General features: G+C 70.4%; 33 protein-coding genes and 5 pseudogenes (2 of these 38 cut by a window edge). 27 read left to right on the top strand and 11 right to left on the bottom strand.

The window, feature by feature from the left end:
* Nucleotides 1-1,491 carry the 3' portion of a SpoIIE family protein phosphatase gene (locus SLUN_RS04900; protein WP_159100189.1) on the top strand. It extends 273 nt beyond the left edge of the window, so the window shows 1,491 of its 1,764 coding nt (coding positions 274-1,764); the start codon falls outside the window, past its left edge; the stop codon is at nucleotides 1,489-1,491.
* A gap of 780 nt (nucleotides 1,492-2,271) precedes the next feature.
* Here the strand turns inward: SLUN_RS04900 and SLUN_RS04890 are convergent.
* Nucleotides 2,272-2,688: an ATP-binding protein gene (locus tag SLUN_RS04890; protein WP_108147313.1), complete on the bottom strand. Its 417-nt coding sequence runs from the start codon at nucleotides 2,686-2,688 to the stop codon at nucleotides 2,272-2,274.
* A gap of 173 nt (nucleotides 2,689-2,861) precedes the next feature.
* Between SLUN_RS04890 and SLUN_RS04885 the strand changes: the two genes are divergently transcribed.
* From SLUN_RS04885 to SLUN_RS42560, 3 genes and pseudogenes are all read left to right on the top strand, one after another.
* Entirely contained in the window at nucleotides 2,862-3,629 is a 768-nt protein-coding gene (locus SLUN_RS04885; protein ID WP_108147312.1) for an IclR family transcriptional regulator, read from the top strand.
* 44 nt (nucleotides 3,630-3,673) lie between these two features.
* A complete protein-coding gene (glpK, locus tag SLUN_RS04880) occupies nucleotides 3,674-5,188 on the top strand; it encodes a glycerol kinase GlpK (protein ID WP_108147311.1) in 1,515 nt (504 codons plus the stop codon).
* Between the two features lie 600 nt (nucleotides 5,189-5,788).
* A pseudogene (locus SLUN_RS42560) lies at nucleotides 5,789-5,959 on the top strand (leucine zipper domain-containing protein); the annotation flags it as partial.
* A gap of 1,010 nt (nucleotides 5,960-6,969) precedes the next feature.
* On the opposite strand, the gene SLUN_RS42690 reads toward SLUN_RS42560, so the two are convergent.
* The 3 genes from SLUN_RS42690 to SLUN_RS04855 form a co-directional block, all read right to left on the bottom strand.
* Nucleotides 6,970-8,595: an SGNH/GDSL hydrolase family protein gene (locus SLUN_RS42690; protein ID WP_503461808.1), complete on the bottom strand. Its 1,626-nt coding sequence runs from the start codon at nucleotides 8,593-8,595 to the stop codon at nucleotides 6,970-6,972.
* A gap of 4 nt (nucleotides 8,596-8,599) precedes the next feature.
* Nucleotides 8,600-8,911, bottom strand: a complete 312-nt coding sequence (locus tag SLUN_RS04860) for a BTAD domain-containing putative transcriptional regulator (RefSeq protein WP_108147308.1) — start codon at nucleotides 8,909-8,911, stop codon at nucleotides 8,600-8,602.
* Nucleotides 8,912-9,006: 95 nt separating this feature from the next.
* Entirely contained in the window at nucleotides 9,007-10,011 is a 1,005-nt protein-coding gene (locus tag SLUN_RS04855; RefSeq protein WP_108147307.1) for a trypsin-like serine peptidase, read from the bottom strand.
* A gap of 437 nt (nucleotides 10,012-10,448) precedes the next feature.
* On the opposite strand from SLUN_RS04855, the gene SLUN_RS39315 reads away from it, so the two are divergent.
* The 16 genes and pseudogenes from SLUN_RS39315 to SLUN_RS04780 all read left to right on the top strand — a co-directional run bounded on the left by SLUN_RS39315 (nucleotide 10,449) and on the right by SLUN_RS04780 (nucleotide 42,907).
* Nucleotides 10,449-10,595, top strand: coding sequence for a cupin domain-containing protein (locus SLUN_RS39315; protein ID WP_159100187.1), 147 nt, complete (start codon nucleotides 10,449-10,451; stop codon nucleotides 10,593-10,595).
* A 138-nt stretch (nucleotides 10,596-10,733) separates the two neighbouring features.
* Nucleotides 10,734-11,603: a hypothetical protein gene (locus SLUN_RS04850; protein ID WP_108147306.1), complete on the top strand. Its 870-nt coding sequence runs from the start codon at nucleotides 10,734-10,736 to the stop codon at nucleotides 11,601-11,603.
* A 176-nt stretch (nucleotides 11,604-11,779) separates the two neighbouring features.
* Nucleotides 11,780-12,103 (top strand): annotated as a pseudogene (locus tag SLUN_RS04845) (class I SAM-dependent methyltransferase); the annotation flags it as partial.
* 212 nt (nucleotides 12,104-12,315) lie between these two features.
* Complete coding sequence (gene eccCa / locus SLUN_RS04840) at nucleotides 12,316-16,281, top strand: type VII secretion protein EccCa (protein WP_257153668.1); 3,966 nt, start codon at nucleotides 12,316-12,318, stop codon at nucleotides 16,279-16,281.
* On the top strand, nucleotides 16,281-17,672 hold the full coding sequence (gene eccD / locus SLUN_RS04835) for a type VII secretion integral membrane protein EccD (RefSeq protein WP_254708719.1): 1,392 nt from the start codon (nucleotides 16,281-16,283) through the stop codon (nucleotides 17,670-17,672). The genes eccCa and eccD overlap by 1 nt, the downstream gene beginning before the upstream one ends.
* 8 nt (nucleotides 17,673-17,680) lie before the next feature.
* On the top strand, nucleotides 17,681-19,000 hold the full coding sequence (gene eccB / locus SLUN_RS04830; RefSeq protein WP_108147303.1) for a type VII secretion protein EccB: 1,320 nt from the start codon (nucleotides 17,681-17,683) through the stop codon (nucleotides 18,998-19,000).
* A gap of 16 nt (nucleotides 19,001-19,016) precedes the next feature.
* The gene (locus tag SLUN_RS04825; RefSeq protein WP_108147302.1) at nucleotides 19,017-21,950 is read left to right on the top strand and encodes a hypothetical protein; all 2,934 of its coding nucleotides are present in this window, start codon (nucleotides 19,017-19,019) and stop codon (nucleotides 21,948-21,950) included.
* Nucleotides 21,947-25,162, top strand: a complete 3,216-nt coding sequence (locus SLUN_RS04820; protein ID WP_108147301.1) for a right-handed parallel beta-helix repeat-containing protein — start codon at nucleotides 21,947-21,949, stop codon at nucleotides 25,160-25,162. The genes SLUN_RS04825 and SLUN_RS04820 overlap by 4 nt, the downstream gene beginning before the upstream one ends.
* A gap of 131 nt (nucleotides 25,163-25,293) precedes the next feature.
* Nucleotides 25,294-25,623, top strand: a complete 330-nt coding sequence (locus SLUN_RS04815; protein WP_108147300.1) for a WXG100 family type VII secretion target — start codon at nucleotides 25,294-25,296, stop codon at nucleotides 25,621-25,623.
* A 63-nt stretch (nucleotides 25,624-25,686) separates the two neighbouring features.
* Nucleotides 25,687-25,977: a WXG100 family type VII secretion target gene (locus SLUN_RS04810; RefSeq protein WP_108147299.1), complete on the top strand. Its 291-nt coding sequence runs from the start codon at nucleotides 25,687-25,689 to the stop codon at nucleotides 25,975-25,977.
* Nucleotides 25,978-25,980: 3 nt separating this feature from the next.
* A complete protein-coding gene (locus SLUN_RS04805) occupies nucleotides 25,981-26,586 on the top strand; it encodes a hypothetical protein (RefSeq protein WP_108147298.1) in 606 nt (201 codons plus the stop codon).
* A gap of 101 nt (nucleotides 26,587-26,687) precedes the next feature.
* A complete protein-coding gene (locus SLUN_RS04800; RefSeq protein WP_108147297.1) occupies nucleotides 26,688-28,955 on the top strand; it encodes a WXG100 family type VII secretion target in 2,268 nt (755 codons plus the stop codon).
* A gap of 64 nt (nucleotides 28,956-29,019) precedes the next feature.
* Nucleotides 29,020-29,454 (top strand): YbaB/EbfC family nucleoid-associated protein, encoded by a 435-nt coding sequence (locus SLUN_RS04795; RefSeq protein ID WP_108147296.1) that lies wholly within the window; start codon nucleotides 29,020-29,022, stop codon nucleotides 29,452-29,454.
* The gene (locus SLUN_RS04790) at nucleotides 29,447-29,812 is read left to right on the top strand and encodes a WXG100 family type VII secretion target (protein WP_108147295.1); all 366 of its coding nucleotides are present in this window, start codon (nucleotides 29,447-29,449) and stop codon (nucleotides 29,810-29,812) included. Before SLUN_RS04795 ends, SLUN_RS04790 begins: the two co-directional genes overlap by 8 nt.
* Before the next feature lie 5,849 nt (nucleotides 29,813-35,661).
* The gene (locus SLUN_RS04785; RefSeq protein ID WP_108147294.1) at nucleotides 35,662-42,444 is read left to right on the top strand and encodes a hypothetical protein; all 6,783 of its coding nucleotides are present in this window, start codon (nucleotides 35,662-35,664) and stop codon (nucleotides 42,442-42,444) included.
* A 61-nt stretch (nucleotides 42,445-42,505) separates the two neighbouring features.
* Nucleotides 42,506-42,907, top strand: a complete 402-nt coding sequence (locus SLUN_RS04780) for a DUF6924 domain-containing protein (protein ID WP_108147293.1) — start codon at nucleotides 42,506-42,508, stop codon at nucleotides 42,905-42,907.
* Between the two features lie 436 nt (nucleotides 42,908-43,343).
* Here SLUN_RS04780 and SLUN_RS04775 read toward each other — a convergent pair whose 3' ends face one another.
* The gene (locus SLUN_RS04775) at nucleotides 43,344-44,537 is read right to left on the bottom strand and encodes an RICIN domain-containing protein (protein WP_108147292.1); all 1,194 of its coding nucleotides are present in this window, start codon (nucleotides 44,535-44,537) and stop codon (nucleotides 43,344-43,346) included.
* Between the two features lie 491 nt (nucleotides 44,538-45,028).
* On the opposite strand from SLUN_RS04775, the gene SLUN_RS42030 reads away from it, so the two are divergent.
* Nucleotides 45,029-45,259 carry a hypothetical protein gene (locus SLUN_RS42030; RefSeq protein WP_306610767.1) on the top strand — a complete coding sequence of 77 codons (231 nt, stop codon included), beginning with the start codon at nucleotides 45,029-45,031 and terminating at the stop codon, nucleotides 45,257-45,259.
* Nucleotides 45,163-45,471, top strand: coding sequence for a rhodanese-like domain-containing protein (locus tag SLUN_RS04765; protein ID WP_306610677.1), 309 nt, complete (start codon nucleotides 45,163-45,165; stop codon nucleotides 45,469-45,471). The genes SLUN_RS42030 and SLUN_RS04765 overlap by 97 nt, the downstream gene beginning before the upstream one ends.
* Here SLUN_RS04765 and SLUN_RS42300 read toward each other — a convergent pair.
* Nucleotides 45,425-45,544, bottom strand: a pseudogene (locus SLUN_RS42300) (alpha/beta hydrolase); the annotation flags it as partial. The gene SLUN_RS04765 and the pseudogene SLUN_RS42300 sit on opposite strands and share 47 nt — an antisense overlap.
* A 649-nt stretch (nucleotides 45,545-46,193) precedes the next feature.
* Here SLUN_RS42300 and SLUN_RS04760 point away from each other — a divergent pair.
* The 3 genes from SLUN_RS04760 to SLUN_RS04750 all read left to right on the top strand — a co-directional run bounded on the left by SLUN_RS04760 (nucleotide 46,194) and on the right by SLUN_RS04750 (nucleotide 50,515).
* Nucleotides 46,194-46,928, top strand: a complete 735-nt coding sequence (locus tag SLUN_RS04760; protein ID WP_108147291.1) for an alpha/beta fold hydrolase — start codon at nucleotides 46,194-46,196, stop codon at nucleotides 46,926-46,928.
* A 521-nt stretch (nucleotides 46,929-47,449) separates the two neighbouring features.
* Nucleotides 47,450-48,505, top strand: a complete 1,056-nt coding sequence (locus SLUN_RS04755; protein ID WP_159100186.1) for an NADPH:quinone oxidoreductase family protein — start codon at nucleotides 47,450-47,452, stop codon at nucleotides 48,503-48,505.
* 483 nt (nucleotides 48,506-48,988) lie between these two features.
* A complete protein-coding gene (locus SLUN_RS04750; protein ID WP_108147289.1) occupies nucleotides 48,989-50,515 on the top strand; it encodes a GMC family oxidoreductase in 1,527 nt (508 codons plus the stop codon).
* A gap of 434 nt (nucleotides 50,516-50,949) precedes the next feature.
* On the opposite strand, the pseudogene SLUN_RS04745 reads toward SLUN_RS04750, so the two are convergent.
* A pseudogene (locus SLUN_RS04745) lies at nucleotides 50,950-51,361 on the bottom strand (cytochrome P450); the annotation flags it as partial.
* Nucleotides 51,362-51,949: 588 nt separating this feature from the next.
* Here SLUN_RS04745 and glsA point away from each other — a divergent pair.
* The gene (glsA, locus tag SLUN_RS04740) at nucleotides 51,950-53,581 is read left to right on the top strand and encodes a glutaminase A (RefSeq protein WP_257153667.1); all 1,632 of its coding nucleotides are present in this window, start codon (nucleotides 51,950-51,952) and stop codon (nucleotides 53,579-53,581) included.
* A gap of 161 nt (nucleotides 53,582-53,742) precedes the next feature.
* Nucleotides 53,743-54,765: a glutamine synthetase gene (gene glnII, locus SLUN_RS04735; protein WP_108147288.1), complete on the top strand. Its 1,023-nt coding sequence runs from the start codon at nucleotides 53,743-53,745 to the stop codon at nucleotides 54,763-54,765.
* A gap of 82 nt (nucleotides 54,766-54,847) precedes the next feature.
* Here glnII and SLUN_RS39310 read toward each other — a convergent pair whose 3' ends face one another.
* From SLUN_RS39310 to SLUN_RS04720, 4 genes and pseudogenes are all read right to left on the bottom strand, one after another.
* The gene (locus SLUN_RS39310) at nucleotides 54,848-55,012 is read right to left on the bottom strand and encodes a hypothetical protein (protein WP_159100185.1); all 165 of its coding nucleotides are present in this window, start codon (nucleotides 55,010-55,012) and stop codon (nucleotides 54,848-54,850) included.
* Nucleotides 55,013-55,075: 63 nt separating this feature from the next.
* Nucleotides 55,076-55,564 carry a transketolase-like TK C-terminal-containing protein gene (locus SLUN_RS04730; protein WP_175313184.1) on the bottom strand — a complete coding sequence of 163 codons (489 nt, stop codon included), beginning with the start codon at nucleotides 55,562-55,564 and terminating at the stop codon, nucleotides 55,076-55,078.
* Nucleotides 55,565-55,796: 232 nt separating this feature from the next.
* A pseudogene (locus SLUN_RS04725) lies at nucleotides 55,797-56,315 on the bottom strand (hypothetical protein); the annotation flags it as partial.
* A gap of 176 nt (nucleotides 56,316-56,491) precedes the next feature.
* On the bottom strand, nucleotides 56,492-57,671 hold the final stretch of the coding sequence (locus SLUN_RS04720) for an AfsR/SARP family transcriptional regulator (protein WP_257153666.1). 1,679 nt of this gene lie beyond the right edge of the window; 1,180 of the gene's 2,859 nt are visible here — the last part of the coding sequence; the start codon falls outside the window, past its right edge; the stop codon is at nucleotides 56,492-56,494.

The raw sequence follows: 57,671 nt of genomic DNA, 5'->3' as shown, positions 1-57,671 counted from the left end.
GACACCTTCCTGTCGAGGATCCCGGAATCCGATCTGCCCGAGTTCGTCGGTGCGCTGCAGTCGATGGCGGAGGCCGGTGGCAACTACCAGATCGCCTACCGGATCGCGGCGGATGGGGGCGGCTGGCGCCAGCTGGAGGCCCGCGGGCGTGTGCTCGCCGATGCGGCGGGAGCGCCGACGAGGATGGTCGGGGTGGTGATGGACACAACGGCCGCATATGAGCGTCAGGAAGCAGAGAAACGACGGCTCTACGAAGGGGCGACCCGCAATCGCCTGATGCAGCAGCTCACCGCCGCGTTGGCGGCGGCCGTGACCTTCAGGGACATCATGGCGGCCACGCAGGTCGGGCTGCAGGAGTTCGGCGCGAGCGGGCTCGCCGTGGTGGCGTCCCAGCGCGATGGGCTGTCCGTTGTAGCGTCCTACGGCTGTCACGACGAGGAACTGGCCGCCGTCTGCGATGCGGACACCGGCGCGTGCTTCCCGCTGCAGGACGCCCTTGCGCGCCAAGCTCCGGTGTTCGTGGCCTCCGTCACCGACTTGGCCGCCGCGCACCCGCAGCCGGCGCAGCAGGCAGCCGGAGGTTCTTGCCGGGCGTGGGCGGCGATTCCCATGGCGGATTCCCGGGGGCCGATCGGGGCCTGCCTGATGGGGTTCCCCTCACCCCGTGAGTTCGGTCCCGAGGAGCGGGCGCTGCTGGTTGCCGTCGCCGGACTGCTCGCCCAGTCCTTGGAGCGGGCGGGGATGTACGAGTCGCAGCACGCTCTGGCCACGGAACTGCAGCGCGGAATGCTGCATCCCGGCCCGCTGTCGGCGCCCGGTTTGACGATCGCCGCGCGCTACCAGGCGGCCACCTCGGGCATGCGGATCGGCGGCGACTGGTACGACGCCATCTGCCTTCCCGACGGCGCGGTGGCACTGGTGATCGGAGACGTCCAAGGCCACAGCGTGCATGCCGCCTCCCTGATGGGCAAGCTACGCACGGTCATTCACGCCTATACATGCGAGGGTCACGGTCCAGCGGCCGTGCTGGCACGGACCAATCGGCTGATGGTCGAGTTCAACCCGGACCCGGACCGGGCGATGTTCGCCACCTGCTGTTATCTACTGATCCGCCCTGCCGAGGGGACGCTCGAGGCCTGCACAGCGGGCCATCCGGCACCTGCCCTGATTGCTCCAGGTGAGCCACCGCGCCTCCTCGACATTGCCGGTGGCCTCCCGCTCGGTGTCGACCCGCAGGCCCAGTACCCGACCGAGCGGATGCTCATCCGCCCCGGCAGTGTGCTGGCGGTCACCACCGACGGGCTCCTGGAAGCCGCGGGGGGAGACATCGGCGTGGCGATCGAAGCTTTCCTGGCAGAGTTGGCAGGAGCCGCGACGGCCGACCTCGAGGTCCTGGCCGACGAACTCCTCGCCGGGGTCCAGCGGGCACGGCGGCGCAGCGATGACATCGCCCTCCTACTGGCCCGCCTCACCGGCCCCACAGTGCGCTGAGGAGCCATCTGTCACAGGGAGGGCTACGCAAACAGAGCCGCCCGCCGACTGCGAGAACGTCGATGGCGACCCCACTGGGGCCGGCAGCAAAATCGGCAGACTGGCGCCAGGGATCGGTGGTGACAGCCGGCGAGCCCAGCTTCCCGCCAGGCGGGAACTGCAGCGACCGGGTGCGCGCATGCAACGGCTGCGCCGTGGCGCCTGCCAGGCCAGCTCCGCGTGGCCGAAAAAGCAGCGCGGAGTGTGCATTCGGCAGCCGTGGCTGCCGTGCGGCCAGGTGGCGGTAGTCCCTGGGCGGGATACCGTACGCGGCTCGGAAAGCTCGGCAGAAATGCGCGCCGTCGGTGAAGCCCAGCAGCGGGCACGACGGCGTGGACGGGGCGAGAGTACAGACGGGGGAGTGCTGGCCTCGCTGACCCGCTGCACCGCTATGCCCTGCGCACCGAAGCCCACCAACGCTGGCACGCCTCCCGCATCAGCGGTGCCGTCATCGAAAGCCTCTGCGAACGCTCCGCCGGGTCCTCGGTGAACGAGCGGGAAAGATGGCAACCCTGGCCAGCCATTCTTGAGGCCGCCCTTGGGACGGAACACGCCGACACCCTCGCCGCCCGTGGCTACCTTGCCCGTTGGACAGGGGAAGCAGGGGATCTCGTTGCTGCTCGTGATCAGTGTGCCGAGCTGCTGCCTCTCGTGAACCATGCTTTCGGGGAGGAGGGCCCCAACACTCTCAGGGTTCCCAGCGGCCGGTTTCCGGGAGTCCGGGCTGTCCGGGCTGTCTTCCTACGCTGCGAAGAGATCAGCCCAGTGGGTGATTCCACCGGTGTGGACATGTATGCCGCAGCGGGCCGACAGGGCGGTGACTATGGCGATTCCCCGGCCGTGCTCGTCCGGGTCAGCCGACTGCCTGGCGGGGAGGGCGCGGCCCGTGTCGGTGACTTCGACGCGCAGGGCTCTGCGTTCGTCGACGCGGACCCACGACAACCGCAGCGTCGCCGGTGGCAGGGCGTGGACGAGCGCATTGGTCAGCAGCTCCGAGGCCACCAAGACCGCATCCATGGTGACGTCCGGGGGAAGGCCCCACTCGGCGAGCACCGCGCGGACACGTCCGCGTACGACCGAGACTGCCCGCGGGGAATGCGGCACGGGAGAGACATGGTCCACTGCCTCGTGGGCCACTGATTTGAGCTGAGCCGCCATGTGCCCTCCTCGGCGAGCGCTGCCGACGGGATGCCGACCTCAACGCACGTTAGGGAGCGATACGAGGCCGGTCAATGAACAACGGTCGGCATTACCGAACGGGAGACCTGAATCCGGAAAAATCATCGCATCAGGCGCACCAAGACCGGTAAGGACGAACCTAGAATCGCCTTATGGCCGGCCCGGTCCAGTCCATCGAACGGGCGGCGGCAATCCTGCGCCTGCTCGCCGGCGGCCCTCGTCGGCTCGGACTGGGTGAGGTGGCCGCGTCGCTCGGGCTCGCGAAGGGCACCGCCCACGGCATTCTGCGCACCCTGCAGCACGTGGATTTCGTGGAGCAGGACGCGGCGACGGGAAAGTACCAGCTCGGGGCGGCGCTGCTCCACCTCGGCACCAGTTACCTCGACGTCAACGAGCTGCGGTCGCGCTCCATCAACTGGGCCGACGCCCTGGCTGCCCGCAGCGGGGAGGCGGTCCGCCTGGGCACGCCCCTGGAGGGCAGGGTGCTCATCATCCACCATGTCTTCCGGCCCGATGACACACTCCAGACCCTGGACGTGGGCTCTCTGCTGCCGCTGCATGCCTCCTCGCTCGGCAAGGTCTTGCTGGCCTTCGGGACCGCGACGGTGGAGTCGGCGCTCGAGGTCGGGCTGGAGGCGTACACCCGGCACACCCTGGTCGTCCGGGAGGATCTCAACCCGGCGCTCGCCGAGATCCGGGAGCAGGGGTGGGCCGCCGAGGTTCAGGAAATGAGCATGGGTGACGCCGGCATCGCGGCGCCCATCCGGGGGCACGGAGGCCTCGTGGTGGGCGCCATCGGCGTGTCCGGCCCGGTCGAGCGGATCTGTGATTCCAAGGGACGGCCTCAGCCGGCCCTGATCACCCTGCTCCGTGAGGCCGCACGGGCGATCTCCAGAAACCTGGGGGCGGCCCGCTGGTAGGTCGCGCCACCGCATCCTCGACGCATCGGAAGGCGGCCCGGATCATGGTTGAACGGTATGTGATGTCCATCGACCAGGGCACCACCTCCACACGATGCATTCTGTTCGACCACCGTGGGCGGTTGGTGTCGGTCGCCCAGCGCGAGCACCAGCAGCATTTCCCCAGACCGGGCTGGGTCGAGCACGATGCCGTCGAGATCTGGCGCAACCTGGGGCGTGTCGTGCCCGAGGCCCTCGCCGGCGTCGGCGTCGGCCGCGACGAGATCACCGCCATGGGGATCGCCAACCAGCGCGAGACGACAGTGCTCTGGGACCGGCGGACGGGTACGCCGCTCGGCAAGGCGATCGTCTGGCAGGACACCCGCACCGCTGCGCTCGTCGAAGACCTCAGAAACCACCCCGGCGACGACTTCTTCCTCGAACGCTGCTGCCTGCCCCCCTCGACGTATTTCTCCGCGCCACGGATCCGCTGGTTGTTCGATCATGTCGAAGGGCTGGAACGGCGCGCCCGGGACGGTGAGGTGCTGTTCGGCACGATAGAGACCTGGCTGATCTGGAATCTCACCGGCGGCACGGCCGGCGGCCTGCACATCACCGACGTCACCAACGCCAGTCGCACCATGCTGATGAACATCCGCACGCTCGACTGGGACGAGGCGCTGCTGGAGTTCTTCGGGGTTCCCCGCGTCATGCTGCCCGAGATCCGGCCCTCGTCGCAGCGCTATGGCGAGGCCCGCTCGGTCCTCCCGGGCGTCCCCATCACGGCCGCCCTCGGAGACCAGCAGGCAGCGCTCTTCGGACAGACCTGCTTCGCCCCGGGCGAGGCGAAGTGCACGTACGGGACCGGCAGCTTCCTGCTGCAGAACACCGGCACTGCCGTCGTACGGTCCAGGAACGGGCTCCTGACCACCGTCGCGTACAAGATCGCCGACCAGCCCGCGGCCTACGCGCTGGAAGGCCCGATCGCCGTCACGGGCTCGCTGGTCCAGTGGTTCCGTGACCGTCTGGGACTGATCAGCAGCGCCCCGGAGATCGAGACCCTCGCGCGCACCGTCGAGGACAACGGCGGCTGCTATATCGTTCCTGCGTTCTCCGGTCTGTTCGCGCCTCACTGGCGCAGCGACGCCCGCGGTGTCATCGTCGGCCTCACCTCGTACATCACCAAGGGGCACCTGGCCCGAGCCGTGCTGGAAGCCACCGGCTGGCAGACGCGGGAGGTCGTCGACGCCATGAATGCTGACTCCTCGCTCGCTCTGAAAGAGCTCAAGGTCGACGGCGGCATGACATCCGACAACCTGCTCATGCAGTTCCTGGCCGACGTCCTCGACGTGCCCGTGGTACGCCCCCTGGTCGCCGAGACCGTCTCGCTGGGCGCCGCCTACGCCGCCGGGCTGGCCGCCGGCTACTGGCCGGATCTGGAAGTCCTGCGCCGCAACTGGCACCGGGCGGCCCAATGGCTGCCGGACATGGACCCCGCGCAGCGCGAATCGGAATACGACAACTGGCAGCGGGCCGTCGAGCGATCGCTGGGGTGGATCAAGCCGCCGAACCGCCCTTGATACGCAAACCATTACGCATTGTGACCGAGGTTCTGTCGTGCAGCGACCCCGTTCCCATGGCTCGCGCGGAGCACTGCCCGGTGCCGGTGCCGACGTAGAACCGGTGCTGGTTCAGTGCTGGGCCACCTACCGCGATGGCGTAGAAAGCGCAGGTCCTAGCTCCGATCGGATGAGTTGTCGTACCACTCGATGGTGGTCCCGATGAGGCTCGCGGCGACGATGCGCTTGAGGGAGCTGGGGGCTGGTGGAGCGGTGGCAGAGGCGGCCATGGGTACCACTTCCGGGCGGGGACGGGGACGGTTCGTGTCGCCACACCGTAGGAAGACGCAGGTCAGGGGCACATGTGGTGGGACACCACAGTTCGGTGGGTCAGTGTGCGCGCGACCACCATGACGGGAGCGTGGGGGCTGGGTCAGGGGGCGAATTGGAGTGGGGAAGGGGCCTATCGAAGTTGCGTGATTCGCCACGGTTTGGTGGCCCGGTGCTGATTCCCGTGCTGGTTCGGTGCTGACCTGAAACCCCACGTCCGCACCCCTGATCACCTCTCCCGTGCTGACTTGGTGCTGACTACGCAGCGTTGAACTTCGACATTCCGTGCGGATGGGGACGGTCGGTCTAAAACTGACGATCATCACGTGGTATCGCCGCTACCAGGCTGAGGGCATCGAGGGCCTGCGCACCCGTTCCAAGGCACCCAAGCACAGCCCCAACGCGACGCACGTCGAGGTAGTCGGAAAGATCACCTATCTGAGGCAGAACTACCATTTCGGCCTGGCGCTGACGCTGGAGCAGGCTGTTGCCTACGCGTTGAAAGACTCCTCCGACCCCAGCTCGCCCCTGCCCGCGCAGGAGGCGTCCGCCCCCCTGACCCGGCGCGCACGCGAAGTCGCGAACTTGGTCGCCGAGGGGATGACCAACAAGGGGATTGCTGCCAAGCTGACGCGAAGGGGTATCCGAACACCCAGTGCAGCTCCGGCATGTGGCTGAAGTTCGGCCTCTGGCCTGCGATGGAGTGTCTTTCATGTCCTTTCAGTGTCATGCCGTGTTACGCGGCCGATTCTCCCCACGCGCTCCCCAGCGCCGTGGCAAACTCCCCAGATTCTCCCCAGGGAGCCCCGTTGAGAGATGCCGCTGAGCGTGATCTCGGCATGCTTCAGCAAGCGATTAAGCGTCGGCTCCGGTGAACGGAGAGTAATCGTGCAGCGGTATTGCGCTGAGGCTGTGAGCCAAGGGGATCGTGGACCGGGCGTACTGGACAGGGCGAGATGATCTGCTTCGACCGCATTCCGATGACGCACCATGTGGAGTGCGTCGCGATCCGCGCAGCGGACGTCGAGTCGGCTGAACTGCTTCCCTTGGCCAACGCCATCGCGAGCGCCGCCGAATCGCGCCGGACATCAGCGAACGCCTGCGCGAGCACTCAGGCGACCCTGCCCCGCGCCTTGTGGAAGCGCCGTCCGAGGTAGGCATCGTCGGGCGATGTGCGGATGCCGAGGGGTGCGGCTCTGCGCTCAACTTGTCGCCGCGCCTCGGAGCGCTGTGCGTAGGGACTGATCGACCGGCAAATCCAGCACTCTCTGTAATGTCTCCCGCTGTGGATCGGGACTGCTGCGAACAGCGAGCGGAAGAATGATCTGCCCGAACAAGATGGGCGCTGGCGCCCGTCGGTAGGGAGCCAATTCTCCCTGGGTTCTCCCCAGGTTCCGATGGCAGCCCCAATAGCTCCTGCCCTGGGGCTCGTTGGGGGCAGCGCGAGGAGATCGCCGGATGTTCCGGCGCGATCAGGCTCGGTGGGCTCCGCCACACTGGGACAGCGCGCGGTACACGGCTGTCGCCATGGCCTGCTCGCCTTGTGCGTTCGGGTGGGCTGGCGCCGCTGGTTTCTGGGCAGCGAGGTTCTCGATCCAGCGTTCCCCAACGGGACGGCACATGTCGTGGCCGATGGTGGGCCTGTATGTGTCAACGTACGTGGCTCCGCCGAGCTTGGCTCGGCCGGCGACCATGGCGTTGAGGGACTTCGTCTTGTCTCGCAGGTAGGCAAAGTCGCCAGCGGCGATGGGGACGCTGGGGCTCGTGCAGCCTACTCCGCTGTCGGGGAAGAGCGATGGGTAGCCGACCATGAAGACCCTGGCTCGCGGGGCCCGGCGGTGAATCTCGGCGATCACCTGGGAGACCTTCGGCGCCGTGGCCGCGATGCTCTGCTCGACCTTGTCGGTGCCGCCCTGAGTGAAGTGGTCGCGGCATGGGCTCGCGGACGGGGCGTCGGCGGACAGTGCGGCGCAGCGTCCGAGCACTGCGGAGAAGCCGATGTCGTTGCCGCCGATGCTTACGGTTACGAGGTCGGTCTTCCGGGAGAGGGCGTCGTACTGTGCGGGAGCAGCACCCTGGGCGACGGCCAGGGCCGCCGTGGTCGCCCCCGAACAGGTGACGTCTGTTAGATGTGCCTTGTTCTGCGCCCCCACGAGATGAGGGTAGTTACTGCTGGAGCGGGCGCACACTGGATCGATCTGCTCTGGCACGCCCGGAGCGGCGGCGTAGGAATCACCTAGTGCCACGTAGTCGAGCGAACTGGTGTTCTGGGGCGCAGCATTTGCGGACACCGAGGGCATCATCGCCAATGCCAGAGCGCCAGAGGTGACTGCCGCGCTGAGCGCAGCCGCGCGATAGCGTGAGAGACGAGTAATACGTGGCTTCACGTGCTTCCTTTGTTCTGAATCGGGAGATTCCGCTTGCCAGTAGAGGTGCGAGGGGCGTATGCAGGCGCGGGTACCTCGTAACTCCGCCGGCTCTTCTCGCTTGTCACTACGCCGTTCCCAGTCCCCGGGTTCATCCCAGTGGAGTGGGCGTGTTGGTGATCTCCGCAAAGTTGGTTTGATCCCCTTTTGGCGGACAACTGAGATCAGAGGTTCGTTCCGGGATGTTCCCTCATGGGGACCATGAGGGAAGAAGCCTCTCGCCCGTCGTCCGTCACGCCCTGGTTCAAGGCCAAGATGTCGAGGGCGCCGACGGTGTGACCACTTGTCAGGGGCGTCGATCCGATCGAGACTGCGATGCGCGACAGGCAGGTCGAGACCGGTGGCAGCGATGGTCGAAACGGGGGTGGCTGGAAGGTCAGGCGTGGGTGTCGTCGCGTTTGCGATGGGTGCGTCGGACACGAGGCGGACCTCGCCGGGGTGAGCTGCGTTCCAGGACTCCGCGCAGGTCTTGTGCGCGGGTTCGCCTGCATGGGAGCGCAGTGGCGAAGGGTCTTCGAGGCGCTCGGCCGCCGCCATGTGCTTGGTTGCTTCGAGGTACCGTTCGTCCAGCGGGTGCTGGGCCACCAGTGCGGCCAGCTCCCTTGCGGTGTCCGTGTGCTCGCCCAGGTCGAGCCGGACCGCGAGACTCGCCTCAAGGGCCGAAAGCCGCAGTCGGTCAAGCCGTTCGCGCTGGCTTGGGCGTACTCGCCGCGGAATCCGGCCAGCGCGGTCCCCGCCAGTGAGCGGGGGCGTCGTTCAGGTACCGGGCGGCAGTCTTGGCATCGTTGTCGCGTCGGGCCCGGTCCGCCCGGGCGACGAGGTCCCGGAAAGCGGTCAGGTCAAGTGAGTCGGGACAGGTGGACCTCAGCGTGACATCACTTCCGGGGAAGATGGGGTCGCGTGATCGATTCCAGTCGTCACGTACGGAGCCCTTCACGCTGCTGAGCTTGCCGAGCCCGGACAGGCCGTCGAACTTGATGCAGAGCATGGTTCCTGGTCTTCAAGCTTGAGGCGGAGCTGCTGGGTCAGGTCGGGGTGACCTACATGCCGATGAGGAGGCGGTCCGAGCGCAGCTGAATGGCCTCACGACGAACCGGCTTTGTCGCTGACGCGCCGATAGAGCTCCCTCGCCGACTCGCCCAGGCGGGGCCCGGCGAGCCAGGTGTTTTCGGTTGGCCCTATGGATGTGTTGCTCACCAGCGCCAGGCCACCGCCCGGGCTGCGGGCGAACCAGCCGCCCCCGGAGGAGCCCCCGGTCATGGTGCAGCCGATCCGGTACAGCACCGGTTGCTCCGGGCGGATCGACAGACGACCGGGCCTGTCCTGGCACGAGAACATCCGCTCGCCGTCGAACGGGGACTCGGCCGGATAGCCCCAGACCGCCATGTCCCCGATACCAGTGGCCGACGGTGCGCCGAACCAGACCGGCGCCGCCTGACCGATCGTCTCCTGGAGCGAGGCAGGCTGCGCCTGCCGCTGCACATGGAGCACCGCGTAGTCGAACGGCGAGCCGCCACCTTCGGAGGGTTTCCCCTCGGCGACCCACTCGGGTGCGACCTCCGACCGGGCGGCCCACCAGGTTCCGAAGGGCGCGATCCGGTCCTCGTCCGCGGTCTGCCGGGCCGTTCCGTCGAGCCCGAGATTGTTGTACGAGGGGACGAAGACGATGTTGCGGAACCAGTCGCCGCCGGCCCCGGCGTGCACACAGTGACCCGCCGTCCATACCAGCCCCGATCTGCCGGGGCGTGCCGGGTCCTCCACCGCCGTGCCGGAACACACGCTCGGCCCGTCGGGGGTGTCGAAGAAGAGCTTCCCCATCACCGCGGCGTTGTCGTGGTACGTCGCCTTCTGCGGCTGTGCCGGCACCGGGTCGGGCTCAGGGTCCGTCGTACCGGTGTTCTCGCCGGTGCCGTTCGGCACACGGGTGTCCGCGGACCGGGCCTGTGCCATGCGCTGGATGGTCCACAGCCCTTCCACGACGGGGTTGGAGAAGGCCGACAGGCGACCTGAGGAATCGCAACCGGCGACGCCCGCCAGGACGAGCAGCAGTGCAGTGACGTAAGCAGCGACGCGTGTGCGGCGGGTCAAGGGCATCCTTCAACTTGTGCGGAGCCCGGGGCGGGCGGAACCAAACGGGGGAACAGCCCCACCCGCCCCGGAGATCAGTGATCGCGATCGAAGTCGGCGGCCAGATGGCCCGCCCGATCGCCTGTTCTCTTCTGCGCGTTGTTCTGCCTGGCCGTCCTGCGCTCGAACTCCACAGGGCCGACTCAGAGTGCTGCGCGGCCTCCGAAGCGGAGCCGACAACCCCTTCTACGGAGCCGGTCCCGGCGAGGTTCTCCCGAAGCGGCCCGACGCACAACCGTGATAGTCGACCAGGCGGTGTCGGCCAGGTGTGGACCTCAACCGGCCCGGCCCATCGATCACAGGCCGACCACTGTCCGCTGGACGGTCCAGCGGCCCGGTCGAGCGCTCGCTGCCTTGCGCGACATGACAACCTCGGCTGACCCGCTGTCCTCGCCTCGTTGCACGGGGCCGGATCACTGTCCGGACTGGAGGCACGGGGCGGCTGGGCACTCCGCTTCGGCGTCCACGAGCACATCAAGATCGGGGCTGTACTCGACAGGTGCTGCTGGCTGGGCGTCGACAACGCCGAGCCGGTACGCCTTTAGGCCGGCGACTGGAACTGGTCACGGTTGTGTCTCGGAGTCAGGTGCTGAGAACCCCTTAAGAACCGGGTCCGTAGCAGGGGTTGATCGCTTCGGAACGTCCGGAGCGGAAAGACCAGCAGCATTCGGGGGTATTTCTCGATGTTCCGTACACGAGCCGCAGCGCATGCCTCTTTCGCGGCGGTGGGCGTTCTTCTGCTGTCCGCCTGCGGCGGAAATGACACCAAGGACGCGGGCGCATCCGCATCGTCATCCGCATCCGGGGCCGGCGAGCTGTCCTTCCAGAACGGCACAGCAAAGCAGAACAATGCGCCTGCGCAGACCGGTGACTTGGCGCCCGACGCGGCACCCGCTGTGGCGGCGAAGAAGCCGGTGGCCCGCAAGTGGGTACAGCTGTCGGCCGGCCGCGCTGGACAACTGGACCCGGTCGTAGTCAATGGTGCCGGCTTCACGCTGTACCGGTTCGACAAGGACACCGCAGACCCGTCGAAGTCCAACTGCAGCGGGGAGTGCGCAACCACCTGGCCGCCGTATCTGGTCGCGCGCGGCGGGAAGGTCTTCCTCGACGGGATCGACAAGTCGTCGATTGGCTTCATCCAGCGTGACGGCGCATTCCAGGTCACCATCGGCGGCTGGCCCGTTTACCTCTTCAACAAGGACACGACGGCCGGGGACACCAACGGCCAGGGCGTGGGCGGCACTTGGTTCGGCGTCAAGCCGGACGGCGAGAAGGCCGGCGGCGGTCAGTCCGGTGCTGGTGCCGATCCCAACGCCTCGCCCGCGAGCAGCGCCACCTTCTTCCAAGGTCCGAACTTCGCCGACCCCTCCCAGGGGGTGGCGGGTCCCGGCTGCAAGAACGTCCGTTTCTCCGGCTCGCTCCAGGCAGCCGGCGCCGTCAAGATCTGGGACGGAGCCGACTGCACCGGCAAGGCGCAGGTCGTCAATGGGAATGTCCAGGATCTCTCTGCCATCGGATTCGGCACGGTGAGGTCCGTTCGCTTCCTCGGCTGAAATGCCCGGCGCCAGAAGTGGCGGCTCCTGCTCCCGACTCCTCGGGGCGGGCGCCGCCACAGTCGGCGAGTCACCCGTGCCCCGGAGCGAAGCTGTCGCGCCTTTGGCTTCTGGGCGAAAACCGGAAGGAGTCCGGCCTCAGGGCTGGAACAGCTTCGACGGGAGATGTGGGCCGTATGACGACGACCGACGCGCCGCGCTACACCCCCCAGTGGTTGGAGCTGCGCGAGGTGGCCGACGCCGCCGCCCGTGCGCCCGAACTCCTCGAACCGCTGCGCAAGCGATTCGAGGAGACGGAGGCGGGCGAGCTCGTGATCCGCGATCTGGGGTGCGGTACGGGCTCGATGTGCCGCTGGCTCGCGCACCGGCTCGGCGGGCCCCAGCACTGGATCCTGCACGATCACGACGCCGATCTGCTGGAGCGGGCCGCGGGGCATCATCCGCGTACCGCGGCCGACGGCTCGTGCGTCTCGGTGACGACGGAGCACGGTGACATCGGCGGAGGCGGCCGCGTTGCCCGTTCGGCCAGGCTTCGCTGTCCGCCGGGGCAGAGAAGGGTCCGGGTGGCGGGAGTGTGGCCGGTCGCCTCCTTACTGTCGATTTCTGCCAGGACAGGCAAAGAGCAGGAACAAGAGCAGGAACCAAGAGCAGGAAAGAGAGCACGTTGAGCACTGTGGTAGCCAAGCGCTCGCCACGTGCCGAAGGTCCCCCCGTGCCGGAAGGCCAAGTCGAACTGGCCGAGCCCCCCGTGCTGGGTGAACCGGCCACCGCCGACTTCGGTTCCGTGATGATGTACCTGCCGATGGGGCTCGGCGCCGGCGCTATGGTGCTGATGTTCTCCGTCGGCCGGGGCGGAGCATCCATGTACATGATGTCCGGGATGATGGGCATCGCCATGGTCAGCATGACCCTGGTCCAGATCGGCCGCCCCGGTGCGGAGCGGCGCCGCCGCATGCGCGCCGAACGCCGTGACTACCTGCGCTACCTCGCCCAGAAGCGCAAGCAGGCCCGACAGGCTGCCGAGGAACAGCGCACCGCTCTGCTGTGGGACAACCCCGACCCGGCCGGCCTGTGGGCCGTCGCTTCGAGCACGCGACTGTGGGAGCGCAGGGCGGGCCACGACGACTTCGCCCGGGTCCGGATCGGCCTCGGTACCCGTCGGGCAGCCCTGGAGTTCCTGCCCCCGCAGACCAAACCGGTGGAGGACCTGGAGCCACTGTGCGCGATCTCGCTGCGCCGTTTCACCAAGGCCCACCAGACCGTGCCCCGGTTGCCCGTCCCGGTGGCCCTCCAGCGCTTCACCAGCGTCGAGTTCACGGGCGAGACCGATGACGCGCTGGCTCTGGCCCGGGCGATGCTCGGCCAGCTCGCCGTCTTCCACTCCCCAGACGAACTGCGCATCGCGGTACTGGCCGACGAGCACGATCGCCGCATGTGGGACTGGCTGAAGTGGCTGCCGCACAACGCCCACCCGCACGAGGAGGACTCCTCCGGCCCCGTCCGGCTGGCCGCCGACGACCACGATGCCCTGATGAACCTGCTGGGCCCCGACGTCCGCGACCGGCCGGACCACGACACGTCCTCCGCGCCCAGCATCTCCGAGCCGTTCGTGGTGATCGTCGCCCATGGCGTCCGGATCCCCGAGACCTCCCGGCTGCTCGGCTCCGGGCTGCGCGGCGTGGTGCTGCTCGACCTCACCGGAGCCGTACCCGGCGGGCCCAAGGTGCTGCGGCTCACCACCCGCGACGGCAGGGTCGACTTCCCCTCCGACACCGAGATCGTCTCCGGACGGGCCGACCACCTGAGCGCCACCGGGGCCGAGAACCTCGCCCGGCTGCTCGCTCCGATGCGCACCAGCGGCGGTGTCGACCTGGTGGACCGGCCCCTGGAGTCGGATTTCGACCTGGCCGCCATGCTCGGCATCCGCGACCTGCGCACCTTCGACGTGGCCGCCAAGTGGCGCCCGAGGATCGCTCAGGACGCCCGCCTCAAGGTGCCGATCGGGGTCACCGAGGACGGTGAGATCGTCGAAATCGACCTCAAGGAGTCCGCGCAGGGCGGCATGGGCCCGCACGGCCTGCTGATCGGCGCCACCGGCTCCGGCAAGAGCGAACTGCTGCGCACCCTGGTGATGGGCCTGGTCGCCACTCACTCGTCCGAGGTCCTCAACCTGGTCCTGGTGGACTTCAAGGGCGGCGCCACCTTCCTGGGCATGGACCGCCTCCCGCACACCTCCGCCGTCATCACCAACCTCGCCGACGAACTCCACCTCGTCGACCGCATGCGGGACTCCATCAACGGCGAGATGATCCGCCGTCAGGAGCTGCTCCGGGACGCCGGTTTCGCCTCGCTCTTCGAGTACGAGAAGGCGCGCGGCACCGGAGCGACCCTGGCGCCCCTGCCGTCGCTGCTGATCGTCGTGGACGAGTTCTCCGAACTGCTGGCCAGCAAGCCGGAGTTCGTCGAGCTGTTCGTCTCCATCGGTCGCCTCGGGCGCAGCCTGGGCGTCCACCTGCTGCTGGCCTCCCAGCGGCTGGACGAGTCCCGGATCCACCGGGTCGAGGGCCACCTGTCGTACCGCCTGGCGCTGCGCACCTTCTCCGCCATGGAGTCCCGCAGCGTGATCGGCACCCCCAGCGCCTACGAGCTGCCGTCCGCCCCCGGCAACGGCTACCTCAAGGTGGACACGACCAACCTCATACGGTTCAAGGCCGCCTATGTCTCCGGTCCTGCACCCGTCGCCTCGGGCCAGGTGGAGTCGCCGCGCGGAGCGAGGGCCGGTCGTGAGGTCACCGTCTTCGGCCTGGAACAGTGCGGCCCGCTCGCCTCGGCCCGTGCCGAGGAGGAGGCCGCCCTGGTCTCGCTCGCCGAGGAGTCGCTGCGCGGCCAGGCCGACGAGGAGGCCCCTGCCGAGGAGAGCGAGGAGAGCCTGCTGGAGGTCCTCGCCGGACGGCTTGCGGACAGCGGTCCGCCCGCCCGGCAGGTCTGGCTCCCGCCGCTGACCTCCTCGCCCAGCCTGGACCAGCTACTGCCCGGCATCGTGCCGGACCCGGACCGGGGCATGGGCGCGGCCGACCCGCGGGTCCAGGGTGCGCTGCGGATTCCGCTCGGAATCGTCGACCGGCCCTTCGAGCAGCTGCGCGAACTGCTGGTCGCCGACCTGTCCGGCGGCGACGGGCACGTCGGTGTCGTGGGCGCGCCGCAGACCGGCAAGTCGACCCTGCTGCGGACCCTGATTCTCTCGCTGGCCCTGACCCATACCTCGCGGGAGATCCAGTTCTACTGCCTGGATTTCGGCGGGGGCGGCCTGGTCTCCATCGCCGGCCTGCCGCACGTGGGCTCGGTCGCGACACGGCTGGAGCGTGACCGGGTGCTGCGGACCGTCGCGGAACTCTCCCAGCTCCTGGAGCGCCGCGAGCAGCTGTTCGCCGACAGGGGCCTGGAGTCCATGGCGGCCTACCGTGCGCTGCGCGACCAGGGCGCGGTCGACGACCCGTATGGCGACGTTTTCCTGGTGGTGGACGGCTGGGCGACCCTCCGCCAGGACTTCGAGGACCTGGAACAGCAGATCATGGAACTTGTCGCCCGGGGCCTGTCGTTCGGCCTGCACATTATCGCCTCCGCGGTCCGCTGGTCGGAGATCCGGGCCCGGCTGCGCGACATGCTCGGCACCAAATGGGAACTGCGGCTCGGCGACTCCATGGAGTCCGAGGTTGGCTCCAAGGCGGCGGCAGGGGTGCCGCACCAGCCCGGTCGCGGCCTGACAGGCTCCGGTCACCACTTCCTGTCCGCCCTCCCAAGGCTCGACAGCTCCTCCCGGACCGACGACCTGACGGCGGCCACCAAGGGCGCGGTTGCGGAGATCGACACCTTCTGGACCGGCGGCCGGGCTCCCGGCGTACGCCTGCTGCCGACCCGGCTGGACGCCGCCCGCCTCCCGGCCCCGGACGGCGAACGCGACCTCAGGTTCTGCCTCGGCTGGGACGAGCAGCGGCTCGCCCCCGTGTGGCACGACTTCGCCGCCACCCCGCACCTGATGGTCTTCGGCGACGGCGAGACCGGCAAGACCAACGCCCTGCGCCTGGCCATCCGCGCCATCACCAGCCGCTACGGTCCCGACGAGGCACGCATCCTGCTCGCCGACCCCGGCCGCGGGCTGCTGGCGGACGTGCCCGAGGAGTACCGGGTCGGCTACGTGGTCGACAGCGACGCGCTGGGGCAGCTCGCCGAAAGCGCCGCCGTGTCCGTCGGCAAGCGGCTGCCCGGCGCCGATATCACCCCCGAGCAGCTGGCGAAGCGGGACTGGTGGCACGGCCCGCTGCTGTTCGTCCTGATCGACGACTACGACCTGTTCTCCGCCGCGCCCGGCGCGGCCTCCCCGATGGCCCCGCTGATGCGGCTGCTCGCCCAAGGCGCCCAGATCGGGCTGCACATGGTCGTCGCCCGCAGCACCTCCGGCGCCATGCGCGCCGTCATGGACCCGCTCATCCGCCGTATGTGGGAGCTGGGCAACCCGGTGCTGCTGTTCTCCTATCCCCGGGAGGAGGGCAGGTTCATCGGCGAGGCCAAGCCCCGCACCCTGCCCGCCGGACGCGCCCAGCTCGTCACCCGGCGCGCCGTCGGACTCGTCCAGACCGGCCTGGTGCCCCCGGCCACCGCCCCGACAGGAGCACGATGATGACCGCACCCCCCACGGCCGAGGCCACCGAGGTCTGCCGTATCACCATTGCCGGCCCGGCCGGCCGGGCCGACCTGTCCGTCCCGGTCACCACCCCGGTCTCCGCGCTGCTGCCCCTGCTGGTCGGGCATGTCACCACCGTGCCCGACCAGCAGGGCACCCCCTGGGTACTGCAACGGCTCGGCGACGAAGCCCTCGACCCCGAGGCCACCCCGCAGAGTGCCGGCCTGCGCCACGGCGACGTGCTCCAGCTGCGCCCGGCCGACGCGCCGCTGCCCTCGCTGCATTTCGACGACGTCTCCGACGGGATCGCCCAGGGCGTCAGCGGCGGCCCCGGCAGGTGGCGGCCCGAGCTCACCCGCAACCTCGCGCTGACCCTGTCCTGCCTGGCCCTGGCCGCCCTCGCCGCCGCCCTGCTCGGTGCCGGACCCGGGGCGCCGACCGCCGCGGCGAGCGGGCTGACCGCCCTGGTGCTGGCCGCAGGCTGCGCCGGGGCCGCGCGGCTGCGTGCCGACCGGGGCAGTGTGCTGGTCGCCGGGATCGGTTCCTTCGTCTTCGCCGGGCTGGCCGGGCTGACCTTCCACGCGGGCCCGGGCGGCGGCTACGCCCCCGGGGCGCCCGCAGCGCTGGCCACCGCCGCGTGCCTCGTGGCGCTGGCCGGGGCGCTGCTCGGTCTCGGCGCGCTGCCGCTGGTGGTGCCCGGCACCGTCCTGATCATCGCGGTAGCGGCGGCCGCCGGGGTGGGGCTGGTGGCGGGCGCCAGACTGCAGGACGTCCAGGCCTCCGCGGTGGTCGCCGTCGCCATGTACGTCCTCGGGCACCTCGCGCCCCGGCTGGCCCTGCGCACGGCCCGGCTGCGGGTGCCGCAATTGCCGAACGACGCCGAGGAACTCCAGCAGGACATCGAACCCGAGCCGGGCGGGTTGGTGGCCCGCCGGGTCGCGGTCGCCACCGCCTTCCTCGACATGCTCGCCATCGCCTCCGCGATCGTGTGGGCGGTCGCCGTCTGGTTGCTGGCCGTCCGCGAGCCGGACTGGGCCGGCTGGCTGCTGCCGCTCGCCCTGAGCGCGGCCGTCCTGCTCCGCGCGCGCGGCGTCGGCGGCACCCTCCAGCGCGTCCCTGTGGTGCTCGCGGGCGGCTACGGGCTGGCCGTGGTCCTGGTCGTCCGCGTCGCGCCCGCCGGCCCCGCCGGGCGGGCCGCGGTGCTCGCGGTACTGCTCGCCGCGGCTGCGCTGCTGCTGGTCGGCGCCTGGCGGCTGCCGCACGGACGGCTGCTGCCGGTGTGGGGGCACATCGGCGACCTGCTGGAGATCGTCACGGCAGTGGCGCTTCTGCCGCTGCTGCTCCGGGTGCTGCACGTGTACGCGTACTTCCGCGGCCTGGCTGGCTAGGGGCGCGTATGCAGACTCGACGCGACCACGTACAGGCCTACCAGTTCGCCACGGGCCGCCTTGCCTCCGCGCTGGTCACCGGAGATCCCGGCCGGGGCGACAGCCCGACCCGCCGGTCCGCGCTCGGCACGCTCTTCGGGGCGGGCGTGGTGGTCCTGCTGTGCGCCGGGTTCGGGGTGTACGGGCTGCTGTCACCGGTCGCGAAGTCCGACTGGAAGAAGAACGGGGCCGTCGTCCTGGAGAAGGAGACCGGCAACCGTTACGTCTACGCGAACGGCGTACTGCGCCCGGCCCGGAACTACGCCTCGGCCCTGCTCATCGCGGGCAAGCGGAACGCCCCGGAAACGGTGTCCGCCAAGTCCCTGGCAGGGGTCCCGCACGGCTTTCCGGTCGGCATCAAGGGCGCCCCCGACACGGTGCCGGACGCGTCCGGGCTGCTGACCGGTGCTTGGGCGCGTTGCCTGCGGACAGGCCCGGCCGGCACGGCCACCGGTAAGGCGGGCGACAGGCCGGCCGGCCAGACCCTCGTCTTCGGCCCGTCCGCCGGTGCGATGGCCGCGCTGACCGCCGACCGTGAGGTGCTGCTCAGCGGGCCCCGAGGCTCCCGCTACCTGCTCATGGGCGGCACCAAGTACCCAGTCCCCGCTGAGTCCGCACTCATCGCCCTCGGCCTGGACGACCAGCAGGCCGTCCCCGCCCCCGCCGACTGGCTGGCCGCGGTCCCCACAGGCCCCGCCCTCACCGCGCCGACGCCGCCCGGCACCGGGACCCCCGGCGGCAAGGTCGCCGGTCAGGCCGCCGAAGTCGGCCAGTTCTTCCGCACCAGCACCGGCGGCGGCGCGCACTACTACGTCCTGCGCGCCGACGGCCTCGCGCCGGTCAACGCGACCGCGTACGCCCTGCTCGCCGCCCGCCCCGGCGCGCCCGCCGCGCGTCAGGTCAGCCAGGCGCACATCGCCGTGGCACCAGTCTCGGCCGACCGCGGCCTGAAAGACCGCCTCCCCGACGTACTCGGAGCCCGTCCCCTGGCCGACGGGACGGCCTGCCTGAAGGTGGGGCCGGACGGAAGCACCCAGGTCGTGGTGGGCGCCGCGAGCACCCGGCAGGTCGTCATCCCGCCCGGCGGCGGGGTCCTGGCGGTCCCGGCAGGCAGCACCCTCCAGTACCTCATCACCGAACAGGGGGCGAGGTACCGGCTCGCCGACGGCCATGCCGCCTCGGCCCTCGGCCTCGGCGACCCCGAGCGGCGGCTTACCCTGCCCGCCGGCGTCCTCGCGCTGATCCCCGAAGGTCCCCTGCTCAGCCGCGCCGCGGCCGCGAAGTGGTGAAAGGTATGACCAGCTCATGAAGCTCAGGCTCCGGGCGTACGTCGGTGACGCCGTACTGATCCACCCCAAAGGCGAACCCGACCGCCGTGCCCTCGCCTTCGCCGAGCGGCTGGCCCGCGACGTCCAGAACACCCTGGTCGTGATCGACCTGCCGGCAGGCGCCGTCGACCGGGAGTGCGAGGCGGTAGCCCGCCTGCTGTCCCGGGACAGGTACGGCACCCTGCGCCTTGTCTTCGGACGCGGCACACGGGAGGAGATCCGCACGGCCGGCCAGCGGATCGCCGACCGGCTCGCACGCGAGGTCCTGGTGCCGGACGGCAGGGTCGTGCCCACGCTCGCGGGCGGCCTGTTCATCCCCAGCGACCAAGGCGATGGGTGGCTGCGGTGCCGGCCGGGGCGCCCGGCGCAGCGGGATTCCCGGCGCTTCCCCAAGCCGCACTGGGAATTCTCCACGCCGGCCCGCCCCCTGCCCACCGGCACGCACACGGTCGCCGAGCCGGTGCCGGGCGGGGTGTGGGTGCGCGACATCCGCACCGAGCCGTCAGCCGCCCACCGCAAGAGGCTGGTCGAGGACCTGCCGACCCATCCCGATCTGCTCCTCGTGATCGTCGGCAGCCCCGGCGCCCCGGCGGTCGGTCTCGACGACCTGGCCCGCTTCTGGGACACCGTCTTGCCCAACGCCCGGGCGGCGGTCAGGTTCGTGCTGTATGGCGCGGTCGACGTCCCCGCTGCCGTCGCCCCCGGCCAGGAGATGGCGAACGCCCTGGGTCACCCGGTCGTGCTCTGCGCCGGACTCCCGGCCGGCGCGCCCGGCTCCGGTGACATGGAGGTGTCCGCCGGGGACGCCACGCCCGGCCGGCGTCCGTACGCCGACGAGTTGAGCTACGTCCCGGTGAGGGCCGGCCATGCGCCGCCTCCGGCGCTGTCCGGGCTGCGCCCGCCGCTGGACGGGGTGCCGGAGATCGCCACCGGGCTGTACCAGTACGCTCCGGACGCCGTCCTGGAGGTCGTACAGAGCGGGCTGTGGCTGCGACCCCCGGCCGAGCCGCCCGGCGCCAACGACATCAGGCGGGTTCCCGCCGCGCCCGGCCACGCCATCCTCCACGTCGACCGCGGCGCCCCGCAGACGGTGCAGACGGCCGAGCGCATGCTGGCCCTGGCCGAGGACATCCGCCAACGACTCTGCGCCGGAACCGGTGCCGACATCCTCCTCGCCCCGACCGAGGAGCCGTCCGCCCTGGTTCCGTTGGGCGGGGCCAACGGCCCGGCTCCGACGCCGCTCGGGTCGGCCCCAGCCGCTGCGGCGCCACCCGCGGGGAGGCCGGCACCGGCCCTGGAACACCCAGCTCCACTCCCGCCGTTGCCGGCGACCGAGGCCGGTGCGCTGACGTCGGCGGCGCTCACCCCGCCGCGCACCCGGCTGGCGTCCGGCGACTTGGCCTCAGTTGCCCCCAGGATCCGGGGCGGCGCTTCCGTAGACCCCGAAGGGGTGCCGGTCGGTCCGGCCGTCCGGGTGCCTCCGGTCCGGGGCGGCACGTCCGGCCGCTGGGGCCATCCGCAGGCTCCCGCCCCGGCCCGACGCGGGGCGCGTCGGCCGCGTCCGGGGGATTCCGTGCCGCCGCCGACCGAGCCTGCCGCCCCGCCCCGCCCGGCCGACCCGGAGCCGGCGTCCGCCGGGTCGGACGGTCCGGCCCCCGCGCCGACCATGGACATCACCGGGCAGCCGCCATCCGGCGACCCGGTCGCGGCGACTCGACCCGAGGAGCCCTCCGCCCCGGACGCGCCCACGGCTCCCGGAGCGGCCGACCCCGCCTCCGACCCCGGTCGGGGCCGGAACCCGGCCAACGCGCCCGTCGTGCGGGTCCCGGAGACCACAAAGGAGCTCCCGGCACGCCCCGGCGACGCCGCCCAGCTTCCGTCGCCTGTGCCGCGGATCGCCGGAACCCCGGGGCCGTCGGCGGCCGCTGACCCGACGGCGGCGGCCCCGCTCGAAGCTCCCACCGGTCCGGTTCCAGGTCCCGCCCGCGCACCGACCGAGCGCCTCGCCCGGCCCGCCGCTGCCAGATTCCGGCTGGAGTCCGCCGCACCCGACGAGGTCGCGGCGCCCTCCGCGCCCGCCCCGGCGACGCCCGCCCCCGTCCCGGCGAGCCGCGGTGCCACGGACCTACGGGTGCAGCCCACGCCGAAGGCCGCCGCCTGCGCCGTGCCGCCCGAACGCGGGGTCGCTCAGGAGCGGGACTGGGTGCGCCGGACCTTCAAAGAGCAGTACAACGCGGTGGCCGGATCGGTCTCGCGGGTGATCTACGAGTCGCCGGGTCTGCGCGGCGGATCCAAGACCGAGGCGGCAGAGGCCCTCACCGAACTCGTCGCGGTGCGGCTGTATCTCTCCGGCGATCATCGCCGGGCCGACAACGCCGTCCGCGCGGCCACCGCCGGCCCGCATGTGCCGCTGGCCCGCTGCGTGACGGCCGGGCTGCGGCGGCTGCCCTCGTACCGTGGCCCGGCTCTGCTGCGGGCACGGCTCAGCGCGGCGGAACGGGCCTGGTACCGCGAGGGCAGGCTGGCCACCGAGTGGGCTTTCTGCCACGCCCGTACCGCGCTGCACGCGGGCCCGCGCGGCGGGACCGACTTCCTGATCTGGTCCATGACCGCCCGCCGTACCAGTCAGCTCGACCCTGCCGTACCCGAGCGGGTGCTGTTCCTGCCCGGCACCAGCTTCAAGGTGCTGCGGGTCGAGGGCACCGCCGTGCTGCTGCGCGAGCTGTCGCCCTCGGAGATCGCCGAGGACGGCAGGGTCGACACCCAGGGGGAGAAGCTCGACGAGATCGCCGTGAAGGGCCTGGGGAAGATCCTGGACGCGCTGGAGAAGGCCGGGAGCGACGACAAGGCCGACAGTGCCGACCCGCCCGGGCTGATCGTCGCCCGCCGGAAAGAAGGAGCCAAGCCGTGAGCAGGCAAGTCCTGTTGGTCTCCCCGGACCGCCCGGGCGCCCACCGGTCGATCAGCGCCGCCCTCGCCGAGGCCGCGGAGGGGGCGCTGATCACGGTGGCCCCAGGTCGGTACGAGGAGGCGCTCGACATCACCCGCACGGTCACCGTGGCGGCCGAGGGCGGGGCCGGGACCGTGCAGGTGCACGCGGCCTCCGGGAGCACGGTCGTGGTGGACGCGGAGGCCGTCCAGCTCTCCGGCCTGGTGCTGTCCGGCGCCGACCGGGAGGCCCCGGTGCTCGACCTGCGCCGCGGGCAGGCCGCGCTGGACGCCTGCCGGATCGAGGGCGAGGCCTGGACGGCGGTGCTGGCCTGGCACGAGGGCACCCTGGCGGCCCGCGGCTGCCGGGTGACCAACCCGCGCGGCGCGGGCGTGGTCGTCACCTCGGGCGGCGCCAACGTGCTGGCGGACACCGAGGTGGTAGAAGCCGGTTCGTCGGCGGTCGTGGTCGCCGAGCACGGACGCCTGGACGTACGGGACTGCCTGCTGGAGCGTTCCGGGGGCAACGGCGTCTGCGTGAACGGCAGCGGAACCGCGACCGTGGAGGCCACCCGGATCATCGGCAGCGGCAAGCCGGCCATCGCCGTCGAGCAGGAGGGCCGGGCCGTCCTGCACCAGGTCACGGTGACCGGCAGCGCCGTGGTGGACGCGTTCCTCACCAGCCGGGGCGAGATCACGGTCACCGAATGCGTCTTCTCCGGCTCGGCCGGGCAGGCGGTGCACGTCAGCGGCGGGGCCGCACCGCTCCTGCGCGGCTGCAAGGTCACCGGGGCGGCCCGCGGCGGCGTCCAGGTCACCGCAGGCGCCCGGCCGCGGCTGGAGGACTGCGAGATCACCGACACCCCGGTCGGGCTCCAGGTCACCGGTGCCGGAAGCGCCGCCACGGCCACCGGGCTCACCGTGCGGAACGCCGCCACCGCCGCCGTCCAGGTCACGGAGTCCGCGGCCGCGGAACTGGACCGGCTCACCGTCACCGGGACCTCCGGCTCCGGCGCCCGGGCCGGTGGCGGCGCCCAACTGACCATCAGGGATTCCGAGATCACCCTGGACGGCGGGCACGCGGTCGAACTGGCGGGCGGCGCCGGCGGCCGGTTCACCGGCGTCCGGCTCACCACCACCGGCAAGGGCCGCGGACTGGGCCTGGCCGGCGCGGCGACCGCACTTCTGGCCCACTCCACGCTGCGCGACTGCGCCGCTGTCATCGACGCCGGTGAACTCACCGCCCATGACAGCGAGTTCGCCGATTCCGCCGCCGACGCCGTCCGCGTCCTTGTCGGCGGCTCACTCACCGCCGTGGGCTGCCGGATCACCGGCGCACGCGGCCACGGCGTCAACGTCGAGGACGGCGCCCGCGCCGACCTCAGTAACTGCGTCGTCCTCGACAACGCGGGCGACGGCGTCAGGTCCGCCGGCGCCGACGGCTCCGTACGTCTCCAGGACAGCGAGGTCCGCGACAACGCACCCGCCGCCCCGGTCGAGGAGGGGGCCGTCCACTCCGGCACCGGACCACTGGCCGAACTGGAGGCCCTGGTCGGCCTGGAGAGCGTCAAGCGCGAGGTCACCGGCCTGATCAACCTCAACAGGATGACCAGACGGCGCACCGAGATGGGCCTGCCGATGCCCCCGATGAGCCGTCACCTGGTCTTCGCCGGGCCGCCCGGCACCGGCAAGACCACCGTGGCCAGGCTGTACGGGGCCGTGCTCGCCGAACTCGGCGTCCTCAGCCAGGGCCACATCGTCGAGGTGGCCCGCGCCGACCTGGTCGCCCAGATCATCGGCGGCACCGCCATCAAGACCACGGAGGTCATCAACAAGGCCATCGGCGGCGTGCTCTTCATCGACGAGGCGTACACCCTGACCAACCAGTCCCGGGGCACCGGACCGGACTTCGGTCAGGAGGCCGTCGAGGCGCTGATGAAGCTGATGGAGGACCACCGCGACGAGATCGTCGTCATCGCGGCGGGCTACTCCGAGCACATGGAACAGTTCCTGGCCTCCAACCCCGGCATGGCGTCCCGGTTCGCCCGCACCATCGAGTTCCCCAACTACGACCCGGAGGAACTGGTCACCATCGTCCGCGGCCTGTGCGCCAAGCATTACTACGAACTGACCGACGACGCCCTCGCGGCGTTGACCCGCTACTTCGAGGTCGTCCCCAAGGGCCCGACCTTCGGCAACGGCCGGGTCGCCCGCCAGGTCTTCGAGACGATGATCAGCAACCAGGCGTCCCGTCTGGCCAGCCACCCGCCCGCCCACGACAGCGAACTGAGCCGGCTGACCGCCGCCGACATCACAGCCGCGCCGGCCTCGCCCGCGCCGCCCGCCCAGCCGTCCCGCCCCGCGCGGGCGGCGCCTCCCACCCCGGATCCGGCCCCCGACGCCGGGACCGTGTCCGCCGGGGCCGTGCCCGAACCGGCTGCCCGCCACCTGGCCGCCCTCACCGGCCTCGGCCCGGTCCGGGCAGCCCTGGCCGCCCGGCTGGACACCCTCGTCGAACTCGGCCAGGGCACCGCGGGCCTGGCGGACATCGTCCTGGAGGGCATGCCCGGAAGCGGCCGCCGGGCGGTGGCCGCCGCGTACGGCAGAGCGCTCGCCGAACGCGATGTGATCCCGACCGGCGCGCTGGACCGGCTGCCGTTGTCCGCCGTCCCGGCCCGCTGGCCGGAGCAGCCGCGCACGTACCTCGGCCACGTCTTCCGGCAGGCCGCGGGCGGGATCCTGTTGACCGAGGTCGACCCCGACTTCGAGAGCCGCCCGGACGCCGAACGGACCGCTGTGATCGACGCGTTGGCCGCCGAGGCGGCGGCGCGGGACGGGCACGGCGCCGTCCTCGTGCTGTCCGGAGGCCCGCCGCACCTGATGGACCTGCTGCGCGACCGTACCGACCTGGCCGGGCCGTTCGCCGAGTATCTGCGGCTGCCCGCCTACGCCGGCCCCGAACTCGCCGAACTGACCCGGCGGCGGCTGGCGGCGCTGGGCCTGGAGGTGGCCGAGGAAGCGGTGATGGCACTGGCCGGGCAGAACCCGGCCTACGGCGCCTACGGCGCGCACCGGCTCGCGGACCACATCGCCGAGCGGACCCGCGCCCGCACCGTGACCCCCGCCGACCTCCCCTTCGCTGCGCCCCGGCGGGGCGACCAGGCCCCGGCCGACCCCGCGTTGGTGCCTTCGTGACAGGGCCGGACAGGGGGCGAAGGGGCAGAACCGCCGGGACGGTCGGGCAGCAGGCCGACGATCCGCTTCCCCTCCGGTGACCGACAGACCGACCATGACGGACAACGAGATCCACAACGAAAGGAGCGGCGATGCCCGCCGACCAGCCCGTTTCCGAGAGTATCGAGGCCATGACGGCCGCCCGGCCCTACTTCGAGGAGGCGCTGGGCGACATCAACAGGGCGCTCGGCGACATGCAGGCCAATATCGAGCGCCTCAGGACCTGGACCGGTGAGACCGCCGGAACCTTCATCGCCGCGATGGAGACCTGGATGGGGCACGGCAATGCGGTCAAGAATCGGCTGCAGCTGATGGTCGACACCCTCCAGGCCCATACCGGCAATGTCGCCAACACACACCAGACAACCGTGGATGCCGCCGCCCAGGTCAGCAGCGGCGTGAACGCGCTGCAAGGTTTCTGACCTTCATCCGTCCGGGCTTCCCAGGCACAGCGACAGCACCCAGCTGACACCAAGGAGCATGACATGCCGACGTACGGCTACAACCGTCAAGAACTCGAATACGCCGTCGGCGAGATGGCCGCGATGAGTGCCAGACTCCAGGAGACCCTGAGGGTCCTGGGCGATGGCGCAACGATGCGCCTCGAGGAGTGGACCGGAGATGTCCGCAACGTTTACAACGGGGCCAAAATTGAGTGGGACTCCCGGGCCCAGGCCATGGTCACCCAGGCCAACAACGCCACGTCAGCACTCGGCGTCATCACCGATGCCTACCACCAGGGTGAGCGGCACGGTACACAGCTCTGGGAGTTGTGACCGATGGGGTACGGGAGCGACAACAACACCCCATCCGTCACCAACGACCCGCCCGGCACCAGCGACAACGTCACCCCCCCGTCCCCCGCCTGGACCGGCGACCCCAGCATCAGCGAAGGACTCGGAGGCGTCCTCTACAACCCTTTCGATGTCCCCGCGGTGCCCAGCAACGGTGCCGACGACTCGAACGGGACCTCGATCCACACGCCGTCGATGGACCTGTTCGCCAACAACGTCGACCAGTTGATCAAGCCGGTGAACGACGCCGCCGCCGCCCTCGGCGGGATCTCCATCGACTCGGGCTCCTTCTATCACGCCAACAAAATCCGCGAGGACATCAGCGGGCTGAACGGCGACGCCGGGCTCAAGGTGAAATTCATCCAAGCCCTGGGCGCGCTGACCACAGGTCTCACCGAGTTGCGGGACGGCATGCGGACGCTGAGCGCGAACTACGCGACGACGGAAGACGCCAACAACATGGATGCCAGGGACTTCCAGGACGCCCTGTCCTCCGCCGTCGATTCCTTCAATACCGTGATGACGTCGCAGGGCGGCGAGGGAAACGTCAGCATCGACACCGGTTCCACGACTACCACAACCGCCGCCTGACCGGAGCCGACCGCCCCAGGGCCGCCTGACCCCGGGGCAGCGGCCCTGAGCCGGTCACAGGTAATGGGGAACGCGGACAGGCTCGCACAGGGAGAGTGCAAATGCCGGAGGGCTTTGACGACGGCGCCGGCGGGGAGGTCTTCGGCCACCCCACGAGCACGACCGGCAGCAGTCCGTATGACTACGACACATGGGGCTGGCGGCAGATCATGGCAGCCATTCTCGGCATGTCCAACGCTGTGGCAACCGAGGCCAACCAGGCCCACGCCAACAACGTCTCCGATCCCCGGTCGCTCCAGGAGGCGGCCAACGCCTTCCACCAGGTACAACGGACGCTGCAGGCCGTCGCGAAGAGCCTGACCGACCAGGCCAGGGCGCTCGCGGGGGACGACGGACCGTGGAAGGGCATCGCGGGCGACGCCTTCCGCGACATGATCACCAACTTCTCCCGGCAGGTGCAGGCGAACGCCGATGTCCTGTCCGGCGGTGCGACCGGCATGCACTCGGTGCCCCAGCAACTGGCCAACAACGCGGTCAATTTGGCCAACGCCCGGAACAAGATCGTCGAGATCGACAACTGGTACGCCAACCAGGCCCGGAGGATGGGGGTCACCCAGATGTCCAACGGTCTCGTCCCCATCAGCCAGAGGCCGCAGCTGGTGGCGATGATGACCGAGGACATGCGCAAGGTGCTCCATAACCTGGCGGGGCATTACCAGGTCACGATTGACGCAATCGACTCGCCGACCCCGGTGAGCTCCCCGCTCAACGGGTCGAACGACCCGAACGCACTGGTCCGTCAGGACCCGGGCAACTCCCCGGACCTCGGCGACCTGGGCGGGCTCGGCGACTTGGGCGACCTGGGCGGCCTGGGCTCGGACACGGGGAGCCTGTCAGACCTCTCCGGCTTCCCCGACACGGGCATCGGTGGCACCGGCGCGGTCGACGGGCTGGGCGGCCTGGGCTCGTCCGGCGACCTGACGGGCTTCCCGGGCGACCTGTCCGCCGACGGCATCGGCGCCGGCCTGGACAGCGCCGGTCTCGATCCGTCGGCCCTCGACAGCGCGCTGAACCCCGACCCGTTTGTGGGCGGCACGGATGTCGGCGTCGGCGGCCTTGGTACCGGGAATCTCGGCGGCCTCGGCCCGGGCATGCTGTCCCCGATCGGCTTCGGCGGCGGAACCGGAACTGGCACTGGCGGCCTCGGCTCCCTCAACGGCGGCCTGTCGTCGGCCGATCCAGCCACCTGGGGCGACGGCGTCCAGGGCGCCGGCTTCCCGGGCGGCACCGGCGTCGGCGAGGGGCCCGGCGCACTCGGAAGCGGGTTGGACAGCGGCCTCGGCGATGTCCTGTCCACCGAGTCCGGCCTGCCGCAGGGCCTGGGCGGGCTCGGCATGCCGTTTATGCCGGGCATGGGCGGTATGGGGGCGGCAGGCGGAGCAGGGAACGCCTCCGGCGAACGTACCGACGCCTCCGGCCTGCTCGACCCGAGCACCGAGCCCTGGATGGCTGAGGAGTCCGCGGACGACGAGGTCGGCTCGCCGACCGGCGCGGCGGCCGGCGAGGAGGGTCGTGGCCTGTCCGGGATGCCATATCTGCCCCTGGGAGCCGCCCACGCCGGCGCGGGCGCAGGCGCGGGGGGTGCCAGGGAGGAGGGCGAACGCCCGGAGGCGTCCGCGCTGCTGGAGCCGGACGCCGAGCCGTGGGCCGGGGAGGCGGAACAGCCCGACACCGAAGTGGGGTCGGCGACCGGCGCCGCGCCGGGCGAGGCCGTGCTGACCGCGCCCGCCATCGGGTCCGACGGGCTGCCCGTCCCTGTGGAGCCCGTCGCACCACCCCTGGCCGTCCCGGCGTCCGCCGCCCAGCGCACGGAACGCTCCGGGGAGCGTTCTGCGGCGGTGGTCCCGCCGTCGGCCGGCGCGGAGGAGGGTGGCGGCGCACTGCCGGACAACCACGTCCGCGTACCCCCGCGGCCCGCCGCCGATGACGGCGAGGAGGAGGACATCTCCGCATGGGAGACCGGCGCGGGTGCCTTCGTACCACTGCTGTGGGCGCTGCCCGGTGAGCGCGTGCGCGCGGCCGAGGAGCCGGACGAGGACGAGGGGGAGGGGGAGGGCGAGCAGCGGTCCACCTGGCAGCCCGACCGCTCGGTCACCGGGACTGCGGGAGCCGTGAGCACCGTCGTTCCGGAGATGTTGAGCTGCGGTGAAGGCGGACCCGAGGAGTTGGAGGAACCGGAGGAGACCGCGGAGGCGGAGCAGGGGGACGAGGCGGAGGAGGCCCCCGCCGGCCGGGGCATCGCGGACCTGTTGGTGCAGGACGAGAGCGCCTGGGGCACCGTGCCGCGCGGGTCCGGCTCCGCGTTCTGAGCAGGAAGAGAGCCAGGAAGAGCCGGGAAGATCCGGAAGAGCCGGGAAGAGGGAGCGAGTTCACGTGTCCACCACCCCATACGACCAGCAGATCGACGACCTGCTGGAGCTGTACCGCACACAGCGTGAGGAGGCCGTCGAGACCCGGCGCCGGATCAGCGGGACGACAGCCACCGCGACCGCCCCGCGCCAGACGGTGAAGGTCACCGTCAGCGCCCAGGGCGAGGTCACGGCTGTCGAGTTCCCCACCGGCGCCTACCGCAGGATGGCGCCGAAGGAACTCGCCGACGCCCTGCTCACCACCATCCGGCAGGCCAGGGCGCAGGCCCTGGAGGAGGCCGGCGCGGTGGTGTCGGCCCAACTGCCGCCCGGGGTGGCCATGGCCGACCTGCTCCAGGGCAAGCTCGACCCGACTGCGGTGCTGCCCGATGACCCTGCGATGCCGGACCACGTGCGGGACTACGTCGACCACGGTTTCCGGGGGAGCTCCCATGCCTGACAACGACTTCTCCGTCGACACCGACCTCCTCGGCCGGTCCGCGCCCCACGTCCAGGCACTGGCCGGGAGCATCCGGTCCATCGGCGCCACGCTGCAGGGACGGCTCGACTCGCTCGGTGAGTGCTGGGGCGACGACGAGGGCGGCAGGCAGTTCCTGGAGCAGTACGCCGAGCCCAGCCGACAGATCACCCGAGGCATCGCCGACACGGGCGAGGTGCTGGACAGCACGGTCGACGGCATCTGGACCATGGCCAAGGGCTTCGAGCGCACCGAGGAGCAGAGCGCGGAGGTCGCACACGTGATCAATACCGCCGTGCAGTCCTCGGACACCGGGACCCCCCGGCCTTCCCGCCGCTGACGAGCGGCGCGAGCGGCGCGCCGGAAGTAGACCGAGGAACGGCACTGCATGAGCATCGAGATGCCCCCCGAACTCGCCTGGGTCGCCAATCTGGCGGTCGGCCAGTCCTGGCCCCAGGGCGACGAGGACAATCTGCGCGCCCTGGGCGCGGCATGGGAGGACGCCGCCCAGGAGCTCAGGGGCATCAGCGAGCACATCGGCTCGTCCGCCAACGGTGTCCTGGAGAGCGTGGGCGGTCAGGTCGGCGACGAGTTCCGCGACTTCATCGTCCAACTGGAGGGCAGCCTCCCGGCGATGTCGGAGTCCGCGAAGGGGCTGGGGACGCTCGGCAGGAACACCGGCCTGCAACTCGAGTACGCGAAGTACATGATCCTCCTTCAGCTCATCCTGCTCGCCGCGCAGATCGCGCACTGGGCCTTCTTCGCGCCCGAGCTCATCCCCGCGGCCATCACGTCGGCGCGCGTCGCGATCCAGATGATCCTGCGCCGCCTGCTCATCTCCATCGCGATCGGCGTCGGCCTGAACGTCGGGATGGACGTCGCCGTCCAGACCCTCCAGATGCTGAAGGGCGACCGCACCCAGTGGAGCATCGAGAACACCGTCTCGGCCGCTGGATCGGGCGCGATCGGCGGCGCCGTCGGCGGGATCTTCTTCGGCGTCGGCAGCGTCCTCGCCCCGAAGTTCGCGAACAGCCTGCCCGGCAAGGGCATCCTCGGCGTGGCCACCGGGATAACCACAACCGGAGTCATGCAGGGCATCTACGGCGGTGAGGAGGCCTTCGGCTCGTCCATCACCTCCGGCGCCCTGAGTGCCCTCGAGGGCGGTGGCAAGTGGCGGTTCGGCAGGGGCGGGCCGACGGAGGTGGACCCGGTCCCGGACCTGTCGGCCGTGCCCGAGTTCGACGTGCCCGACGTGACCTCAGCCGACGGGCTGCCGGCGTCGGACCCGCCCGACGCCGAGCCCACGTTCTCGAACCAGGCCGAGAACCAGGGCGGGAACCAGGCCGAGAACCAGGCCGGGAGCACGGGCGGCCCGGAAGGCGACATCCGCGTGACCGGTCCCGAACAGACCCTGGCCGTTCGTGAGGCCACCGGTGGCACGCCCTCCTCGGTCGGTCCAGGGGTCGACGGAGGCCTGGCGGGCTTCACCAACACCCTCGCCGGTACGTCCCACCAGACCACGGGCACCCCCAGCCGTGCCTCCACGGCGCCCAGCTCCTCCACCGCGACCGGCGCCACGACCACCGACCGGGCCGGTGGTACCCCGGCGCCTGCTTCGCGCGTGACGACGAGCACGAGCACGGCCACCGTCCCGAGCGCCTCCGGGTCGGTGACCGCCGGTACGGTGCCGACGGAGGCGACCCGCCAGCACACCGGCGGCGGGACGGCTCCGTACTCGGGGTACACCCCGGCCCCCGCTCGCGGCGACGGCACCGGGGCTGCGACGGCACCGCCGCCGTCCGAGCGCCCGGCCCCGACCGTGAACCGCCCGGCGACGTCCGGCGGCTTCGGTTCGAGCACCGCCATCCCGGTCCGTCAACTGTCCACCGAGACGGCCGGTCCGTCCACGTCCGGTGGGACCGGCACTCCGGAGGTCCCGCGTACCGAGACGGCCACCGGGCCGAAAGCCGGGCAGGCGGACGCCCCGACGCCCGCCCGGACCCAGACGGCCACGGCTGGGCCCGCCGTGACCGGAGGCGGGGAGCACCCGGCCGCCGACGGTCGCCCACTGGGCTCTGGCGGTCCCGGCGGCGACGGCCCCCACGGCCACGGTCCCACCGAGGCCGCTCCCGGGAGGGCAGGCGCCGACGCTTCGGACACGACCGCGTCGGTGAGCGACCCGGCACCTCCTCCTCCCCCCTCGAACGCCGTTCCGAGTTCTTCCCAGAACTCGCCGCCGGCCCCGGTGAGTACGCCGACCGAGCATGAGATCTGGCGGTCGTGGTTCGAGGGTCCTGAGGGAGGCAGGGACCAGGCTTCACTCGCCGAGGCGGTTGCGCGCGTACGTGATGGTGTCGCACCGTCACACGAGGAGATCGGCGTGCGGGGAGACGTGCACGCGTTTCTTCACTCACTGTCCGGACTGACGGTCCTCGTGGACGACGCGGCCAACTTCGGTCACCAGGCCGCCGCCACGATGCTGATGGACTCGGTGACCGAACTGGGCTACAGGGGCCGGATCACCCTGGTCGCGCCGGAGCGGGTGCAGGGCCGGCTGCGGACGCTTGTCTCCGATGCGCTGTGGCAGCGGATCGACGTGGTGACGGACGAGCTGACGGAGGGACGAGCCGATCCGCGGTCGAACGGCGGCGGTAACGAGCCGGGGCCGCACCTGGTGATGGTCGCGGCGAGCGATGCCATCGGGAGGGATCCGACGTCGGGTGCCGCGCTCCTGGATTCCGTGGGCGCGGACCGGGCGATCGTGCTCAAGCCGTATGCGTGGAACGACGCGCACCGGTTGATGGTCACCCGGGAGGGCCCTGGGCAGCCGGTGCAGGTGGTGAACCTGGCGGCGCCGGCCGGTGAGCCGGTGTCCGAAGGAGCCGCGACCGGTGGGCGGATCGGCGATGGCGCCCTGTACCGCTTCCATGTGCCCCGGCTCGCGGGCGACGAGCTCGGTGCAATGATCGACGCGCAGGTCCCGGGCCCGCGGGGCGGCGACCTGCGGGCGCTGCTGGATGCGGTGGACGGCGACGCGGTGGATCTGATGCCGGCGTACGGGCTGCACAATGTGCCTCCGGCCCGGCGGGCGGGTGCCGTTGGCGCGTTGGCGTACGGGATCCACGAGGCGGGGATCGGGCGTCCGGCGGTGGTGCTGGGCCTGGGCGGCTTCTCGGTGGACGTCGCACCGCAATACCGTGCGGACTGGTTGTCCTACGGCAGCCTGGCTGATCCGGGCCTGAGGGAGCACATCGCCACCATGGGACCCGGCGAGGTCATGGTGGTCGACGGGGGGCGCCTGCCGCAGGACGTGTTCCGGCAGGTCTACCAGCGCGGTTCGCTGCCCGCGGTTCTGGAGGGCGCCAACACCAACAATCTGGTGCAGTTGCTCGGCCGGCCGTTCTTCTCCGCACTGACCAAGCACACACCGTACGACGCACACGACCCTGACGTGGCCGCGCATCTCCAGCAGGTCACGGACGCCATCGTTCAGGAGAGCGAATGGGGGCAGGAGCTGGAGTTCGCGCGTGACTGGGAGCGCGTCCAGAAGGCGGACACGGCACTGTCGGTGCTGGGGGCCCTTCCGCCGGCCCAGGGCGGGTTGGAGCTGTCGCGGTACGAGATGCAGCGGGTCACCGCGGTGCTGGACAGTGAGGACGTGTCCGATGTGCTGGGCGACGGGCCGGAGATCCGGGAGCTGCTCAATGGTTCCACGGGCTACGCGTTCCGGTACGACGAGAACGGTGACGAGATCGTGCCCACGGCGATCATCGCCACCTCGGCCGTGGAGCAGCTCAAAGCACGGGTGAGCGGGGAGCGGACGAACGCGGTGGAGGGCCTGCGGAGGGAGTTGGACGAATACTCGGTCGCCCCGTCGTCCGACCGGGGCGCGACCATCGCTCGGGCGATCACCGCGATACGGCGGGAAGGCAGCGGGCTGCACAGGTACTTCCGCACGCTCGCCGACCAGGCTCGTGATCCGCGCAACGACCAGGTGCTGCAGGCGCTGCACTTCGCGTCGCAGCAGCAGACGGAGTCGCAGCCCTCGGCAGCCGGAACCGCCCGGCAGAACGATCCGGCACCGCCTCCGTCGGCGTCGCCCCTGGTGAGTGATCCGTTCGCGGATCCGGTGTCGGATACCGACTCTGTGGTGGGCGATCCATTCGCGGATCCGGCGTCGGATCCGGAGTCGGTGTCCTCCGAGTCGGCCCACGATTCCGACAGTGACTCATCGGCGCATTCGGACAGCGGTGCGTCGTCCGTGTCGCAGGGCCGGCCGCAGGGAGCGTCGCCGGTTGCCGTGCCGTCGGGTGATCCGGTGGTGGATCTGGCGGGGCGGTTGTCGGGGATGTCGGCGGATGAGCGCGCGTCGGCGTTGGAAATGTTGTCGTCGGCGGATCGTGAGCGGCTGGCGTCGGATGCGGCGTTGGTGGACGCCTTGCGTGCTGCCGTGCCGGCGTCGGAATTCGCTGGGCTGGCTGCCCGGTTGATGGTCCAGGTGCCGTCGGGTGTGGATCGTCCGGTGTCGGCGCAGCATGAGGTGCGGGCGCAGGTGGGGCGGATGCTGGGGGATCCGGAGGTGGCGGCGAGGCTGCTGAAGGGGGGGTCGCGGGTGGTGGTGGTGCCCAAGGACCAGGCGATGACGTCGCTGGATCCCTTCCGGCACCTTGCGGGCACCACGGCCGGTGGAGCGTCGGGTGGCGGCCGGTCCTGGGACGAGGTGCGGGGTTCGGGTGGCCTGCGGGCCGCCGTCACGGAGGAGAACCTGCTCGGTGAGCACACCAGCGTGGGCTCTTCGCCGCAATATGCGGACGGGTACTCGACGACGACGCACGAGCTCGCGCACACGATCCATCAACACGGGCTGAGTGATGCGGACAAGAAGGCAGTCTCGGACGCGTACCTGGCGAAGCACAACCAGGGGCCCGATGCCCAGTGGGCCGACGGCCCGCGCCGGGACATCCTCGGAAACGAGGTCGACAACTACGCGTCCAAGGACGAGTTGGAGTACTTCGCCCAGGTGACCAACGCCTACTTGGGCACGAACACCGGCACCGACCCGTACACCGGTCAGCGGCGGAACAACGGTGCGGACTGGGTGCGGACGCACGAGCCGGCGTTGCTGCCGATCATGGAGCGGCTGTACGGGACGGACCCGCAGGTGGCCCACCCCGGCCAGGCGAACCCGGTGAACCGCACACAGGGGGAGAACGACCTTTACGAGGGCTACCGGGCGTTCTGGGACCAGGTGGAAGGCACCCACCAGCCCCAACCGCACACCCCCGCACCCGCACCCGCACAAGGCACGACCACCCCCGCCGCGAACCCCGGGCAGCCCTCGCCACCGCCCGGGCACGGGGCGGGCTCCACTCTGCCTCCGCCGGATCCGGCGGAGGCAGAGGTGACGAATACGCGTTACCCGGACACCCTTGAGCAAGGGCATCCCGGTAGGGAGTCGTCCGACGAGCCCCCGTCGCAGTCGGCGATTCCCGATACACGGAGTTTCGACGAGCCGCGCCCGGAGTCGTCGTCCATGGGTGAGCGCCCGTCGTCCTCGGTTCCCGACAAGCGCGGTGTGGACGAATTGCGGGCGGCGTCGTCCGCGCGCCGCCACGTCGACAGGAACGTGCCCGCCGAGACCTCGTCGCATTCGCCCATCCCGGAAGTCCGGACCACGAACGCGACGGAGGAGAAGCCCGCGCCCGCATCGCAGACGGCACCCTCGCGGGAGGTGGCCCCGGCCGTGGCACCGTCGCATGACGGGACTCCGAAGAATCAGTCCAAGATCGTGGAGCCGCACCAGCCGGACGGCGAGCCGCTGAGCCGTTCCCGACCGGGCGCGAACGACGAGGAACTCCTCCCCGCCACGCCCCCCGTACGGAACGGGCCCACTCTTGCGACGGAGGCGGACAAGGACAAGGACACCGTCGCCCCCGATCCTGCCGACGACCAGCAGACGCCCGAGCGCGGACCCGAATCCGGACGCGAACACGAACGTGCGCCCTCGTCAGAGGCGGCCCCGCCCGAGCCGAAGCTGCCGGAGCCGGAATCGATCGTCGAGCGGGAGCCGGAGCCGAAGGTCGTCGAGGCCGACACCGACCGCGCCCAACCCGCGCCTCCCAAGCCCTCTGACCTCCCGGACCCCGAGGTCCCCTCCACCCCGGAGCCGAGTCGCACCCCGCCCCGCCCGTGCTGCGCGGCCGGTATCTGCGGTCGCTGGTCGGCATCAAGATCACCGATGCGCCGGGCCCGCAGGCCCTGCGCGAGCGGGTCGAGAAGACCCTCCCACCGGCTCACCGCATCGAGCGCCAGGTCGTCCAGAAGCTCGACGCGGAGTTCAGCGAAGCCAACTTCCGTGACAAGCACGACCAGATGGTGAACGGCGGCTGGCGATTCCAGATCCGGGCCGGCGGCAAGCTGCACGATGTCGTGCTCACGGCCCACCCCCACACATGGCGACGGGACGTGGCCGGGACGAGCCCGGAGAACGACGGCAAGGGCTTCGAGCGGTCCGCCGAGACGCGGCACCGGCCCGAGCCGGACAAGACGTCCCTCACCACCTCCGAGGCGGGCGTCGACCTGCCCTTCACCATCGTCCGCCCCGTCGCCGGCCGCGACGATCTGCTCGGCATCGGGTCCTTGTCGGTCAAGGCGGGCGGCGCCACGCACGCGGCGGACACCTCGGCGGAGACCATCACCGAGACGGCCGCGAAGACCACGCTCACGGGCCGGACCGACACGTACGTCTCCGCCTTCCGGTACGAGGCCGTGGTCATCGGCCCGGACGGCCGCTCCCTGCCCCAGCCGAACTCCACGAAGATCGCCGCCGACGTGACGGCACAGATCGCACGCCCCGAGCCGGACGACACCACCGGCACCACGGCCGGCGCGAACACCGAGCGCGACGGCCGGGCCGACTCCAGACCGCTCGACATCACGGGCCTGGAAGCGGTCCGTGACCAGGTCTTCGGCCAACTGCCCCGGGAGGCACGCCCCGATGGCACAGCCCACAACGCCATCATCGAGTTCCTGACCCCGAAGAATGTCCTCGACGGCTACGAACACGCCTCCGGCTGGGGCCTGACCTCCAAGCGGCTCGACCTCTCCGACGGCGGCCACGCCTGGCTGCGCCTCACCCTGGAACCCGATGGATCGACCCATGAGGGCACCGTCTCCGGCAAGGACACCCTCAGCGCCAAGTCGACGGCGGAGCACTCCACCGGCCGTACCGACAACGCCACCTGGTCCTTCGGCGGGAGCGGCGGCGGAGCACACCGGGTCTGGAAGGACGCGAACACCAAGGAGTCCACTTGGCTGACCCTCACCGGCGGTTACACGTACGCCCACAGCCAGGCGCACCAGGAGAAGGGCAAGCAGACCTTCTCGCTGGAGAACAGCATCGAGCACACGAGGAAGGGCGACCTGATCGCCACGAAGGTGAGGTTCCGGGTGGAGGTGCTGCACGAGCAGCTCTCGCCGGGTACGGACGGCCTGTACGCGGTCCGCCCTGTCAAGGAGCCCGCGCCGGCCGTGCGGGACGAGGAGAACCCGCCCGCGTTGCCGACCGGTGAGGTCGTCACCGTCCGGCCCCGCCCGGTCGAGGTGCAGGACGGCCGGGGTGTCCGGGCCGACGCTCCGCACGACCTGCGCGAGCCGCTGACCGCCCACCGCACAGCCTATGTCGACTTCCCTGGCTCGACGGAGCTGGAACGGCACATCACCGGCCGACTGAGCACACTGGCCCCCGGCATCCTCCCGCCGCCGGGGGGCGGCAGGACGACGCCGCAGGCCATGGAAAACCAGCGCATCCTGCGCGAACGTCTCTCGCCCTCCGCCCTGCGCAGCGCCGGCGACCAGCTCCTCGGCGGCACCTTCCGCATCACCCTGGACGCCTCCCACCTGCCGGGGCTGCCCGGCCGGACGTACGAGGCCGTGATAAGAGCCGACCTCGGTGGCGGCACGCACCACGGGCCCAGCGAGGCGACGGAGAACAACACGGTGACGCGGGCCCACTCCTCCGACAAGGCCGTCACCCGGGGTGACAAGCACACCCTCGGCATGAGCGGCAACGTGCGCAGAGCGCTGAACCCGCTGGACACCGTGCGGGTTTTCGGGCTCGGCGGCGGCGACGGCTCGTACGGACCGGCCCGCCAGATCGTCGACGGGGCCGACACGCAGGTCAAACGCGGTTTCCAGCACCGCGGCGAGGCCGACGTGTTCGGGTACCCGGTGACGTACAGCGTCATGGTCGGCCCCCATCAGGAGGGGACCGGGAATGCCACGCAGTCCGCGCACGGGAGCGAGGAGATCGTCCGCCCGGCCGGCAACGGTGAGCTGCGCGTCGAGGTACGGCGACCGGAGGCCTCGGCGTCGGCGCCCCGCTACCTCCGGGCCGACCGGCTGCCGCAGACGCACATCGTCCTGCATGTCGCCGACGAGGCCGGATTCGGCCGGGAGGCCGAAATCGCCCTGAGACGTGCGTACGAGGCGCGGGACGCCGCCTCCGACGGACCCGACGTACCCGACCTGAGCAAGGCGCTGGAGTCCCTGTCCGGGCAGGCACAGCTGCGCAGTCTGGTCTCCGCTTCGCACGCGGGTTGGGCCAACACCCACGACCAGCATGTCGGCGCCGGCCGGAACCGCGACACCGTCGGCCTGTCCGTCCGCACCCGGTTGCGGGACTTGGCCTACAAGGAGACCCTGCCCGGCGACGGCACCCTCGAGCTGGAGGTGAAGTCCAGCGGCTCCACCACCCTTGCCGACCAGTGGTCCGCGTCCCTCAAGGGCAACCTCGGCCCGGACGCCGGCCGCTTCCCCGAGACCCCGGCCGGCGAGCTGACCACCAGCTACCAGGTACGCGGGGGCGCCCGGGGCAAGTTCGGCTACCAGTGGGACGGCGCCGACACGTTCAAGCAGCAGACGAGCACCACGCGCAAGGTCAGCCACAAGGACACCTGGCACGTGTACGAGGCGATGGCCGAGATCAGCGTCGCCGGGCGCGTCACCGACGCCAAGGGCGTGCCGCACGTCGGCGCGCCGGTCCCACGAACTCACAAGGTGCTCGTCCTGCTGTCCGACGAGGACGTGGCCCGACTCAAGGCCGAACAGGCGGCCCCGACCGCGACCACGGGCCCGGCGGGCACCGCGCCCGGGCAGGGCACGGTGTCCGAGCAGGCCACCCCGTCCACGCAGCCCACCCCGTCCGAGACGCGTACCGCGCCCGAGCTGCGCCGGGCGACCCTGCTGGAGCAGGGCGTCACGGGCGGCGCGCTGGCGGACGTGCCCGGTACGGACGCCGTTCTCAAGGAGATCGACGAGCAACTGCGCGGCCGCAACGACGACATGGTCCCGGTCGCCGCGCTGCCGTTCGCCGACACCTACTCGCCCGACAACCTCGCAGCCAATTTCGACGCCCTCCTCGGCCCGGGCATCCTGGACCGCCACGTCCAGGAGACCCGCGCAGGGCGGACCATCACCGAGGTCCTGGTGCGCGGCGTCCCGGACGGCTGGCGCGACGACGGCGAGCGTTCGGACCGTCCGCTGACACGCGAGGTGAGCGCGGCCCAGACGGTCAAGGGCAAGGCTGCGGGCAGGTGGTCCCTGGGAGCCGAGGCCACCTTCCGAGCCGCGGTGATGCCCCCGCTGACGCACATGAACGCCGTCGCCCTGGCCCCCCGCGCAGGCGGCGAGGGCAGCCGGGGCAACGGCGCCGAATCCGGCGTGACCACGACCGTCGGGCACAAGACGTCGGGGTTCGGTGACGTCAACGCCCGGTTCAGCACCGATATGCGGCTCGAGGTGACGGTCACCCGGCGTACCGAGACCGGCCGGTTCGTCAACCTGCCCAAGCCCCCGGAGCCCGTAGCCGCGCCCTCTCGGGTCACCGTGTGGGTCCCGGAATCCCTGACCGAGAAGGTGACTTCGCCCCCGCACCCGCGCGCCGCGGACGTCCCCGACCACTCCTCTGCCGCCGCGTCCGCCGCCCGTCCGGACGACATCGAACTCGGTCTGATGCGCGGCGCGCCCCCGGCCGGCCACGAGAACTGGCAGGTCGCCCTGCGCGAAGCCCACGACCTGGTCGGCTTCGACAACACCAAGGTCCTGCACGACGTCGCCGTACAGGCCCAGGCCACCCCCCGCCCTTGGGGCTCCGGAACGCTCGGCCGGGCCGGGGCGTACTCCTCCGCGGCCCTGTCCTTCGGCGCCGAGGGGGCCAGGTGGGCTGCGAACGTCGCTCTGCCCGAGGCGCTCACGACCATGGCACGCCGGGTCGTTGACTCCTTCGTGGCCGATCCCCGCCTGCGCCGCGAGCACGACCTGAACCAGGAGCAACGCCTCACCCTGGAGGAGCAGTTCGCGATCCGTCGCACGCTCTCGGGCCAGTCGCTGCCCGCCGTCTTCCACCAGCTTCAGAACGCTGGCACCCCCTACCCGATCCCGGGCACCTCCCTCGCCCTCTCCATGGAGGCTGCTGGCCCCGCCGTAGAGCTGAGCAGCCGCGATGCGGCTGACGACGAACTGAGCGTTGCCGTCAAGGACGAGTCCGTCACCGCGGCCAGTGACGCCTACAACTGGAATGTCTCCCCGATCGAGCTGTCGGTCCTCACCAGCCAACCCACCGTCTCCGTCCCTCTGGGCACCGGCAGCATCAGCTTCGCCCGTGACCAGTCCTACGACAGTTTTCGCCCGGTCACCCGGCGCCCCGGCACCCCTGGGCGCCCCACCCCGGACACCGCCCTCCCGCACGGCAAGCCGGCCACGGACCCCGGCAAGGCCCAGCTCACCGGCCCCCAGGCCCTGATGCGCCAGCCCGTACGGATCACCGTCCACACCCAGGACGACAAGGGCCCGTACGGCACCCCCAGAACCGTTCCCGGCCACGTCTTCTACTGGACCACGAACGTCGGGAGTGAGCCCGCCCCTGAAGCCGCCGCCCCGCCCCGGGACACCGAGACCCCGACGGAGGCGCCGCGGGAGCCGGCCCAGAGCTCGCAGAGCGCTGCGAACACGGAGCCTGTGAAGGCTCCGGCGCCCGGGTCGACGGCTCCGCGGACGACGCCCCCCGGGCTGCCCGCCGAGTCGTCCCCCGCGTCGACCACGTCAACCGCGTCACCCGCTGAGAACATGCCCGCGGCCCCGTCGGGCACCGTTCACGAACAGCAGCCGCCCGACCAGCCGTCACTGCCGCAGCACCCGGGACAACCCAGCCCTGTCCCGTTGTTCAACCGGAGTGTGCCGTTCGGCGAGGGCGAGACCCGGCCGGCTCCCGAGCAGATCGCCCACATCGGCACCATGGCCGCCGACGTCGCCCGTACGGCGGTGGGGACCAAGGCCGGGCGCGCGCTGCCGAGCGTGACGATCACCGGGCACGGCAACGGTTCCGTGTCGGGGCAACCGCACTTCGGACGGACGCTGCAGGTCGGCAAGGAGCGCGCGGACAGCGTCGAGGACCACTTCTCCGCGCACCTCACCGATCATCTGGCCTACCTCGGCTCCCCCCTCACGGCGGGTGCCTTCGACATCCGGTCGGAAAGCCAGGGCCATGACCTGCCGAGCGGAACGGACACCGCGAACGACGCCCTGGATACCCGCCACCAAGTGGTCGTCACCGTCACGCTCCCGTCGGCCGATGGCGCCGCGCAGCCCGCCGTCGTACCTCCGACCGAGACCGAGATCCAGGCCGAGATCCCGACCGCGGCCGAGACCGGGACCGCGCCCCCCGCCGTCCAGTTGGTGACCGCTCCTGCTCCCCCTCCGCCTCCCCCTCCCGCTCGCGAACTGTCGGAGCTGGAGCAGCGGGCGTCCGAGACCGCGATCCGGCGGCACAAGATCGGCGGCGAGACCATCGCGTACCTCTTCCACGACGGCGCCAGGACGGACGAGGTCTCTCGCACGATCGGCGAGCATCCGTCCTGGGTGAACGAGCGGGCTCTTGGGCAGTGGGTCGTGGGCCTGCCGCTCACGTCCAGGTACACGGCCCTTGTGGCGCTCAACAAGTGGACCAGGTCCGGGGAGGGGCTGCAGGGCGAGTCGCTGCTCTACCTCGGCGCGAACTCGGACTTCCACCACCCGCTGTTCACCACGTCCGCCCGCGAGATGACGTTCGTAGGTGTGGACCCGGCGGGTCTGAACGACGTTGCGCGCAAGAAGCACCTCGACAACGTGGTCCTTGTGATGCAGGAGAACCTCGTCTCGTACGCGAAGGACGGGTACACCGTCGAGACCACCGAGATCGTGCCGGGCAGGGTGGCCAGGCTGACCGTCCACGGCTCCGACGGACAGAAGGAGCTCTCCATCGAGTACCGCTCGGAGACGTACGACGAGTTCGTCGAAGCCCATCCCGGCGCGACGTTCGACGTGGTGATGGACAAGGACTCCTGGCTCCTGGACTGGAAGAACCACGAGCATGCCGCGGTCGCCGAGACGATCGGCGGGCTCCTGAGCGACGGCGGCACCTGGATCGGCGGACTCCAGCTGCCCGACTCCGCCCGCGGCCCGTTCTCGGAGCTGTCCCTCAGCGGCCAGGGCGTGGCCCACCCCATGTGGAGCGGTTACGAGGAACTGCACCTGCGTCAGAAGGCCGCCAGGCCCGCCGTCGTGCCCGCTGCGGACTCGTCAGCGGATGGCGGTGCGAGCGCGGACGCCGACGCGCTGTTCCAGGCGGCCATGGCCGCCGCTCGGGACCACTTCCTGTTCATGGACCGGGAGTTCAACGAGGGCGAGTACCAGATGATGCTCACGGACGAGCTGGAGTCCTCCTTGCCCTACCATCCCCTGTTCGCCGAGCAGCCGGAGAGAACGGCTGCGCTGCTTTCGGGCCTGGCGAGCCTGCTCTCCGAAAGGATTGCCGCCTTCACGAAGACGGAGGGTGACTTCAGCCCGCGCCGCATCCTGCTCGACCTGGCACGGATGCTGGAAATCGACCTCGCGACCCTCTCACCTGCCGACGCCGGCGGGCCCGCCCCGCTGTAGGCCGCGCCGGGTTCAGCCGACGCGTTCCGAGACTGCCCACCCTCACAAAGGAGGCCCACCTATGAAGAGCCTGCCCCAGGCAGAAGCCACCCTGCTGATCCGCACCGACTTCTCCGACCAGGCGGCTTGGGAAGCCCTGCAGACGGCGGTCGCGACGCCACAGGAGGAGGATTTCCTTGCGTACGTGGACATCGTGGACGACCCCGCCTACCGGGATCTGACGTCCGAGCAGGTCACATCGCTGGCCGCTGACGGAGAGCTCCTGATCGTGGCCGACACGACCGCCCTCACCGAACCCGGGATGCCGCTGCTCGTCATCCTGAAGAGCGAAAGCGACGGCGGTGAACTGCGAGTCATCGCCAAGGAATTGGCGTCGATCGAGAACAACATCTCTATCGCGAACATGGACTGGTCGGAATTCGTCGACGGCGCCGATGAGGACGGTGTCTTCAGGGGCTTCTGATCGCGGCGCTCTGCGCGGCGGCGCCCGCCGCTTCCGCGCGGCCGCCGTGAAACCTACCGGACCTGGCGGAGCAGGTCCGGTAGGACGTCGGGGTCCTGGCCAGTCGCAGTTCGCCCGCGTCGGCCGCGGCGAAGTACGTGGTGCCGACGACGTGCTGGGGGAGGGCTGCTCCAGCAGGAAGGAAACCAGGGCGCCGTCGGTCGGGACGATGCCGTCCTCCGCGGGGCGGACGCCTCGCCCTCCTTCAGCCGCTGGGCCGCGCCGGTCGGTCCCCACAGCGGGCGGACCATGCGACCCCGGCAACCAATCGCATGTCCGGTGCGACCGCGACCGCGACGGTGAGCAGCAGGACCGCGTCCGCTCTGTGCTGCTGCAAGCGACTCGTCCGACTCACCGCATGGGACACGGTCTTATGACGCTCCGGCCTGATGTCGCCTCAGCGCAGGTACCACTTCTGGTTGGAGGTACCCGCGCAGTCCCACAGCTGCAGTCGTGCTCCATTGCCGGTGGCCGAGTCAGTGACGTCGACACACTTCCCGGCCTGGGCGTTGACCAGACCGTGTGTGCTGTCGACGGTGAACCGCTGGGCCCATCCGCCGTTGCAGCGGGCCAGCTGGATCGTGGCGCCGTTCGCGGTCGAGGCGTTCGCGATGTCCATGCACAGGCCCATCGAACGGACGCTGCCGTCCGACCGGAACGCCCACTTCTGCCAGGCGTCGCCGTCGCAGTCCCAGAGCCGCAACGGGGAGCCGTCCGTGTCGTCGTGCGCGGTCACCTCGACGCACCGCGACGACCCGTAGCCGACGATCATGCGGCCGACCGCGGTGGACGGCGTGGTGGCGGCCTTACCCGGTTTGGCCGTCCCCGGTTTGGCTGTCGCTCCCGTCACGGCCTCCGGCGAGTCGGAGGCGGCAGCGTCTTTCCCTCCGGGGGTCGGGGCGGAAGCCGTGCCGCTCGCCACGGCGGGCCCCTGCCCCCGGCTCGTCGCCCCGGACCTGCCGGGCGTAGGGCGGCTCGTGGCGGACGGCGACCCGCCCGACATCCCCTCCTCGGTGGCCATGTCGTCGGCCGATGGCGTGGCCGGGTTCACGGCGCGAACCTGTTCCCCGCTCTCGCCGGGGAAAGCCAGAAACGCCCCGACGGTCAGCCCGAAGACCACCAGTACGCAGACGGCGACCACGGCCCCGGAGATCCGGGCGTCCCGCTCCGGCTCACCTGCGTCAGGCACGACGTCCGGCGCCGGGGCACCCCCCGGTTCCGCGGGTCTGCCGTAGCTCTGCGAGCCGCCCCGGGCCAGCAGCCTGGCCAGCCGTCCTTCTCCGCCCTCCAGGCGCCCCCCGGCAAGCTGCTGCGCCGGGACGGTGCCGTGCTCCGCGCCCGCGTCGCGCTGCCGGGAGACCTGTCCGGCGGACTGGTCTCCCGCGGCATCCGGGGCCGACTCCGCCCGGGCGGCGGGTTCGGAACCGCGGTCGGGGCCCGCCTGCCAGGGCAGAGGCCTCTCCCAGAGCGCTTCGCTCTCGTCGCGCCCGCCAGTTCGCGTGGTCGACGGTTCCTGCGGCTCTGCGGCGTTGCCGCACGTGTCCGCGTCGGGTTCCCCGCCCCTGACTGCCGGGGCTGGTGTGCGTTCCATGTGCGTCTGCTCCACTCTTCGTTCGGACGCAGCCCAAGCCCTCCCCGGTGCCGGGGCACGCCGCGCGTGGTGTACCCGGCCGACGCGGCGACATGCCTCCGGTTCGCAGGGGTGCTGGTGCGGTCCACGGTGACCCAAGGTCCTGAGCCGCTGCGCAGCCACGACCCTAGGAGTCACGGTGCGTCAGGTGGCCCGGCCGTGCCGGACCCTGCCCGACAGGACCTGGAATCCTTCCCTCGCGTACGGTGGCGCAGGCGCGGGCGCGTCCTCGCCGGGTCCCGGAGCGCAGTGCGAAGGCGGACCGCGTGGGCGCGGTTGCGCAGTCCGAGCCGGTTCATCATGCCGCTGGTGATGTTCTTGATGGTGCGCTTGGAATAGTCGCGGTGGACGACTCCTTCGCCGCCGCCGACACGGCCGGACTCACCCTCCGTACCGCCTGAACCCACCCAGGCCGGATCAACCCACCACTGCACAAGATACTTGGACCGCCCATGAAGACATCCGGTTCCGGCACAGACCGGATCACCGTAGAGGAAGCGGCCGAACGCATCGGCCACGGCCGTGAGGACGAAGCTGCCCGCCGCGTCGACACGTCCGTCCTGCTGGACGTCCGGGAACTCGACGAATGGAGCGCGGGCACGCGCCCGGAGCCGTACACCGTTCCCTCACCGAACTATCCGATGGCGCGCCACTGCCTCCCGGGGACCGAGGGCAACGACTGATCGTCATCTGCCGCTCGGGCAACCGGTCCCGGCAGGCCGCCGCACTGCTGACAGCGGGCGGCGTCGATGCCGTGGACGTGAGCGGCGGGATGCGCGAGTGGGCGGAGGGAGGAACGGCGAGTGGCTGCTCTGCAGGCGGTGGACGCCATTCGCCCGGGCAGCGAGCTGCTCCTGTTCCTCCGGCGGCAGAGCCTGGTCCTGCTCGCAGATGATGTAGGTGGAGGGGATGGTTCGCCACCCCGCCTTTGTCACCCGGTCGCTCATCGATCTCACACTTTGCGGCACGAGCTGCCGGACCGCTCGCACGGTCTCCTCCTCGGACACATCGGCGTAGAGCTGCGTATCACTTTTCTCCAAAGGCGGGTAGACGCCCTTCGAGCAGTTCTGCGGTCGGGGCGTCCGACCTCACAGCACTGGGCAGTTCCACCGTTCGAGTCGCCCAACCCTCGCCCTCCAGCGCGGACTCCAGCTTCTCCCCAGCACCAAGGGCCGTGCCATGCCCCGTGCATTGCCGATGGTCGGCAGCAGTTCTGCTGGGCCAACTCCTGGGCCGACTGGGTGGCTTCGCGAAGGGCCGCGTAGCACCAGTTCGGCGAGGCCCTCGCTGTCGGGCGGGTCGGCGGGTCAGCTCCTGCTGCGCGTTGAACAAATTCGCGCTGCATCGCCTGGGCCTGCTGGAAGAACTGCTGCACATCTGGGCTGCGGCCTCTCGCCGGCGCACTACCGCAACGCCCCGCCCGCAGCAGAGATCGCGAGACCGGGCGGTTGGCCCTCGGTTTCCTTGCGTCCTCCGGCCGCCTCGGACGAATGCGCAGGTTCTCCGGACGCTTGATCATGGTTTGCCCGGCCGTCCACACATAGCGTGGCAGGCAGCGTGCGAACGGCCGCAGCGCCGTCCACGACCAAAGCACGGACCATCGGAAGGCAGAAGGTCATGCGCGTGTTCGTTCACGGGGTCCCGGAGACCGCCGTTGTCTGGGATGGCTTACGGGACGAGCTGGGAGCCCCTTCGGTGGCGCTTCCGCTGCCTGGCTTCGGTACCGGTCTGCCTGCGGGCTTCACTCCCACCAAGGATCAGTACGCCTCGTGGCTGACGGACGAACTGAAGAAAATCCAGGGCCCCATTGACCTGATCGGCCACGATTGGGGTGCGTTGCTCACCCTGCGGCTGGCCACCGTCGGCGAGGTACGGCTGAGGAGCTGGATCTGTGACGTGGGCAGCGTGTTTCATCCGGACTACGCGTGGCACCCGTGGGCGGCGACGCTGATCAATCCTGATGAGGGTGAGGAGACGCTGCGGCGGCGGCAGTCCAGCCCTAAGGAGGCGGGGACTCTGATGGCCCGTGGTGGTGTTCCCACGAAGGCCGCTGCCGAAATGGTCGCCGCCCACGACGACGTCATGAGTCAGTGCATCCTCGGCCTCTACCGTTCGGCCGCGCCCAACGTCTCCGCTGACTGGGGTGCACTGGCGCAGGCGCCGACGTCTGCCCCTGGGATGGTTCTGCTGCCGACCGGTGACCAGGTTGATGATGAAAGTCTTTCCCGGCAGGTAGCCGGTCGGCTCGGTGCCCGCCCTGAGGTCCTTGACGGACTCAGCCACTGGTGGATGTATGACGACACCGGGAAGACCGTGTCCGCTCTCGAAGGCTTCTGGGCTGCGGTCGAGTAGGCTGCGCCGGCTCTGGGGGCTCGGTTTCCGGCGCGTGTGGCTCAGGCTGCCTCCGCAGTCGACACCGGTGCGGCGGGGACCGGGCCGGTTCCTGGCACCTCGGGTGAGTGAGTGTCAGTTTGCAGTTCTCTGCTGACCGCTCTTGCGTCCTTCGGTCGGCTGACGGTCTTGAGGGTGAGGTTCAGGACTTCCTCGCCCACACGAGCTGTCCGGCTTAGCCGGAGTCGGCCCAGACAATCGTGATCTCGGGGTGCATCAGCCGCTTGCGGCCCAGGTACCCACTTCGGTTGGGTGGCTTGCGAGTTCCCAGCTTGTGAAAGCAACTTCCGAGCGTACCGACTGCAGTGGCGCGGTCATTTACCCAGTCACGCCGGGTCGGGCCGACCCGGCGTGACTACCGGATCGCTGATGAGCCTGACGGCACCCAACACCGTCGGGCGGGCTCGGACCGGCAAGGGCTGTCGGAGTGAAAACGGCCCCCTGGCGTCACCTCACGCGGCGGTCGCGCCACCGCCCATTCAGTGAACCTCGTCAGCATCTCGTGGTTAAGAGCGTTACAAAATCAGTACGAAAGGGACGAAATGTTTTCCGGTCATGCGTGGCGTGTTGTCAAGTTCGGCGAGCCGAAGGATGCGGTCGAGCTCCATGAGTTGACCTGGGGCGAGCCGTCGCCCGGGCAGGTGCTGATCCGCGTACGGACGGCGGGTGCGGGGTTCCCCGATGCGATGATGACCGCAGGTCATTTTCCGCTGCTGGGTGAACCTCCCTTCGGCCTCGGAGAGGAAGCTGCAGGGGAGGTCGTCGCCGTACCGCCGGGCTCGCGGTTCGCGATCGGCGACCAGGTGGCGGGCATAACCGGATTCCTGGAGGGGTGGGGCGGGTACGCCGAGTACGCTTACGTGCGCGAAGGGTCGGCCATCCGCATCCCGGCGGGCATGACGGACGAGCAGGCCGGCGGCTTTCCGATCGGTTTCCGCACGGCGTACGCGGGCCTCGTCGAGCGGGCCCCGGTCGAGGCCGGACAGACTTTGCTCATTTTGGGCGCTGCGGGCAGCAGCGGCGTCGCTGCCTTGCAGCTTGGCAAGGCGTTGGGAACGACAGTGATCGCGGTCGCGGGAAGCCAGGAGAAGCTGGAGTTCTGCGCGCGGTATGGAGCGGATCACGTCGTGAACTACCGCACGGACGACTTGACGGCCCGGATCACCGAGATCACGGAGGGATGTGGCGTCGACCTGATCTACGATCCGATCGGTGGCGACACGGCGGCCACAGCCGTGAAGAGCATTGCGCGCAACGGGCGTATCGCCGTGATCGGTCTCGCGAGCGGATCGGCCCTGTCGCTCGACTCGATGGACATGTTGCTGCGGAACTATACGGCGGTTGGCGTGCTCGCGAGCCCGAATGATGACCCGGAAACGGAGGCTGCCGTGTGGGACCATCTGGTGAGCCTCGCGAAGCATGGAGCGATCACGACGCCAGTGGGCAGGGTGTACGGCTTTGACGAAGTGCCCCGCATGGTCGCCGAACAGACAGCCCCGGGGGCAGGCAAATCAGTGGTCCGGGTGGCCTCGAAGTAGCAGCACGTGTCGAAGCCGACCTGCCACTGCCCCTTCCGTTGGATTGTCGGGCAAGTGAGAGGCCGGTTCCGGCGGGGCATCCATCGATGAGGTAGGGGCGTCAGTGGATGCGCCGCATACCCCGTACGGGTGCGGCAGCACATCCGAGTGCCGCAGGTGCCGTATTGGGGACGGCCGCTCTGACCAGCCCCTTGGTGCAGCTCCGTGCACATCCTCACGGGCGCGTCGCCGGCTGTCGGCGCGTTCGAGCTGTGCGGTATCCCAACGGTGCTGATCAACGCACCACTGGGCGCGGAGTGATGAAGGGGTCCAGCGGTCCACGGAGCGTCCGCATAGTCGATGACGCCCAGGACGTGCATGTCATAGGTCTCGTCCCTCGCTGTGCGCTCAATGGCGACTGCCCGTGCGCCCGGCGGAGGGCCGTGTTGACCGCGCCAACATAGCTTTCCGCCAAAGCAACAACGGAGTGAGGAGCGTAAGGCGATGTCACAGCGAACAGGTTTCGAGCACGACTACCTCGTGGTGGGCGCCGGATCGGCGGGCAGTGTGATCGCTCGGAGGCTGCTGGACGCCGGGCACTCGGTCCATGTGGTGGAGGCCGGATCGGCGGACGACGACGAGCGCGTGCACAACCCGCAGGGCTGGCCGCTGCTTCTCCAGTCTCCCTTGGACTGGGCGCTCATGACAGTGCCTCAGCGGCATGCGAACAACCGGTCGTTGTACTGGCCTCGTGGCAAGGTCTTGGGCGGCTCCAGTTCTCTGAACGGCATGATCTACGTCCGCGGTCACCGCAGCGACTACGACGCCTGGGCCTACGCGGGCTGTCCCGGCTGGGACTGGGACAGCGTTCTGCCGCTGTTCAAACGGTCCGAAGACCACGTTGACGGCGAGAGCGCCTGGCACGGCAAGGGCGGACCGCTGCCGGTCAGCCGGATCACCGAGCCGCATCCCACCGCCGCCGCGTTCGTGGAGGCCGCCCTTGCGCTCGGACACGAGCACATCGAAGACTTCAACGGCGAGCGGATGACCGGCGTCGGCTTCAACCACGCCACGATCCGCGACGGCCGACGGATGAGCGCCTGGCAGAGCTTCGTCGCCCCGGTGCTCGGCAACCCGGCGCTGACCGTCACGACGGGAGCCCATGTGCACCGGGTGCTGATGGAGGGCGGCCGGGCCGTCGGCGTCGAGTACGCAGCCGACGGCGCCGTGCACCGGGCGTACGCCTCCGCCGAGGTCGTGCTCAGCGGCGGCGTCATCGGCTCGGCGCAGACGCTGCTGCTCTCCGGCATCGGCCCCGCGCAGCACCTGCGCGAGGTCGGCGTCGAGGTGACCGTGGACCTGCCCGGCGTTGGCGAGAACCTGCACGACCACCTGCTGGTCAGCAACGTGTACGAGGCCTCCCGGCCGCTGCCGCCCGGCAAGGCCAACCTGCTGGAGAGCCAGTTGTTCGCCTCCACCGACGCCCGCCGCCCGGGCCCCGATCTGCAGCCGCTCTTCCTGCACCTGGTCTACCCGGCGGAGTCCTATCCGGTGCCGGAGCACGGCTACACCATCGCCCCCGGCATCGTACGACCGCTCTCGCGCGGCACACTGCGGCTTGCGTCGGCCGATCCGCGGAAGGCGCCACTGCTCGATCCGAACGTACTCTCCGAGCGGTACGACCTCGAAGCGCTGGTCGACGCCGTGGAGCTCTGCCGCGAGATCGGCGGACAGGCCGCTTTCGACGCCTGGCGCAAGGCCGAGGTGGCGCCGGGGCCCGAGGCACGTACTCGCGACGACCTGCGCGCCTACGTTCGCCGGGCCGTCGGCACATACCACCACCAGGTCGGCACCTGCCGGATGGGACAGGACTCGCTCGCCGTCGTCGACCCCGAGCTGCGGGTGCACGGCGTCGAAGGGCTGCGCGTCGCGGACGCCTCGATCATGCCGTCGGTGCCCTCCGGCAACACCAACGCCCCTTCGATCATGGTCGGCGAGAAGGCCTCCGACCTCATCCTCGCCGCTTCCTGACACCGCAGCACTCCGCAGAGTGCCGGCCGGTCTGGTGGCGTCGGTCCTCTTGTGGGGGCGGATGCGCAGCGGGGCGAACGAGTCGGAGGCGACCTGCTCGAATCGCTCGGACTGTTCAGGGACGGTGGTGATGGGCTGCCTCCTTCGCCGGAGAGGCCGGCGTCCGCGCCGGCCTCAATGTGCCGGGCATCCCGGGTTCTCCACCGCGGTGCCGGAGCACACGCCTCCTTCAGCTCGTGTGGAGCCCGGGGCGGGCGGTGCAAGGGGGATTTGCCCGCCCGCCCCGGAGACAGTGGTCAGCCTGCGAAGCGGATCGACTTGATCGTGGTGAACCGAATGTCGGCGAGGTTGTTCACGTTGCCCTGGACCGTGGCGGACCTGCTCTTGCAGTCGGCTTCCTCCCAGATTTTGACGGAGCCGTTCGCGCTCAGTGAGCGGTTGAAGACCAGCAACGGCAGGACGGCACCGTACTCGTTGAGCAGATCCGCCCGTCCCCTGGGCCCGATCCGGTCGATGAGGGTGTCGGCGCTGTGCTCCACGTACCCCCTGAGCGCGTCGGGGTCCACGCGGCCGAGGCTGTCGGTGATGGCGCCGCGCAGTCGGCTGTGCTCCTCCCCGTCGGCCCACAGGGCGTTCGGGCATCATCATCGGCACGACCGGGCTGTCCGCCGGCACCGTCCCGTCGGCGAGAGCCCGCCAGCGGCGCGGGTCCTTGGAGAAGCGCTCCGGACTGCGCAGCACCTCCAGAGCGGTCTCGTAGCCGGTGACCAGCCAGGCGCGTACACCGGGTGATATCTCCACGGTCGCGACAGAGCGGCGGGCGCGCAGTCGGGCATACGACGCCATGGGGTCGGCGGCGAACCCAGGGCCGTACAGCCGCTCAACCGAACGCCCAGCAGATGCCCGTATTTGAGGGTGATGACCTGCCAGCCGGCCGCGGCGAACATTCCCTGGAGCTTGTCCGCGGCGATGCCGGGGACGACACGGTCCAGGGATTGCCGGTGGGGGAGCGTAGAGAAGTTGTCACGGTTGTGTATCAGGCCGCCGCAGGTGAATCCTGCAGTCGATGCGCCCCGTAGCAGGGGTTGTCGGCGCCGGCTTCGAGGCCGCGCGGCAACCGTCTCTCTTCCACCGGGGGCTCCCCATGTTCCAACCACGTGCGGTCACGCTTACCGCTGCGGGCACTGTTCTGCTGTCTGCCTGCGGCAGCGACGCTGGTAGTGATGCTGCCACAGGCGGGAGGGCCCCGGCCGCCGCGTCCTCGTCCGGGGCGATCGAGCTGGAGTTAAAACGCGGCACCGTCAGGCAGAACAACACGACGCAGAACACAGGCGATTGGGCGAATGATGCCGCACCGGCCACGGGCGTGAAGCAACCCGTGGTCCTGCACGGGCAGGTCCGCCACGGTCGAGAAGAACGGGGAGCGACGTCAAAGTGAGGAGCGCCGGCAGCACCCCTGATACCGACACCGTGCGGCGGGCGGGGAAGGGCACGGACGAGGACCTCGGCGCAGTGCGGGAGCTGTTCGACTCCTTCAAGAAGGATGCCAAGGGGTGCATTTCGCGCGTCGAGATCATGGAGCGGCTCCGAAAGGCGGGCATCACTCCCGAAGACCCGCGCATGAGGGACATCTGGGCTTCGCCGGAGGAGTCGGACGGCGACGGCCAACGGCTGGACCTCGCACGGTTCACCAAGCTGTGCCAGCGCAACCGACGACTGCTGGCCCGTGCCATCACCGGCGAACTCGTCATCCCGGACTTTCCCTCCTTCATGGCCGACATCACCGAGATCTACGAGAGTCTGCTGCCCGACAGGCGCGGCCAGGTGGCCGACTACATCCCCCAGCTGAAACGGGTGGCGCCCGACCAGTTCGCCATCGCGATCTGCACGGTGGACGGCCAGCGGTTCACGATCGGCGACTTCGGTCAGAGCTTCTGCGTGCAGTCGGTGTGCAAGCCGATCAACTACTGCCTCACGCTGGAGGGACACGGCGCCGAGGTGGTCCACCGGCACGTGGGACGGGAGCCGAGCGGACTCGGATTCAACGAACTGTCGGTCAACGGGAACGGGCTCCCGCACAATCCGATGATCAACTCCGGTGCCATCATGAGCTGTTCGCTCATCGAGGCCTCCCTCGACATGGCCGACCGCTTCGACTACGTCGCGGACACCTGGCGGCGGCTGTCGGGCGGCAGCCCCGTCGGATTCAACAACGCCGTCTACCTCTCCGAGCGGCAGACGGCGGACCGTAACTTCGCCCTCGGCTACTTCATGCGCGAGCACGGTGCCTTCCCGGCCGGCACGAACCTGATCGAGACCCTGGAGTTCTACTTCCAGTGCTGTTCCGTCGAACTCGACGCCGGTGCGCTGGCTTCCGTGGCCTCCACTCTCGCCAACGGCGGCGTCGTGCCCCTGTCCGGCGACCGGGTCTTCTCGACCGGCACCGTACAGAAGTGCCTGTCCCTCATGTCGTCCTGCGGCATGTACGACTACTCCGGTGAGTTCGCCTTCACCATCGGCCTGCCGGCCAAGAGCGGCGTGTCCGGGGCCCTCATGCTCGTCGTCCCGCAGGTCATGGGGATCGCCATCTGGTCGCCCCGCCTCGACGCACTGGGCAACTCCGTGCGCGGCATCGAGTTCTGCAAGCAACTGGTCGCCAAGTACAACTTCCACGTCTACGACTCCCTCGTAGGAGACGACCGGCAGGGCAAGCGCGACCCGCGGCTGCAGAAGAACCAGGCGGCGATCGAGGGAACGATCCAGCTCCTGTGGTCGGCGAGCAAGGGCGACGCCGACGGAGTACGTGCCTGTCTGGCATCGGGAGTCGCGCCCTCCGCCAGTGATTACGACGGGCGCACAGCCCTCCACCTGGCAGCTTCCGAGGGGCATCTCGACGCCGTCACCTATCTGTTGGAGCAGGGCGCCGACCTGGCTGCCACTGACCGGTGGGGCGGGACCCCGCTCACCGACGCGGAGAACGGCCGCCACACCACGGTCATCGAGGCCTTGAGGCGGGCGGCCGATCCCGCCTCGGCAACTCCCCGGGCCAGGAAGCAGACCGCCTGACGCTGCCGGATTCCCGCACGAATCCGCACCCACAGACCCACCAATCCGCCGCGCTGCCGGAATCCGCCGGGCCCAAAGGCCCGGCGGATCCCAGCCGGCTATCACCCACCCACACCGGGACAGGGCCTTCCTGCCCCGGAAATCAAGGAAAGAAAAGAGCCATGAGTTACCGCGCTGAGTACATCTGGACCGACGGCACATCGCCGACCGCTAAGCTCCGCTCCAAGACAAAGATCATCAACGATAGCGCCGCAGAGCTGCCGATCTGGGGCTTCGACGGATCCAGCACCAACCAGGCCGAGGGTCACGCATCCGACCGCGTTCTCAAGCCGGTCTTCTCCTGCCCGGACCCGATCCGCGGCGGCGACAACGTCCTGGTGATGTGCGAAGTCCTGAACACGGACATGACCCCGCACGAGTCCAACACGCGTGCCGCGCTCGCCGAGGTCGCCGAGAAGTTCGCGGCCCAGGAGCCGATCTTCGGCATCGAGCAGGAGTACACCTTCTTCGAGGGCGACCGCCCGCTGGGCTTCCCGGTCGGCGGCTTCCCGGCCGCGCAGGGCGGCTACTACTGCGGTGTCGGCGCAGACGAGATCTTCGGCCGTGACGTCGTGGAGGCGCACCTGGAGAACTGCCTCATGGCGGGCCTGGGCATCTCGGGCATCAACGCCGAGGTCATGCCGGGTCAGTGGGAGTTCCAGGTCGGCCCGCTGTCCCCGCTGGAGGTCTCGGACCAGCTGTGGATCGCCCGCTGGCTGCTCTACCGCACCGCCGAGGAGTTCGGTGTCTCCGCGACGCTGGACCCGAAGCCTGTGAAGGGCGACTGGAACGGCGCGGGCGCGCACACCAACTTCTCGACGAAGGCGATGCGCGAGGGCTACGACGCGATCATCACGGCGTGCGAGTCGCTCGGTGAGGGCTCCAAGCCGCTGGACCACGTCAAGAACTACGGCGCGGGCATCGACGACCGGCTGACCGGCCTGCACGAGACCGCCCCGTGGAACGAGTACAGCTACGGCGTATCGGACCGCGGCGCGTCGGTGCGTATCCCGTGGCAGGTCGAGAAGGACGGCAAGGGCTACATCGAGGACCGCCGCCCGAACGCCAACGTCGACCCGTACGTCGTGACCCGCCTGATCGTCGACACCTGCTGCACCGCACTGGAGAAGGCCGGCCAGGTCTGACCTGCCGGCTCCGAACCCACCAGGGCCGCCCCGGCATAACCGGGGCGGCCCCCGGCAGTTGTGGGGGCATGTTCTCCACGGCTCACGGCTCACGGCCACGGCCCACGGCGGCGGCCGGACGCTCGGCCGTGGGGTGCGTCTCGCCGAGATGAGGGAGCAAGTCGGCCTCGTTGCACCCGTCATCCAGTGTCCGGACCAGCCCGATGGAGCGGGTGGCCCGCGTGCTGCGGGCGAGAAGCTCGTTCACTGGAACGGTCGCCTCGGCGCGCGGCCTATTACCCCAGGCTTGCCGGCGAGGGGCCACCGGGGATCAGTCGATCAAATCGAGAGCGGCGCCGACGACGCTGTCCGTGTCGAGCCCGGGGAAGCGGTGCAGGTCCTCGATGGTGCCGGATTGCCCGAAGGAGGTGCCCCCCAGGGAGGTGCTGCGCACATTGTTGACCGACGCCAGAAAGGCCAGCGTGTGCGGATGCCCGTCCAGGACGGTGACAAGTGGTCGCGCCCGTCGGGCGGGGAAAGCTTGCTTGAGGATCCAGTCGGATCCCTTCTGTCGCCCCTGCCGCGCCTGAAGAGCACGGAAGACGAGCCCGGGACTGGTCACGCAGACCACGTCGGCACCGAGCCCCATTGCGTCCAGGCGGTCGGCGGCTGAGAGTGCCTCGGTGATCACCGCGCCCATCGCCGCGATGGTTACCACGGGTGGTTCGTGCCGCGCCGGGTAGGCACCGGCGACGACCTGCCGACGTCGGTGTTCCCTGGCCGCCGAGTCCTTCGGCACGGCCGCCAGGGTCTGGTCCACCGGTCGGGTGGACAGGCGCAGATCGGCCGGCACCGCGGGTGGTGGGGCGGCGGGCTACTCCGTGCGGCGGAGAGGTGGTCGACTTCCGCTTGGCCCCGCTGCTGCGCCCCCTCGCCGACGGAGCGCGTCCCACACACCGCTCCGCGATCGGGCGCAGGTCCACCCGCGGGCAGGAGTGAAGGAGCGACGCGGCCACTGAAGTGGCGCGTAACGCGCCGACGCCGACGGCACCTCACTCGCCCCGCAACGACTCCTTGCGCCACTTGATGAACTGCTTCTCGGGGTCTCCCGTGCACGACCAGGGTGTTCGTGTCGCGCGGTTGCCGAGCATCCGGAACAGTACGGAGGCGAGGTCAAGGTGTCCCGCGTGACAGGCGGCGTGAGCCAGTGAGTTGAGGGCCTGCACCTCTGCGGGAACGACAGGGCCGTCCACGCGGGCGGCTATCCAGCGTTCCCAGGTGCGGCGTACGTCGCGAACGGCACCGTCGTGGTCCCAGTGCTGACCGATGCCGAAGAGGGCGGACTGCTGCCCCTTGCCCCTGTCCAGAATGCAGCGGTACTCCTCGACGCGGGCGTACTGCATCAGGACCGGCAGCGGGGAACCTGGAAGTGCCACTCCAGCCGCGTGGTGGGCGAAGTCGTACATTGAGCCGTGGCTGCCGTGCCAGCGGGAGGTGTAGTAGTGCAGCACCTGGAGGTGGCCTTCGAGGTTGTACGGATCGCGTACGTGCAACTCGTCCCACCACTGGGCGCCCGGCCCACCAGCTCGTCGATCAGCTGGTCGTCCACGGGCTTGGCCGACGCCGACGCAACCGACTCGGCTGTCTCCGGCTCGTTCACGTTGTCACTATTCATCGATGCATCTTCCATGATCGGGAGTTACACCGAACGATTTGCAGTCCCAGCCAATCGTTTGACAGTCCCTGGCTATACGTCGTGAGCATGGCTTCTGGCGGGACCGCTCGGCTTGTCGAGCTCACGCAACCTCGCGCGGAGGAGGTCGGCGTCGGGATGCCTGAGCTTTTCCAGGATGTGAAGACCGTTGGTCCACGCGGTGCGCGCCGCGTCCGGGCGGGCGAGACTCAGCCAGGTGTCGCCCAGGTGCTTGAGGGTCGTGGCTTCTGCCCAGGGAATGCCGCCCTCCCTTCCGATGAGTTCCAGGGCGTGCTCGAAGCAGTCGGCAGCCTCGGCGTACTGACCTAGGTGGTGCTGGGCGTAGCCGATGGTGTGGAAAATGTGGAGCGCGCCGTAGTCGTCACCTTGTTCTTGGGCGAAGGCCAGTGCGGTCTGGCAGTGGTGGATTGCCTCCTCGTAGCGGCCCAGCAAAGCGTTGCACCAGCCGACCCCGAGAAGCGCCGCGTTTCGCAGCCTGTCATTGTCTGGGGTGCTGGGGAGTAGGTGCAGGCACAGCTTGGAGTGGTGCAGGGCTGCTTCGAGATCACCTTGTTGCTCCAGTACGGCGCTGAGCTGACGGTGGGTCTCGGCGACGGCGGTCTTCTCCCCGGCTCTGCCGAACAGCTCAATGGCCCGCTCGAGGCGCGTCCGCGAATACTTGGTCTCCCCGGCATATCTTTCGGCCTGCGCGAGACCGCGCAGGACGTGGGCCTCGGCGGTTGGGTCGGCGAGCCGTCGGGCCGCTGCCATTGCCATGAGGAGGGCGCTCTCAAGTTCGCGCCATTGGCCGTGCCTGCCGAGGTAGAGCTCGATGGCCCACGCAAGTTGCCAGGTGTGTTGGTCGAACCTGGCGGCTTCGGCCTGATGTACGACCGCGAGCAGTACCGGTTGTTCGGCGGCGAACCAGGCCGAGGCCCGCTCTTTGGAGCCGGTGAACTCCTCGGGACACACTTCCGGGGACAGTGGGGTGAGTGCGATCCGGTGCCTGATGAAGAGGGTGGGGTTCCCCGCCGCGACCGCACTGTACAGATAGTGGTCGTATATCCGGTGACGGGTCGCCCGCAGTTCCTCCGGATCGTCGACGGTCCCGGCCAGCTCGCCGGCGTACGCGCGCAGCAGGTCGTGGGAGGCGAAGCGGCCCGGGGTGCGCTCGTCCACCAGGTGTGCCTGAGTCAGCTCGGCGAGCAGCCGCCGGACTTGCTGGACGGTGAGC

Source organism: Streptomyces lunaelactis (assembly GCF_003054555.1).
Classification (GTDB): Bacteria; Actinomycetota; Actinomycetes; order Streptomycetales; family Streptomycetaceae; genus Streptomyces; species Streptomyces lunaelactis.
Note: the sequence above shows the minus strand (reverse complement) of the source record. Positions and strands in the feature narration are given on the sequence as shown.

What these genes read in the sequence shown, in the direction of transcription:
- SLUN_RS04890 (WP_108147313.1), bottom strand. Translation starts at nt 2,688, where the DNA reads ATGGCGGCTCAGCTCAAATCAGTGGCCCACGAGGCAGTGGACCATGTC.
- SLUN_RS04885 (WP_108147312.1), top strand. Translation starts at nt 2,862, where the DNA reads ATGGCCGGCCCGGTCCAGTCCATCGAACGGGCGGCGGCAATCCTGCGC.
- glpK (WP_108147311.1), top strand. Translation starts at nt 3,674, where the DNA reads ATGGTTGAACGGTATGTGATGTCCATCGACCAGGGCACCACCTCCACA.
- SLUN_RS04860 (WP_108147308.1), bottom strand. Translation starts at nt 8,911, where the DNA reads ATGCTCTGCATCAAGTTCGACGGCCTGTCCGGGCTCGGCAAGCTCAGC.
- SLUN_RS04850 (WP_108147306.1), top strand. Translation starts at nt 10,734, where the DNA reads ATGTTCCGTACACGAGCCGCAGCGCATGCCTCTTTCGCGGCGGTGGGC.
- eccD (WP_254708719.1), top strand. Translation starts at nt 16,281, where the DNA reads ATGACCGCACCCCCCACGGCCGAGGCCACCGAGGTCTGCCGTATCACC.
- eccB (WP_108147303.1), top strand. Translation starts at nt 17,681, where the DNA reads ATGCAGACTCGACGCGACCACGTACAGGCCTACCAGTTCGCCACGGGC.
- SLUN_RS04825 (WP_108147302.1), top strand. Translation starts at nt 19,017, where the DNA reads ATGAAGCTCAGGCTCCGGGCGTACGTCGGTGACGCCGTACTGATCCAC.
- SLUN_RS04815 (WP_108147300.1), top strand. Translation starts at nt 25,294, where the DNA reads ATGCCCGCCGACCAGCCCGTTTCCGAGAGTATCGAGGCCATGACGGCC.
- SLUN_RS04810 (WP_108147299.1), top strand. Translation starts at nt 25,687, where the DNA reads ATGCCGACGTACGGCTACAACCGTCAAGAACTCGAATACGCCGTCGGC.
- SLUN_RS04805 (WP_108147298.1), top strand. Translation starts at nt 25,981, where the DNA reads ATGGGGTACGGGAGCGACAACAACACCCCATCCGTCACCAACGACCCG.
- SLUN_RS04800 (WP_108147297.1), top strand. Translation starts at nt 26,688, where the DNA reads ATGCCGGAGGGCTTTGACGACGGCGCCGGCGGGGAGGTCTTCGGCCAC.
- SLUN_RS04790 (WP_108147295.1), top strand. Translation starts at nt 29,447, where the DNA reads ATGCCTGACAACGACTTCTCCGTCGACACCGACCTCCTCGGCCGGTCC.
- SLUN_RS04780 (WP_108147293.1), top strand. Translation starts at nt 42,506, where the DNA reads ATGAAGAGCCTGCCCCAGGCAGAAGCCACCCTGCTGATCCGCACCGAC.
- SLUN_RS04775 (WP_108147292.1), bottom strand. Translation starts at nt 44,537, where the DNA reads ATGGAACGCACACCAGCCCCGGCAGTCAGGGGCGGGGAACCCGACGCG.
- SLUN_RS42030 (WP_306610767.1), top strand. Translation starts at nt 45,029, where the DNA reads ATGAAGACATCCGGTTCCGGCACAGACCGGATCACCGTAGAGGAAGCG.
- SLUN_RS04765 (WP_306610677.1), top strand. Translation starts at nt 45,163, where the DNA reads ATGGAGCGCGGGCACGCGCCCGGAGCCGTACACCGTTCCCTCACCGAA.
- SLUN_RS04760 (WP_108147291.1), top strand. Translation starts at nt 46,194, where the DNA reads ATGCGCGTGTTCGTTCACGGGGTCCCGGAGACCGCCGTTGTCTGGGAT.
- SLUN_RS04750 (WP_108147289.1), top strand. Translation starts at nt 48,989, where the DNA reads ATGTCACAGCGAACAGGTTTCGAGCACGACTACCTCGTGGTGGGCGCC.
- glnII (WP_108147288.1), top strand. Translation starts at nt 53,743, where the DNA reads ATGAGTTACCGCGCTGAGTACATCTGGACCGACGGCACATCGCCGACC.